This window comes from Agrobacterium sp. MA01, from assembly GCF_009650195.1.
GTDB lineage: Bacteria > Pseudomonadota > Alphaproteobacteria > Rhizobiales > Rhizobiaceae > Allorhizobium.
Genome location: NZ_CP045854.1, coordinates 3,162,989 through 3,219,630, shown reverse-complemented (window position 1 = coordinate 3,219,630; position 56,642 = coordinate 3,162,989). Strand labels below are relative to the sequence as shown.

Here is a 56,642-nt window from a genome sequence, read left to right as displayed (position 1 = left end):
TGCGATGGCGCCGCCATTGCGGTTGACGCGCGGGTCGTCGTCGGCGATGCCGAGATCGCGGAGCGTGGCGATGCCTTGGCTTGCAAAGGCTTCGTTCAGCTCGATGACATCAATCTGCTGCTGCGTCAGACCGAGGCGGGCGAGCAGCTTCTTCGAGGCTGGGGCCGGGCCGAAGCCCATGATGCGCGGCGGGACGCCTGCCGTCGCTCCACCCAGGATGCGGGCGATGGGGTTGAGGCCGTATTTCTTCACGGCGGCTTCCGAGGCGATGATCAGGGCGGCGGCCCCGTCATTGACGCCCGACGCATTGCCGGCGGTGACGGTGGCACCTTCCATCTTGTTGACCGGCTTCAGCTTGGCGAGCGCCTCGACCGAGGTCGCGCGCGGATGTTCGTCACGGTCGACGATCACGGGATCGCCCTTGCGCTGCGGCACGGTGACGGCCACGATTTCCTTCGCCAGTCGGCCATTGGCTTGCGCTTCCGCCGCCTTGGCCTGGCTGCGAACGGCGAAGGCATCCTGGTCTTCGCGCGAGACCTTGAAGTCGATCGCCACGTTGTCGCCGGTCTCAGGCATGGAATCGACGCCGTATTGCTTCTTCATCAGTGGATTCACGAAGCGCCAGCCGATGGTGGTGTCGTAAATCTCGGCATTGCGGGAGAAGGCGGTTTCCGCCTTGGGCATGACGAAGGGCGCGCGGCTCATGCTTTCGACGCCGCCTGCAATCATCAGCTCGGCTTCCCCAGCCTTGATTGCACGCGCGGCGGTGATCACGGCATCCATGCCAGAGCCGCAGAGGCGGTTGATCGTGGTGCCGGTGACGGAGACGGGGAGACCCGCCAGCAGGGCCGACATGCGGGCAACATTGCGGTTGTCTTCGCCGGCCTGGTTGGCGCAGCCGTAGATCACGTCCTCGACGGCTTGCCAGTCGATGCCTGAATGGCGCTCCATCATCGCCTTCAGTGGTACGGCGCCGAGATCATCAGCGCGGACGGAGGAGAGCGAACCGCCGAAACGGCCGATGGGCGTGCGGATATAGTCGCAGATAAAGGCTTCGGTCATGGCTTGTACTCCTTACAGCGCGGGCACGACGAGGTCGGCAACCGGACCGTCGGTATGCAGCTTGGCGCCGGTCATGGCCTGAAGCTCGTCCATGGTCATGGGGCCAAGCTTTTCGCGCACCACGAACTTGCCGTCGACGATGTCGATCACGGCATGGCTCGTATAGACGCGGGTGATGCAGCCAACGCCGGTCAGCGGGAAGGTGCAGCGCTCGACGAGCTTCGGCTTGCCATCTTTGGTCACGTGTTCGGTGATGACGACGACTTGTTTTGCGCCATGCACCAGATCCATGGCGCCTCCAACGGCGGGAACGCCCTTGGAGCCGACGCGCCAGTTGGCGAGGTCGCCATTTTCGGCAACCTGATAGGCCCCGAGAATTGCGACGTCGAGATGGCCGCCGCGGACCATGGCGAAGCTGTCTGCATGGTGGAAGAACGCAGCGCCCGGCTTCAGCGTGACCGCCTTCTTGCCGGCATTGATCAGGTCCCAGTCTTCTTCGCCAGCGGGCGGGGCCTCGCCGAAGTTCAAGACGCCGTTCTCGGTGTGGAAGATCGCTTCGCGGCCTTCCGGCTGGAACTTGGCGACCATTTCCGGAAAGCCGATGCCGAGGTTCACATAGGCGCCGTCAGCGATGTCCTGGGCCGCGCGCCAGGCAATCTGGGCGTTGGAGAGCTTGATGTCTTCGCGGGTGTCGATTGCAGCTGCGTCGCTCATGCGTAAACCACTCCGGCGCGGATCAGCGCTTCTTCCTGTTGCGGGTTGGCGACTTCAACGACGCCATCGACAAAGATGCCGGGGGTGATCACCTGCTCGGGTTCGATCTCGCCGGGGGCGACGATCTTCGAGACCTGGGCGATGGTCTTGGCGGCGGCCATGCACATCAGGGGATTGAAGTTGCGGCCGGCCATCCGGTAGGTCAGGTTGCCATGCGTGTCGCCGAGATGCGCCTTGACGATGGCGAAGTCGGCCTTCAGCCAGCGCTCCTGCACGTATTTGCGGCCATCGAACTCAGCGATCACCTTGCCGTTTGCCAGTTCCGTGCCGAAGCCGGTCGGGGTGTAGAAGGCTGGGATGCCCGCGCCGCCGGCGCGGATGCGCTCGGCAAGCGTGCCCTGCGGAACGAGTTCCAGCTCGATCTCACCGGCGAGGTAGCGGTCTGTGAAGGCGCGCGGGTCGGAGGAGCGCGGGAAGGAGCAGATCATTTTCTTGACCATGCCGGCATCGATCATCGCGGCAATGCCGATGCGACCGTTGCCGGCATTGTTGTTGATGACCGTCAGGTTCTTCGGCCCCTTGTCGATCAGCGCGTGAATGAGCTCGATCGGTGCGCCGGAGCCGCCGAAGCCTCCGATCATGACGGTTGCGCCATCGCCGATCTCGGCCACGGCATCCGCCAGGCTAGCAATTCTCTTGTCCATGGGAACTCCCGTTTCCTCGAGCGCGGTCTGGCCGCTTTCTCCTGTCACCAAATATGATCGTGAAAACCTCGACAGCAAGCATTTTGTGCGATATTTGATATTTGTTCGATAATCGCACGAATATGGGTGGTGGGCTATGGCGATCGTTGAGCGCGATCTGATGGGTGGTTTTGCCAAAGGCTTGAAGGTGCTGGAAGCTTTCGGGCCGGAGCGCCAGCGGCTCAGCATCACCGAGGCAGCCGAAACCAGCGGCCTCGACAGGGCGACGGCACGGCGTTGCCTGCTGACGCTCTCGGAGCTCGGCTATGCTGACTATGACGGCAAGTTCTTCTCGCTGACGCCGAAGATCCTCCGGATCGGTCATGCCTGGCTTTCGGCGACGCCGCTGCCAGTTTTGCTGCAGCCGCATCTCGACCAGTTGTCGGAGTGGGTCGGGCATAGCGCCTCGGCCTCGATCCTCGACAATACCGAGATCGTCTATATCGCCCGTGCTGCACAAAAGCGGGTCATGTCGATCAACCTGATGCCGGGATCGCGGCTGCCGGCCTACAGCGCCTCGATGGGGCGGGTGCTGCTGGCCGCGCTTTCGGATGCCGAGGTCGATGCCATCCTCGCCGCTTCGCAGATGAAGGCGCATACGCCCCGGACGTTGACCGATCCTCGTTTGCTGAAAGAGGAAATCGCCAAGGTGCGGCAGCAGGGATATGCAGTGATCGACCAGGAATTGGAGATCGGTCTCTGTTCGATTGCCGTTCCTGTCAGCAACGACCGGGGCCGTGTGGTGGCTGCCATCAATGTCGGCGCGCCGGCTGCAATTCTGCCCGCCGCCGATCTGGCCGCCCATTGCCTGGAGGCGATGCTGGAGATGCAGGCAAGGCTCAAGCCGCTGCTGCCCTGAGCGTCAGGCTTTTGCCGCTTCCGTTGCTGCCTCGCGGATCGTGCGCATCAGAAGCGCCAGCGGCATGGAGGGCACGGCATCTGCCCGAACCGTCAGACCGACCGGTCCCTTCGTTTCGCTGGTGTCGATCGGCAGGGCCGCCAGTGTGCCGTCGGCGAGGTCCGTTGCCACGACGCCAGCGGAGATGATCCAAACGGCATCCGTCTGGCGCACGAAGGCGCGGCCGAAGCTGTCGGACACCGTTTCGATCTGCGTGGGTATGCCGGAGATGCCGTTTGCGATCAGGAAGCGCTCGACGAAGGGGCGGATGATCGACGCCCGGGTCGGCATCAGCACGGGATAACGCTCAAGCTCGCCGAACAGGTCGGAGCCGGCCAAGAGGAGCGGATGACCAGCGCGGACGCAGAAGATCACCTGCTCGGAATAAAGATGCTCGAAGGAGAAGCCGGTCATCTGCTCCGGTGCCGCGAGACGGCCGACGACGAGGTCGAGATCGCCGACCCGCAACTGTTCGAGCAAAACGGCGTTTTCGCCGGTGACGATCTTGATGCGGGCGGGCACGTCCTCCTTGAGGAACAAGGTCATGGCCTGCGGCATGATGCGGGTGGAGACCGTCGGCAGGGCTCCGATCCGGATCGGCGGGGCGTCGGCATGCAGGGCATGGGAGACGGAATCGAAACCCTGGCGGAGCGCGGTGAGTGCTGCACCTGCGTGCTTGAGGAAGGCTTCGCCATAGCGGGTGATGCGGATGCCGCGTCCGTCCTTTTCGAACACCGCGACGCCCAGCACTTCCTCAAGTTCCCGGATGGTCTTGGTCACCGCAGGCTGGCTGACATGCAGGAGTTCCGCCGCCTTCATCACGCTCTTCTGGCGCGAAACCTCCACGAAGGTCTGCAGATGGCGAAACTTGATCCGGTTATCGATCATGGCAAAACATAACCCTATGGTTAGGTGTTTCGTGGAAAACATCATTTTACCTAACCAAATCGCGTGAGCAATATGGTGTCAACGGAGGAGGAACCCGTGCAGTTCGTTCAGGTCAACGGCGTCAGCCTGCATCACCAGATCATTGGTGGGCCGGGCAACAAGCCGGTCATCGTCTTCATCAATTCGCTCGGAACCGATTTCCGCATCTGGCGCGACGTAATCGTCCGGCTTGCCGGTAGCTATCCGCTGCTGACCTATGACAAGCGCGGGCATGGGCTTTCGGATGTCGGGCAGGCCCCGTACTCGATCGAAGACCATGTCGATGACCTGATCGGTTTGCTGGAGCATTTGAAGGTCAGCAATGCCGTCATCTGCGGGCTTTCCGTGGGCGGTCTGATTGCGCAAGGCCTCTATGCCCGCCGGCCTGATCTGGTGAGGGCACTTATCCTCTGCGACACAGCCCACAAGATAGGGACGGCGGAGATGTGGGCTGCCCGCATCGCAGCCATCGAGGAGGATGGTCTTGAGGGCATCGTGGATGGTGTGATGGAGCGCTGGTTTACGCCGGCCTTCCGCAGCAGTGACCCGGCCTTCCCTGGCTATCGCAACATGATGCTCCGCCAGCCGGTCGACGGCTACATGGGCACATGTGCTGCGATCCGCGATGCCGATTATACCGAAGTTGTCGGTCAGATCGCTGTCCCGACGCTCTGTGTCGTCGGCGACCAGGATGGGGCGACACCACCCGATCTCGTGCTGTCGCTTGCCAAGCTCGTCCCCGGCGCGCGCTATGAAATCATCAAGGACGCCGGACACATCCCCTGTATCGAGCAACCGGAAATGCTCACCACCATCATCGAGGCCTTTCTCGCGCCCGTTATTTCAGGAGAGGCAGCCCATGGCTGATGCCCGCAGTCCTTCAGATCGCTATCGGCAGGGTATGGCGACCCGCCGCCGTGTGCTGGGTGATGCCCATGTCGATCGCGCCTCGGCGTCGGCCACGCCGTTTGATCAGCCGTTCCAGGAGATGATCACGGAGGGGGCCTGGGGCACCGTCTGGTCGCGGCCCGGCATCAGCCCGCGCGAACGCTCGATGATCACCATCGCACTGCTAGCAGCCCTTGGCCACGACGAGGAAGTCGCCATGCATGTGCGCGCCACCGCCAATACCGGGGCGAGCCGTGAGGATATCACGGAAGCGCTGATGCATGTCGCGGTCTATGCCGGCGTTCCCGCCGCCAACAGGGCTTTCAAGATCGCCAAGCACGTGTTTGATAAGCTGGATGCCGGCGAGACCGGGGGAGGGAGCCATGACTGATCTTTCGAACAAGAAGCCGGAAACGGGCGCCTTCTTTGCGCGCGACCGCAACCTGCATCCGCCGGCCTATACCCCGACCTACAAGACCTCCGTCCTGCGCTCGCCGCAAAAGGCGCTGCTGTCGCTTGATGGCACCAAGTCCGAAATCACCGGTCCGGTCTTCGGCCACTCCATTCTGGGCGAACTCGACAACGACCTGATCCACAACTTCGCCAAATCAGGCGAGAGCGCGATCGGCGAGCGCATCATCGTGCATGGGCGCGTGCTCGACGAGCGCGGACGCCCCGTACCCGGCGCCCTTGTCGAATTCTGGCAGGCCAATGCCGGCGGTCGCTATCGCCACAAGAAGGAAAGCTATCTTGCGGCGCTCGATCCGAATTTCGGCGGCTGCGGGCGCACCATCACCGACGAGAACGGCTACTATGCCTTCCGCACCATCAAGCCCGGTCCTTACCCCTGGCCGAACGGGGTCAACGACTGGCGGCCGGCGCATATCCATTTCTCGATCTTCGGCCATGGCTTCTCGCAGCGCCTGATTACCCAGATGTATTTCGAGGGTGATCCGATGATCTGGAAGTGTCCGATCGTGCTGACGATCCCGGATCGCGAGGCGATCGAGCAGCTCGTCGCTGCCCTCGACTGGTCGGCGACCATCCCGATGGATGCGCGGGCTTACAAGTTCGACATCGTCTTGCGTGGACGGCGTTCCACCCTGTTCGAAAACCGGATGGAGGGGAACTGATGGTCCAGGATCTCGGCTACCTCAAGGAAAGCGCTTCGCAGACGGCGGGCCCTTACGTCCACATCGGCCTCACGCCGAACTTTGCGGACATCAAGGGCGTCTATGTTGTCGACCTCGGCACAAGCATGGTCAATGACAAGACGCGCGGCGAGCGCATCACCTTGACCGGTCGTGTCATCGATGGCTCCGGTACGCCGCTCAGGGATGCGCTCATCGAAATCTGGCAGGCGGATGCCGACGGTCTTTACAACAGCCCGTCCGAGACGCGTGGCAGCGCCGATCCGAACTTCACCGGTTGGGGACGCTGCCCTTGCGATCTCACGACGGGTGAATACCGGTTCGAGACGATCAAGCCGGGCCGCGTGCCATTCCGGGATGGTCGCCTGATGGCGCCGCATATCTCCTTCTGGATCGTCGCGCGCGGCATCAATCTCGGCCTCAACACGCGCCTTTATTTCGGCGACGAAGAGGCGGCCAATGCTGAGGATCCGATCCTCGCGCGCATCGAGCACCGCGTGCGCGTGCCGACGCTGATTGCGCAGCGTGACGGTTCGACCTATCACTTCGACATCCACCTGCAGGGTGAGAAGGAGACGGTCTTCTTCGACATCTGAGAAGGGCCTTGAGATCAGCATGACCGTATCCGTCTTCGACCATCCGATACTATCAGGCCTGTTGGGCGATGAGGAGATCGGCGCCCAGTTTACGGCTTCAGCCGAGCTTTCAGCCATGCTCGGTTTCGAGGTGGCACTTGCCGAGGCGGAGGCTGCAGAGGGTCTTATCCCTGCCGAGGCTTCACACGCAATTGCGGCTCTGCCGGAGGCGTTCCTCGCTGATCTTGATGCCCTGAAACAGTCGATCGGTCGCGATGGGGTGATCATTCCCGATCTCGTGCGGCAATGGCGTGCCGCTCTCGGCGAACACGGCAAATATCTGCATTTCGGTGCCACCAGCCAGGATGCAATCGATACAGCGCTGATGCTGCGGCTGACAAAGGTGCTGTCGATCCTCGATCAGCGTCTTGTGGCTATAATCTCGGCGCTCGATGCTCTGGATACGCGTTTGGGTGCCAAGCCGTTGATGGGGCGCACGCGCATGCAGGCGGCGATCCCGATCACGGTTTCGGATCGTCTGTCGAGCTGGAAGTTGCCGGTCGTCGCCCAGAAGGCCGCTGTTCAGGATATGCTGAAATCGGGTTTGCCTCTGCAACTCGGCGGGGCTGCCGGCACGCTCGAAAAGCTCGGCGACAAGACGCTTGCCGTGCGCGCCCGGCTTGCCGATCGGCTCTCGCTCGCTGACCGCCCGCAATGGCACAGCCAGCGCGGCATCATCGCCGAAATCGGCGGTCTTTTGTCTCAGATCAGCGGCAGCTTCGGCAAGATCGGCCAGGATCTGGCGCTGATGGCGGATAACGGCACGGCTGTGATCGGCGGCGGCGGAGCTTCTTCCGCCATGCCGCACAAGCGCAATCCGGTCAAAGCCGAAGTCCTCGTCACGCTTGCCCGGTTCAACGCCGTGCAGATCTCCGGACTGCATCAGGCGATGGTGCATGAGCAGGAGCGGTCGGGAGCTGCCTGGACACTTGAATGGATGATACTGCCACAGATGGCGATCACGACGGGCGCTGCGACACGACTCGCAACGGATGTCCTTCAGTCGATCGAAGACCTTGGCGATCGCTGATCAGCGTTCATCCGGATCAGAGGCGTCGGTCGCGACATAGCGGCGGGTCGCCTTGCGCATCATCCCGATCTGCCGGACAAAGCCCGAGCAGGCGTCACAGCCGAAGAGATGCAGCCGCAGCCGCAAGGTCTCGCCAATCGACAGGCGTCGATCGAGTTCATCCGAGGCGAGTTTCGTGGCATTTTCGCACATCATGACAGGCTCTCCTCCGGTGCAAACCAGTGCCCTTCGAGGCAATTGCGCAGACGCAGCCTGGCGCGATGCATCAGGACATGCATGTTGGTGGTGGTGATGCCGATCTCGGCACAGATTTCTGGTGTCTCCATCTCGACGAACTCGCGCATCATGAAGACGCGGCCCTGGTCGGGGGGCAAGTGATCGAGGCAGGCCTCGAAGACTCGCCAGAAATCCTTGCCCAGCAATTCTACCTCCGGATTGCCCCAATCGCTCGGCCTGTTTTCCGGCACCCAGTGGCCCTTGACGTCGAAATAGCGTGGTTCGTCTTCATCGGGGAAATGCCCGAGCGGCATCGCGATCATCTGCGATTGCTTGCGCTTGAAGCGGATCTGGTCGGCGATCTTGTTGCGCAGGATGGCAAAGACCCAGGTGCGGAAGGCGGAGCGTCCGGCAAAGGCCTTGGCGTTGCGCAGCGCACCCGCCAGCGCCTCCTGTACCGCATCTTCGGCGAGGCCGGGATCGGCAAGCTGAAGGCTCGCAAATTTCAGCATGCGCTGGCGCAGTTCCGCCATGTAAACAGCATCGGCGAGAAAGGGGGCCGCAGCACCGTATCCGCCGATCACTTCCTCATTACCCATATTCCCCATCATGATCCCCCGGACTTCGTCCGCGCTGCCAAGATCTCGAGCGCCAAACCGCACGCTCCCGTTTGTCGCGGCTTCTCGAGAGATCTTACAGCATGATACAAAAAAATCTCATGTCAGGATCATCACCACAGCATATGCGGCAATCACCAGAAGCGTGACATTGCGCCGAAGCGCCAGATACCAATCGGGTTGGTCGCCTTTGCGGTGTATGGAAAGATCGCAGGCAAGGAGCGCGAGAAACACGGCCATATGCAGCGCCATCGTCAGAGCCGGGACATAGGCGTGGAGCAGTAGCGCGCCGATGGCTGCAAGGGCCGCGACATTGCTGACGACGAGCATCAACTGTGGTTTCTCTGCCTTTATCTGTGCCTGGCTCCAGAGCGTTCCGGCCATAAAGCAGGCGATACCCGTGCCGTAGGCGACAAAGGCCTGAGCCGCGAGGGCCGGTTGGAAGCCCAGCACCTGGGCCAGCCCGAGCGCCCAGAAGGGGAGGGCGCCGGCATAAGTCAGAAGTTTGGTGAGCGCGGTGTCGCGGTACATCGGTCAGGCTCCTTGCAGACGGGCGATCAGCATTTCTGACAGGGCTCTTGCACTTTCGGCCGCCGCCTCGACGCGGTTGCCGAGGCACCAGTCGCCACAGGCGCCAAGGCCGAGGGTTGGATCAAAGAGGAAAGGCTGGCCAGCCGGTTTCTCGACATTCGCGTAGCGCCAGCGGTGCAGGTCGATCCACGTGGCTGTCGACAGGTCTCGGCCGAGAAGCCGCTTGAGGGACTGGAGCATCTCGGCCTGTACCTCGCCGCGGTCGCGCTCGAGGTTGGCCTCGGCCCAATCGTTTCGGCTGTGGATGGTGAGCGCGGTCTTCTCGGATCGGCCCGGCTTGCTTGCCTCGACGGCAATCCAGCTGAGTACGGGATCTTCGATGCGCGCGGCGTCGAAGCCGAGGTCCAGCGGCACGTCGAGGCCGATCATCAGGGTGAAGCAGCCGCTCATCTCCACGGTCTTCAGGGCGGCATGGGCGGAAAAAGCCTCCGGCATCAGCCGGATGGTCTGGGGAGCGGGGGCGGTTGAGATGACAAGATCGAAACGGCCAAGATCTTTGTCCTCGTTGTCGCTCAGGACCCAGCCATCCCCGGAGGCAGCAAGGCGCGCAACGGTCGCTTCCTTGCGGATCTCAAGCTCCGCGGCCAATCCGTTGGCAAAACCGCTCATGGCGGGGAGGCCAATATAGCGCGGCTCGGGAGGGCGGCTGTCTGTCACAAGGCCTTCTGCTTTCAGCGTATGAACTGCCTGTGGCCAGATGCCGGCATGACCCGCCTCCACGGCTTGTTCCGCAGCCGCCTTGAAAGACGGCGAGCGGGCGGTAAAATACTGGGCGCCATGGTCGAAGGAAAACCCTTCGCGGCGGCGGTTTGCCATCCGGCCGCCAAGGCCCCGGCTCTTTTCAAACACGGTGATGTCGGCGTGAGCGGAGAGATTGCGGCCGAGCGTGATGCCGGCAATGCCGGCTCCGATGATGGCGATGGATGTCTTCACGCGGTCCCCTTCTCAAATGCTTGATGCGCTTGAGCTTTACGTTGTTCAGGCGCCAGCGGTTTTGCCGTCCTCGCTCGCTTCGAGCAGCGGCCGGATGAGCGGGTTCGGAAAACGCCGCTTCACGGTGACGGCAAAGAAGGATTCGATCATGCCGGGCAGGGCGTCGAACTCCACCAGCGTTCCGGCTTCGAGCTCGCCCTTGACGACAATCGGCGGGAGAACGGCAAGGCCCGCCCCTTCTCGCGCCAGAAGACGCATCATCGCCATGTCATCCACCTCAGCCGCAATCTGCGGCGTGATGCCGAGGCGTGCGACGAGGGCTTCGAATTGCGAGCGCACGCCGCTTTCGAGCGTCGGCAGGATGACGGGGTGCTCGGCCAGCAGGTCGGCGAGCTTCGCGCCCGGTTTGCCATAGGACGGTTTGCCGATCAGGCTGACCCGCTGCTGATAGACATGTTGGGCGATGAAGGGAGTTACGGAATCGGCCATCGGCGCCTGGTTGAGCAGGACGATGTCAAGGTTCAACGTTTCGAGCGCGCCGAGAAGCTCGCTGGTGCTGCCCGAGCGCAAGATCATGTCGACGTCGGAGCGTCCGAGGATCGGGCGCAGGAACTCCATCTGGAAGTTGCGCGACAGGGTGGCGAGCGCGCCGATGCGGATGGCGCGGCGTGTCCTTCCTGTCTCCTTCAAGGTTTCCACAAGTTCTTCGCCGGCTGAAAAGATCGTGTCGGCATGATCGAGCGCGATGCGTCCCGCTTCCGTGAGATAGAGCTGTCGACCACGACGCTCGAAGAGAGAATGGCCCAACCGCTCCTCCAGCTGCTTGATCTGGGTCGAGAGCGCTGATTGCGACAGGTTCAGCCGCTCGGCCGTGCGGGTCAGGTTGCCGTCATGGGCGACGGCGCGGAAATAGCGGAGGTGATGATAGTTCAGTTCGGACATTATTCTATTTTATAGAACGAATTTACAGAAACAATGAATTTTTCTTGCGATCACGCCGCTGATAACAGGTCCGTGAGATCGCCGCTGCCTCCTCCCAAGCAGCGGCCCAGACCGGAGACATCACGTGATCCACATGTTGCCGCTTCTTGCACCGCTGCTACTTGCCGGTGCCTCGCTCTATGCCTTTCAGGCGCCCGGCCTTCGCCCGCGTCAGGCGATCCGCGTTGCCGAACTCGCGGCTCTCGGTTCGATCCTCGTCGCCGTGCTTTCCGCTGTCGTGCTGGTGCTGCAGGGGCCGGGCACGAGCCCGGCGATTGGATTTAGCTACTTTGCGCTTGCGTCACGGCTTGACCTTGTCAGCTTGGTGATGCTGCTGCTTGTATCCTTCATCGGCTGGGTGGTGCTGCGTTATGCCGGCACCTTCCTCGACGGGGAAGAGCGGCAGGGCCCGTTCACCGGCTGGATGACGGCAACACTTGGCGCCGTCCTTCTGCTCGTCCAGTCGGGCACGCTGCTGCAGCTCGTCGTCGGCTGGGTCGCGACCAGCCTGCTCCTGCATCAGCTGTTGCTCTTCTATCCTGAGCGGATCGTCGCCCAGCGCGCGGCGCGTAAGAAGTTCATCGTCTCGCGCGTCGGTGATGCCGCCCTGATCGGTGCCGTCATTCTTCTCGCCATCTCCTTCGGGACCGGTGACATCGCGACCATTCTCGCCGCGGCCCGCGAGGGCGAGGGGGTGCCGCTGACAATCGCATCCGCCGCCCTGTTCGCCCTTGCTGCGCTTCTGAAGTCTGCCCAGTTCCCGACCCATGGCTGGCTAACCGAAGTGATGGAAACGCCGACCCCGGTTTCGGCTCTGCTGCATGCCGGCGTCGTCAATGCCGGCGGCTTCCTCTTGATCCGCTTTGCCGATGTCATGCTGCAGGCGCCGGTGGTGCTGGCGGTGCTGGTCATGGTTGGTGGCTTCACCGCGCTGTTCGGCAGTCTCGTGATGCTCACCCAGTCGGCGGTTAAGACCTCGCTCGCCTGGTCCACTGTCGCGCAGATGGGCTTCATGATCCTGCAATGTGGCCTGGCACTGTTCCCGATCGCGCTTCTGCACATCGTCGCTCATTCGCTCTACAAGGCACATGCCTTCCTCGCCTCCGGCTCGGCCATCGAAACGGTTGCCTCGATCAAGCGCCCCGGTCCGGTCGCGATCCCCAATGCCAAGGCCGTTGGCCGCGCCTTCCTGCTGGCATTGACGATCTATGCGGTGATCGGTTTGCTCTTCGGCTTTGCCGACAAGCCGCCGCAGGCGCTCGCGCTTGGGGCGATCCTGATCTTCGGCGTCGCTTACTTGATCGCTCAAGGGTTGGCGGATGCGGCTCCCCGGGCGCTGACCTGGCGAACCTCGCTCTACTCGATCTCGGCGGCGACGGCCTACTTCGCCCTGCAGCGCATTTCCGACAGTCTGATGCTTGGTACCTTGCCGGCGACCCCACAGCCCGGGCCGCTTGAGTGGACGCTGATGCTGCTCGCCGTCGTCACCTTCGGCGTGGTGGCGGTCGCCCAGTCGCTCTTCCCGCTCTGGGCCTATCATCCGGCGGCGGCAGGCCTCAGGGTCCATCTGGCCAACGGCCTCTATGTCAATGCCCTCTTCGATCGCCTGCTCGGTGGCTGGACGCTTCCGCGCAACACCTCCGCAACGCCTGCTTCAGTGAAGGAGTGAACCCGATGACCGAGATGACCACAGTGGACACCCTGCATGGTGAAGCACTCGTGCTGGCGGCGGATCAGGCCGTGCGGGCCATCCCGCCGGCCTGGCCGCTGACAGCGACCGTTGCCGTCAACCCCTTCCTAGGCCAGATCACCGAGACGCTCGACCAGACGGCGGCCCGGCTCGCCCGGATCAGCGGCGTCAGGCTGGCATTGCCGCGCAAGCATTATGCCGACCAGATCGCCCAGGGCGAGATCACGGATGAGGATCTGGTTGCAGCGCTCCAGTCGAGCGCGCTTTTCAACCGCATCGACCTGCCGGCGCTCAAGGCTGCCGTTGGTGAGGAGCTGCAGCCGGTTGTGCCACTCCCGACGATCGCGGAGCTTGCCGCGCGGGCCACGGGCAAGGATTGGCCGGGCCTCGTCTCCGAGCGCATCGGCACCTTTGCGGCCGGTTTCTTCGATCAGGGGCAGGCCCTTTGGGCCGCTTCCCGGCGTAACGGGCTCTATGCCGCCTGGCGCGCCTTTGCGACCCACGACCTGACGCCGGAAATCTTGGGCCTGAAAGGCTTCAGCATCCATGTCGACGAAACGCCGGAGACACCATATGCGGCGATCGAACGGGCGGCTGTCTCCCTCGGCCTTGGTGCCGAGCCCGGCACCTATTTCCATCAGCTCCTGTTGACCGTCGGGGGCTGGGCGCAATTCACGCGCCACATCCAGTTCAAGGCCGAGGTCGAGGGCCGCACGGATACAACGGCGCTGGAACTGCTGGCGATCCGGCTCGTGTTCGAAGAGGCGCTCTATGCGCGTCACAAGACGGATATCGAGAGCGAGTGGCAGCAGGTGCGGCGCGCCCATGTCGAGCCGGTCAGCCCGGATTTCGATACCGTCATCGACGGGCTGCTGCAGGTCGCTGCCGAGCGCTCAGCGCAGCGGAAGCTCGCGGCCACGCTTGCTGCACCCTCGCCGATCAAGGTTGCCGAGTTGCGGCCAGTCCTGCAGGCGGCCTTCTGCATCGACGTGCGCTCGGAAGTCTTCCGCCGCGCGCTCGAAAGCGTTGATCCTGCTGTTCGCACACTCGGCTTTGCCGGCTTCTTTGGTCTGGGTGCAAGCCACAAGGGCTTTGCCTCCGACGTATCAGAGCATCGCTTGCCGGTTCTCCTGAAGCCTTCCGTCTTCAGCTGCAGCGCCGTCGATCACGATGAGGATGCCGATCAGCAGGCGCGGTTCAGCGCCCGTGCCACTCGCGCCTGGGGCCGTTTCAAGCTGGCCGCCGTTTCCTCTTTCGCCTTCGTCGAGGCGATGGGCCCCGTCTATGCCGGCAAGCTGATGCGCGACGGTCTCGGTTTCGGCAAGGGCAAGGGTCCGGATGCGGCCAAGCCGCGCTTTGCCCCGAGCCTTGATCTCGACACGCGGGCGGTGGTTGCTGAAACCGTGCTCAAGGCCATGTCGCTCACCGAAGGTTTCGGCCGCTTCGTGCTGGTCTCCGGTCATGGCGCGAATGTGGTCAACAACCCCTATGCCAGCGCCCTTCACTGCGGCGCCTGTGGCGGCTATGCGGGCGACGTCAACGCGCGTCTGCTGGCCGATCTGCTGAACGACCGGGCCGTGCGGGAAAAGCTGGCGTTGAACGGGATCATCATCCCGACCGATACCGTCTTCCTCGGCGGCCTGCATGATACGACGACTGATACGGTGACGCTGTTCGAAGGCGACCTGGAGAACGACCTCGCAGCGGAGGATATCGTTCGCATCCGGCAGTGGCTTGCCCAGGCCGGCCGCCTGACGCGCGCCGAGCGGGCGCGGCGTCTGCCTCGGGCTTCGGCGGAGAGCGTCATCGAGCGCAGTCGGGATTGGTCTGAAGTCCGGCCCGAGCTCGGGCTCGCGGGCTGCCGCGCCTTCATCGCGGCACCGCGCACAAGGACGGCAGGCCGGTCGCTGGAAGGTCAGGCCTTCCTGCATGACTATGTCTGGAAGAAGGACGAGGGCTTCAAGATCCTCGAACTGATCCTGACGGCTCCCGTCGTCGTTGCGAGCTGGATCAGCCTGCAGTATTTCGGCTCGTCGGTTGCGCCGTCGCTCTTTGGTGCTGGCAACAAGCTGTTGCACAATGTCGTCGGTGGCATCGGCGTCGTCGAGGGCAATGGTGGCAATATGCGGGCCGGGCTCCCCTGGCAGTCGGTCCACGACGGGGAGAATTTCGTCCACGAGCCACTGCGTCTGACGGTTGCCGTCGAGGCGCCCAAGGAGGCGATCGCCGACATCCTCAAGCGGCATGCCCAGGTGCGCGCCCTGTTCGACAATGGCTGGCTGCATCTCTTCACGCTCGACGAGCAGGGTCAGATGGCCTGGCGCTATGCCGGCAATCTCGGTTGGACGGATGTCCGTCCGGGTGCGGCATCGGATGTCGAGCAGAAGGCTGCGAGTTGAGCTTCAAGACAGGACCGTCGGCTCCCCCGCCGGCGGTCCATATGCTCCGCGTCAGACGGCGTTCACCGCCGGCGGTCGCCATCCCTCGCCTTTTTGGGCAAGGGCGGTGCCTTTTGCGAGTAGACGCTCGGCCTCAGCCATCATCAGCGGAGCAACACCCTTGATGTCGTCGGGGCGGATGGCTTCGGTGAGGTAATAGGCAACGCTGCCATCGCGATAGATACCGTGGAAGGGGCCGAGGCCCGCGACACAGCAGACATTCTGCAACTGCCGCCGCCCGCCCTCGACAGGTCTGACTTCGAGATCTGCAAGTGCTTGAAGCGCTGACCGCCCAAGGGCCGCATGTCGGTCGATGCCGAGGCGCTCGGACTTCTGCAGGGCGTAGGCGAACATGGCCGTTGCCGAACTTTCTGGGTAGTTGTCCCTCGTATCTGGCGCATCGATCACCTGCAGCCAGCGATGATCCTTTGTCATCAGGGCGGCGAGCCGATCGTTAAGCGCTGCCAACCGCGCCGACAGGTGGCGGCGTATATCGCCCTCCGGCAGATGCTCGATCACGTCGACAAAGGCCATGGCCAGCCAGCCGATGGAACGGGCCCAATGCGCCGGCGACAGGCCGGTATTGGGATCGGCCCAGTCCTGCAGTCGCGACTCGTCGTAGCCGTGGCGATAGAGGCCGGAGGCTGTGTCGAAAGTCAGGTCCAGCGCCGTGTTGAACTGGGCGATAGCGTCGTCCATGAGGCTTTGATCACCCAATGCCAGGCCAAGCTCGACCTTGAACGGCATGGCCATATAGAGGCCATCCAGCCAGACCTGATGCGGGTAGCGCAGCTTGTGCCAATAGGGGCCGCTTGCGATGCGGGGATGATGGGTCAACTGTCGACCGAGCTGTCGTGCTGCATCCAGATAGCTGGCCTGGCCGGTCAGCCGGTGGAGGTAAAGCAGTGCATGTCCAGGTTGAATGTTGTCGATGTTGAATTCGGTGATCCTGTAGTCAGCAAGACCGCCGTCGGCATCCACCTGGGCGTCCACCAGACGGGTCAGGTGGTCGAGCCAGCGCCGGTCCCCCGTCGCTTCGTGCAGCGTGATGAGGCCACGATAGAGGCAGCCGTCCTCATAACACCAGGCACCTGCCTTGTAGGGTTCGTAGTCGCGGGCGTAGTCGTCGAAATAGGAAATTAGCATCGGTCTTCATGGGTCCGGGTGAATGGAAGCGGGTGAGAGGCGCGTCAGACGACTGAACCTCGTGTTTTCGGCAATGATGCCGGCATGGCGCAGCTCCGGCAGATGACAGGCCATCTCCGGCACGGCGGGTTTTGCATCGGCGCTATAGGCGATGCGCATACCGTCGATCGACACTGCGTCGATCGTCGATTCCGGAAGCCCGTAGAAGACGGCTGCCGCTGTTTCGGCGCCTGAAACCTCGAGATTGCGGATGTCGATCCCCTCGATCTTCGGCGTGGTGGCCGAGACGGGCAGGGCGGCGCGGGATTGGACGTAGTCGGAGCGGCCATCGGCATCGCAGAAGTAGAAGGCGTTGACGGCGATCGGGGTCGCGACATCCTGCATGCGGCAGTCATGGACACGGATGTTGGAGACGCTACCGCCACGGCCACGCCGGGTCTTGATGCGCAGGCCCCGGTCCGTGCCGATGAAATGGCAGCGACTGATCGTGACGTCGCTGATCCCCTGGCTCATCTCGCTGCCCATGACCACGGCACCATGGCCACGCTGCATCAGGCAGTTGCGGATCTCGACATTGCGGGTCGGCCGATCCGGGCCGCCGCGCGGATCGCGCTTGCCGGCCTTGATCGCCACGCAATCGTCGCCGACGGATATATCGAGGCCAACAAGGCGAATGTTCTGGCTGGATTCAGGGTTCAGCCCGTCGGTATTGGGCGAGTCCGGGTGGTTGCGGATCGTCAGTCCCGCCGCGAGAACATCCTCGCAAAGCACCGGATGCACGGTCCAGGAGGGGGAATTCTGAACGGTGATGCCAGTCATGGTCAGATCGCGACAGCCCGACAGGAAGATCGTGCGCGGGCGCCGGGCTCCGTCGCGGGTTTCCTTCGGCCAGGTCCACCAGTCGCCGCGGTCGCCGCCGCCGTCTACGATACCTTTGCCGCAGATGGTGAGATTATCGCAATCGATCGCGTTGAGGAGGCTGGCGAAGCAAGCTTCCGCGACCCCTTCCCAGGTGCCGAGCACGCGTCCGTCCGGATGCCGGGCGGATAGGATCGTGCGCCCCTCGCGTGTGCCGATGTCCTGCAGAACCGCGCCGTCCTCGATCAGCAGCGTCATGTCACTCTTCAGGAAAAGCGGGCCTGAAGTCCAGGAGCCGGCGGGCAGCCGGAGTGTTCCACCCGCCGGCACCGCAGCGATCGCGGACTGGATCGCCGAGGTATTGTCGAGGCTGTCAGGGCTTGCGCCGTGGTCGCGGATATCGACCAAGGCCGGCTCGTCGGCTGTTCGGAAGGTCGTCCCACCGATCGCCGTCGAGAAGCGGTACTCGCTCTCCGATTCGAGACCGTCGAGGGACAGCACGACCGAGGTCGCGCTGCCGGTCTTGACCGTCGTGCCGTCTCCCAGCTGCAGCACCCAGGGCAACACCCGGTCGAGAGCGAACAGATGTGCGTCTGCCTCGATCGTGAGGGTTGCTGTCCTAGAAGTCCGGTGCAGCAGCTGGATAGGGCCGTCGGTCAAGATCGTCCTCCTCAGATGCCGGTCAGCGCGCTGTTGATGCCGTCGATGATCTCGGCGGCGGCGTCTTCGGCCGAAGCCTGGCCATAGGCGAAGGCTTCGAAGGTGCTGTCGAAGACATCTGTCACGCGCGGATGCTCGTTGAGCGGCGAGACGCCGACGCCAGCGCCATCCAGCACGATCTTGTTGGCTTCGACCTGAACCGGCTTGATCGAGCCTGCCTTGGTCAGTTCGTCGAGCGCGATCTTGCTCGAGGGTACGCCACGGGTCGCTCCGAGGATCTTGATGGCTTCCGGATCGTTCAGCAGGCAGTTGACGATTTCGGCTGCCGCCTTCGGCTCCTTGCTGTTCTTCGAGATGGCGAAGAGCATGGAGGGCTTGCGGTAAACACCTTCGGTTGTTGCGCCTTCAACCTGAAGGAGCTTGACCGGCACGAGTTGCTGGCCGTCTTCCATCGGACCGGCGATCTTGCCGTAGGTGCTGTCCCACTGATAGGTGCCGGCGATCTTGCCGCTGGCCCAGGCCGGGTTTTCATGCAGTGGCGCATTGCCTCCGGCGGCGACGTCCTTCCAGGACTTGATGACACCCTGGTCGACCATGGTCTGGTAGAATTTCAGGCCATCGGCCAGCTCTTCTACCGTCCAGGCGACCTGGTTGGTGGCGGGATCGATCAGGTCCTTGCCGGTCTTCTGGGTGGTGCGCAGGATCACGATCAGACGGGCATCGAGGGCTGTGCCTTCGAAGGGATAGTAATCCTGGCCGAGCTTTTCCTTCATGACCGGGGCTGCGGCGAGCAGTTCGTCCCAGGTGGTGGGGATGGCAAGGCCCGCCTTGTCATAGGTGGTCTTGTTGAACATGAAGACGCGACCGGTGGTCGAGACCGGCAGGCCGTTCAGCTTGCCGTCAACGCTGCCGCTCTTCAGATCCGCCTCTGCCCATTGGCTGAGGTCTATGACGTCCTTGAACTGGTTGAGATCGACGAAACCGTCGCCGTTCTTCGAGAAGATCGGCAGCCAGGGCCAGTTGATCTGCATGATGTCGGCTTCGGTGCGACCGGCGAGCTGGGTGGTGATCTTCTCCTGGTGGCCGGTCCAGCCGGTGAATTCCGGCGAGATGGTATGGCCGAACTTGCCGCCGCAGAGCTTCAAGGCTTCCTGCGTTGCGATATGACGATCGTCGCTGCCCCACCAGGACATGCGAAGATCGGCAGCATAGGCAGTGCTCAGGCTGGTTGCCGCAAGAAGTGCGGCGGTCATGATCAAGGTTCTCATTCTGGCTCCTCCCAAGTTAGAACGATGACGGCTTCAGTCGGCGAGCGAGATGTTCTCGCCCGTCATTCGGTTGAAGATGTGCGTGGACCGGATATCCGGGCTCAGCCAGACGCGGTCGTCGCGGATGGCGGACCGGTCATATTGGCTGGAGGGCACGACGGCGATGAGACGTTCGCCGCCGATATCCACGTAGAGATAGACTTCGTGGCCCATGAACTCGACATGACTGATGCGCCCCGACAGCGTGCCCGGGGTCTCGGGTGGCGTGATGCGCAAGTGCTGCGGGCGAATGCCGATCGTCACTTCGCGTGGGGCGTCGGTGTGCAACCGCTCGCTGAGACCGTTGACGATGGAGAGTGTCTGCCCGGCCGTGACGAGTTCGCCGTTTCCAGAGAGCTCAGCCGAGATCAGGTTCATTTCCGGGCTGCCTATGAAGCCTGCGACAAAGGCGTTGGCCGGGCGATTGTAAAGGGTGACAGGATCGGCCACCTGCATGATGTGGCCGTCCTTCATGACACAGATCCGGTCGCCCATGGTCATGGCCTCGGTCTGGTCGTGAGTGACATAAATGACGGTCGCCGCCATGCCGTCGGCCTTCAACTGCTTGTGCAGATCGGTGATGCGCACGCGCATGGAGGCGCGCAGCTTGGCGTCAAGGTTGGAGAGTGGCTCGTCGAAGAGGAAGACCTGCGGCTTCTTGATTAGCGCACGCCCGACGGCGACGCGCTGGGCCTGACCGCCGGAGAGCTGCTTCGGCAGGCGGTCGAGCAGGGCGCCGATCTCCAGCGTGCCCGCCACCTTGTCAGTCGCCTCGTCGATTTCCGCCTGCGGGCGGCGCTTGAGGCGCATGGAGAAGGAGAGGTTTTTCTTCACCTTCATATGCGGATAGAGCGCGTAGTTCTGGAAGACCATGGAGATACCCCGATCGCCGGGGGCTCTGTCGTTGACAAGCTCTCCGCCGATGCGGATTTCGCCGCCTGTGATCCGTTCGAGGCCGGCGATCATGCGCAGCGTTGTCGACTTGGCGCAGCCGGAGGGGCCGACCAGGACCATGAACTCGCCGTCTTCGACTTCGAGGTTGATGCCATGCACGGCACGGAAGGCGCCATAGTCTTTTTCGAGGTTTTTCAGTTGCAACCGGGCCATGAGCTTATCCCTTGATGCCGCCGGCGGAGATGCCGTCGATGAAGTATTTCTGGGCGAGGAAGAAGACGGTGAGAGCGGGCAGAAGTGTCAGCACCGACATCGCCAGCACCCGGTTCCATTCGAAGGCCTCTGTCGTGTCGATCGAGAGCTTCAGCGCCAGGGAAACGGGGAACTTGTCGACCGAGGATATGTAGATCAGCGGTCCCAGAAAATCGTTCATCGTCCACATGAACTGGAAGAGGCAGACCGAAATCAGGGCCGGCATCAGCAGCGGAATGACGATGAAGACCAGCACCTGCCAGGTATTGGCGCCGTCGACGCGCGCTGCTTCCTCCATGTCACGAGGAATGGCGCGCAGGAACTGCACCAGCATGAAGACGAAGAAGGCGTCGCCGGCGAAGGCGGAGGGGACCCAGAGCGGCAGATAGGTATCCAGCCAGCCGAGATCGCGGAACAGCAGGTACTGCGGAATGCGGGTGACGACATTCGGCAGGAGCAGCGTCGCGATCAGGGTTGCGAAGAGCAGCTTCTTGAACGGAAAATCGAAGCGGGCGAAGCCATACGCGACAGCGGTGCAGGATATCGCCGTGCCGATGATCTTCGGCAGCACGATCCAGAGCGTGTTCAGGAAGAAGGTACCGAAGGTGTAGGGCGTCGAGGTCTGCCAGCCCCTGATATAGCCATCCGCCGTCGGGTTGTCCGGCCAGAAACCCGGGTTGGCGAAAATCTCCGAATTGGTCTTGAACGAAGCGCCGATCAGCCAGACCAGCGGATAGAGCATGATGAGGCCGACCAGTGTCAAAAGGGCATAACGGAACACGGTAGTCAGCTTCTGTCGGCGCAGATCGCGACGATTGATTTTGTCGACTTCGTCGATGTCTGCGGTCACGTGGGGGAGGGCGTGGTCTGTCATGATCAGCTCCGCTTGTCGCCGGCGTAGTAGACCCAGTGGCGCGAGGACCAGAAGGCAATAAGGGTGAGCGCCATGATGATGAGGAAGAGCACCCAGGCGATGGCCGAGGCATAGCCCATGTCGAAGCGCAGGAAGGCCTCGTCATAAATGTAGATCGGCAGGAAATAGGTGGCTTTCAGCGGGCCGCCCTGTGTGATGATGTAGGGGCCGTTGAACTCCTGGAAGGCCTGGACCATCTGCATGATCAGGTTGAAGAATATGACAGGCGTGATCAGCGGCAGGGTGATGTAGACGAAGCTCTTCCACTTGCCGGCACCGTCGATCGCGGCGGCCTCGTAAAGGCTCTTGTCGATGCTTTGGAGTGCGGCGAGGAAGATCACCATGGCCGAGCCGAACTGCCATACGCGCAGCAGGGTGATCGTGAACATGGCATTGGTCGGGTCGCCGAACCAGTTGATCGGTTCGATGCCGATTGTTGCGAGACCCATGTTGATCAGGCCGACATCGGCGAACATGTAGCGCCATAGAACGGCAATGGCGATCGAGCCACCAAGGATCGAGGGCACGTAGAAGGCCGTGCGGTAGAGATTGATGAACTTCAGCTTGTAATTCAGGATCACCGCAATGAAGAGTGCAAAACACAGCTCCAGCGGCACCGTGACAAAGACATAGAACAGGGTGACGCTGAGCGACTTGATGAAGGTACGATCGCTCGTGAAGAGCCTGATGTAGTTGTCCAGGCCGGTAAAGATCGGCGCGCTCATCAGATTGTAGTCGGTGAAGCTCAGATAGAGCGAGATGACGAAGGGCAGCGCCGTGAAGATCAGCAACCCGATGATGTAGGGCGCCAGATAGAAGAGCCCGAGATAACGGCTGTCTCCGCTCATGCTGCACCTCCGGCTCTCGCCAATGTTTGAGGCAGACGATGCTGGGTGGCCGTCACCATCTCGCGGAAGAGGCGGGTAGCCTTGTCCTGGGGCAGGGCGGCGACGAGCGGATCCGAGACAAAGAGCGGCAAGAGCGCGTCGACATCGTCAGCCAGTACCGCCTCGACAAGCGCGGTTTGCCGGTCGGCATGGGGGCGGGCGAGCAGCTCGAGTGCCTGCGGCAATCGTCCGGCAACGATGGGCTGGATGCCGAGTGCACTGAAGCGGGCGTTTGTTTCGACGATCGTGCCCTCTGCAAAGCCGGCGAGTTGCCCCCGGTTCGGCAGGTTGACGTTGCTCACATGCTCGGGGCCGCCCATCAGAGCCTTGATCTGCTCGACGATGGCTTCATCCGAGGCGCGGACTGGCGGCAGGTCGGCGCCCTTGTCCAGAGCATCGGCATAATCGACCTTTTCCTTTCGCTCGCGCATGCGGAACTCCACCGGGGTCAGGCCGAATTTCCATGCGGCGTGATCATCGAGATACCACGACTGGGGCAGGAACTCGACGAGATGGCGGTCGCCGGCAGCTGCCGCTATGCCGAAGCGAAGCGAGAGATCGAACTTCACGAGGAAGCTGTCGGTGAAGTAGCGATCGTGTTCGTTTGCAGGATCGAGCGGCGACTCCCGCCAGCCGGTCGCATGATGCTCTCTCGCGAAATCGAGATAGGCCGGCATCATGTCGATACCGCCAACAGCGGCCCGATCAACGAAGGTGAAGTGGTTGATGCCGAGCACGTTCACCTTGGCATCGCGGTAGCCGTAGAGCACTTCGCCTGCCTGGCGGTTGGCGAGGTAAGCCATGATCTTGCGGGTCTTGATGACCTCGTGGCAGGACCCCCAGGCACGGATCTCCGGAAAGACCGCGTAGAGCGTACCCGTTAACACGGACATCGGGTTGGTCAGGTTGCAGACATAGGCTTCAGGGCAATGGCGGGCGATGGCGCGGCCGATTTCGGCGATCATCGGGATCGCCCGCATGGCGCGGATGAAGCCGCCGGGGCCGACGGTGTCCCCGACCGACTGGTGGATGCCATAGCGCTCGGGGATCGCAATGTCGTTCGCCATGTCCTCGAAGGAGCCCGGCAGGATCGAGATGATGACGATGTCTGCACCGGTGAGGGCGGCTTCAAGCGTGCGTTCTGCCGTATAGGTGACGGGCGCCCCGGCCTCGCTGCGGGCGGCATAGCGGGTGCCGATACGGGCGTTGCGCTCGGCGGCCGCATGGTCGAGGTCATAGAGCCGGACTGTCGCCGGCACCGTTCCATCCTGGGCGAGGTCGCCCATCAGTTTCGTCGCCCAGTTGAGCGAGCCGCCGCCGATATAGGCGATGGTGACGGGGCGCGTGTATTCCGTTTTCTGCATCGCAATATGCAGGGTGGACGATGCGTCGACCGGCTACCTCCGTGGCCCGTCTCGCCGTCTACCCTCCTCCTCCTGATATCCTCCCCGGTCTTCCCAAGTCGACCGGTCCTGTGTCTAATATCTCTTTAGACGTCTCGTGCGGAAATCGACAAATAGGGGAAAAATGATGGACGAAACTGAAGGTAGTGTTCTCAGCGGCATTCCGATGCAGGCGCTGGCGCTCAACCTGACACGTTCGACCATACGCATGCAGCATTCGCAGACCTGGTCGATCGACAAATCGAACCGGGTGCATGATCTCGTGATCTGTCTGAGCGGTCGCGGGATCTATGAAGTCGAGGGGAAGACGGTGGAGATGGAGCCGGGTTCGGCGATGCTTTTGCCGGCCGATACGCGGTTCGTCGGGCGGTCGGCTTCGGTTGAGCCCTATACCGGGGTTGCGCAGCATTTCACGGTGGATCTCTTCGGTCGCCTCGACCTCATCGCCCAGATGGATCTCGCCTTGTCGGTGAAGCTCGCGCGTTGGGACATGCTGGAAAAAGTGGTCCGGCACTTTCGCGAGACGGCGCCGCCCTATTCGACGAGCCTGCAGCAGCAGCATGTCTTCATGTTCCTGCTGATCGAATATATCGAACAGGCCTTCATCGGTTGGCGTGAGCAGTCGGTCGGGACGGTCGCCAATCCCGACCAGCTGTCGCTGGCGATCATGGTTGCCGCCAGCCAGATTGCCGCCGATCCGCTGAACGAGGCGATCACCGTCCAGGTTCTTGCGGCAGCACCCTACAATCCGGATTACTTCAAGCGCGAATTCCGTAAGCGCGTCGGCTGGACCATGGACAAGTTCCAGGAGTTCAAGCGCATGGAGCGCGCCATGGGGTTGCTAGCCGGTGGATGCACGGTGAAGCGGGCGGCCGCTCTCTCCGGCTATGCGGACGCCTATTACTTCTCCCGCATGTTCAAGCGCTATATCGGGATCAGTCCGCAGGGATACCGGGACGCCGAACGGCGCAACCGGGAGGGCGCCTTTCCCAGGGGCGAAGAGGATGGCCAGGTGGCCTATCCGTTGCCGCGTGGCTGACAACCTGTCTTATGACTTTCTCATGGCGCACACACAGTCCGCTGTCGCGTGTCGCCAGATGAACGATTTTCTCCCTTGCCGCGCGATGCACAACATGTATGATAACTTCACATAACATGTATGGGAGGAATGATGTCGCACACCGATTTTACCAATCGCTTCGCCATCGATCCGTTGACCGCTGCCGGTTTCGGCACGGATGAATTGCGTTCGAATTTTTTGCTGCCGCCGCTCTTCGTGCCGGGCCGCATCCAGCTTCACTATACGAACTACGATCGCATGATCGTCGGTGGGGCCGTGCCGCTCGCCTTGGAACTGCCGCTCGAAACGATCAAGCCGGCTGGTACGCCGGAGCTTCTCGCGCGTCGTGAGATGATTGCGGTCAATATCGGCGGGGCAGGCGTCGTGACGGTTGACGGAGAACGGTTCGAAGCCGGCACCCGGGACATGGTGTATGCCGGTATGGGGTCGTCGGTCAGTTTCGCCTCCATCTCGGCTGATGAGCCAGCAAAGTTCTACCTGCTCAGTGCTCCGGCACATACCCGCCATCCGGCCCGCCACATCGGTATCGGTGACGCCAAGCGGCTCGATCTCGGCGCTCAGGAAACCAGCAACGAGCGCTCGATCTTCCAGTTCGTTCATCCCGACGGCGTGAAGACCTGCCAGTTGGTGGTCGGGATGACGAGTCTGGCCAAGGGATCGGTCTGGAACACCATGCCCTGCCACATCCATGACCGGCGTATGGAGGTCTATCTCTATTTCGACATGGCGGAGAAGACCCGTGTCTTCCATCTGTTCGGCGAACCGGACGAGACGCGGCATATCATCATGAAGAACGAAGAGGCTGTCCTTTCCCCCGGCTGGTCGATCCATTCCGGGGCCGGCACGGCGAATTATTCGTTCATCTGGGCCATGGCCGGCGACAATGTCGACTATACCGATGTCGATGCGGTCGCCATCGAGGATATGCGCTGACATCCTCCTCTTATGGTCGGGAGACAGGCTTAAGTTGGGGCATGCGGGATCGTCCATCTCGTGTGCCCCTCATTGTGTGCGCAATCTCTATTTTTGGTTGTGGTCTGGCGGGTCGTTCGGATCGGTCTCCAGCACTGCCCATGCGCCAATTTGAGCGGTCTTATTAAACTCATATTAGTCTTCCTTGCCCATGCTCCGTGCGATTCAGACATGGACTTCGACGACAGCACACTTTGCTCGTCGCCGATGTCGGAGGAGACCAAGACCGTGTTCATTGACCGTATATTGTCGCGCTTTAACATCCAGACGAAGGTGCTGATTTTCATTCTGCCTTTCGTCATCAGCATTTCCGCCGTCGGCTTTACCGGGCTCTATGCATCGGGACTGCTGCAGGGCCGCATCGAAATCTCGAACAGCGTACTCCAGTCCTTAAGCGGTTTCCGCGACGTCTCCGCCTCCATGAGCAGCTTTCTCGCCAATACGACCGAAGAGGCCAAGGCTGATCTGACTGGTCGCCTCGAGCAGCAGCGACGTGATCTGGACAGCACGCTTGCGCAGCTTGCTCCCGACGCCGATGGTCGTGGTGAACTCGAAGAGGCCGGCAAGCTGATCGATCAGGTCTTTGTCCATATCGACGATCTCTGGAGGCTCCATGCGTCCGAGACCGCCCTTGTCGAGACCCTGCAGAAGGGTGGCAAACAGGTCGTCGTCGCTCAGGGACGCGTCACGGCCGCCATGGCCACCATGGAGCGCGCTGTGCAGGCGGATGATGCATCGGCCAAGACCATGCTGCGAGACGCCGAAAGCATCCGCAGCACCGGTACCTTTCTGACGGAAACCAATTCCGCATTCACCAAGGCCAAGACGCCGGATGAGAAATTCGCCGTTATTGGGGAGCGTATCGACGAAATTATTGCCCGCCAGCAGGTGCTGGTGGAGGTGCTGCCGAAGGCGAACCTGTCGGCCGCCAAGACGCTGGAAAAGATCGGCGGTGACCTGAAGGCAGCGCTTGCCACCAATGACAAGTCCGAGGATGCTCTCAAGAGAATGGCCGGTCAGCTGCGCAATTTCACGCAGCTCAACGCCTATCTCGGCCTCGCAGCACAGCAGAAGATGAAGGAAGCGACGATCAAGTTTGGCGAACTCGATGCGCCGCTTGCCAAGGCCCAGGCCGTCATCGAAGACGGGCGACAGGTCATGGCCGCCGGCTACGCCGTGCAGATCATGATGGCCCGTTTCCTGCTGGAGCCGACCGAGCAGAACCGCATGCTGCTGGAGCAGCAGTTCAACGCGGTGAAGAAGTTCCTTGGCGCACTGGACAAGACCGCTGCGGATCAGCCGATCCTGATGCAGGTGAAGAAGGATCTCGGCCCTGCTGTCGATACGATGATTGGCGCGAGTGCTGAACTCGTAAAGGTAAGCCAGGAACGGAAGGCAAGCTTCGAAGAGGCGGCCGCTGACCTCAACATCATCTGGCAGCAACTCACGACCTTCGCCGAAATGCAGAAGGTTTCGGCTGGGCAGGAACGTCAGGAAGCCAACTCGATTTCCATCAGCGCAACGGCACTCGGCATCCTGATCTCCATCTTCGCCGGCATCGGCCTTGTGATGACCTTCAAGGGGCCGATCGGCCAGATCACTGGCGCCATGCGTCGCCTGGCCGAAGGTGTTCTCGATACGAAGATCAACGGCGAAGCCCGTGTTGACGAGATCGGCGAGATGGCCCGTGCGCTCGGCGTCTTCAAGCAGAACGCACTCTCGAAGATCGAAATCGAGAGCCGCAGCGAAGCCGAGCGCGCTCAGGCGGAGGACGAGCGTCGTCGCAACGATCTCGAAAAGCAGGAGATCGATCGCCAGATCGACTTCGCCGTCAATGCGCTGGCCACCGGTCTCGGCCGTCTCGCCAAGGGCGACATCTCCGAAACCATCGACACGCCGTTCCACGGCCGTCTCGAGCAGTTGCGCAACGATTTCAACCAGTCGCTCGAGCACCTGCAGGATACGATGACGCAGATCCGCTCGAATACCTACATGATCCAGCGCAACGCCGCCGAGATGAGCAGTGCAGCCGACCAACTCGCCAAGCGCACCGAGCAGCAGGCGGCCTCGCTCGAGGAAACGGCCGCTGCCGTCGACGAGATCACGGTGACCGTCAAGTCGTCTGCGGAGCGGGCCGAGGAAGTGAACAACATCGTCGCTGATACCAAGGGCCGCGCGGACACTTCGTCGACGGTTGTCGGAAACGCCATCGACGCCATGGGCCGCATCGAGGATGCCTCGGGCCAGATCGTCCAGATCATCGACGTGATCGACGAGATCGCCTTCCAGACCAACCTGCTGGCGCTCAATGCCGGCATTGAAGCAGCGCGTGCGGGCGAAGCCGGCAAGGGCTTTGCGGTCGTCGCCCAGGAAGTGCGCGAGCTCGCACAGCGATCGGCGGGGGCTGCCCAGCAGATCAAGGACCTGATCCACAAGTCGAGCACGGAAGTCTCTTCCGGCGCCAAGCTGGTCCAGCAGACGGGTTCTGTGCTCGCCGAGATCTCGGCCAACATCATCACCGTCGCCGACCGCGTCTCGGTTATCGCCATGGCCAGCCGCGACCAGTCGAATGCGCTGGCCGAGGTCAACTCTTCCGTCAACGAGATGGACCAGATGACCCAGCGCAATGCCGCGATGGTGGAGGAAACCAATGCCGCGACCCGTCAACTAGCCGACGAGGCGGATGCGCTGATGCAGCTTGTCAACCAGTTCAAGCTGGCTCCCGAAGGCCGCCGTCAGCAGGCCACGCACACGCAGCATCGCGCCGCCTGATTGCCGTCGATCGCTGCAAGATCATGAGCCGCCGTTCCCTGTGGGTCGGCGGCTTTTTTGCGAGCAGACAGTCGCGCGTGCAAGCCGGCTTGGAAAGCTGCAGCCGGGCAGTTATCCTCGGGACGATGAGGAGCGCGCATTTGACGATCGGAATGGTACCACCCGCACGGCGATTGGCTGTGGCCCGGCGCATGATCATTGCGCTTGTCCTCGTACTGCTTGCCGCGAGCCTGGCGCTGATGACTGTCGGCAATCGGTTGATGACGCGCAAGGTCATGGACGAAGCGTCGCTGCAGGCCAACAGTGCGCTGCGCCTGGCGACTTCGGCGCTATCGGGCCATCTCAGCCGCTATGAGACCCTGCCAGCGTTGATCGCCGACCATGACGACATGAAGGAGCTTGTGCTGGACCCGGGCAATCCGGCCCTTCGCGATGCGACCAATCGCTATCTCAAGGAGATCAACACGCTGCTCGAATCCTCCGATATCTATGTGATGACGATGGATGGAAACACGATCGCGGCCAGCAATTTTGACGGTGAGGCGAGCTTCGTCGGCGAGAATTTCAGTTATCGCCCCTATTTTTTCGAAGCGGCTGCGGGCAAGCAGGCGCGCTTCTACGCTCTTGGCACGACATCGGCCAAACGCGGCTACTATTTCTCCTCGCCGATCGAAGTGAATGGCGCAGTTCGCGGCGTCATCGCCTTCAAGGTCGACATCGAAGATATCGAAACGTCCTGGCGCGGCGGTGAATACAAGATCCTGGTGCATGATCCCGAGGGGATCATCTTCATGACCGGCAATCCGGAATGGCTTTATGCCTCGGTGCTGCCGCTGACACCTGAACGGCTCGAACGCACCTCGGCCTCGCGACGGTATTCGGACGCCGTCCTGCGGGACCTGCCGATCAAGCGTGGCGCACTCGACGATCATGTGTTGATGACCATCAACCAGAGCGATGGAAATCGCGAATATCTCGTCCTGCAACACTATATGCCGGATGCCGACTGGACCGTGAAAGTGCTTTTCGACACCGGCACGATCCACGCTCAGGCGCGAACCATGCTGGTCGCAATCCTGCTGTTTCTCTGCCTCTTCGTTCTTGGGCTCGCCGTTGTCATCCAGCGTCGCGCCCGGCTGCAGGAGCGGATGCACATGCAGATCGAGGCGCAGGCCGAACTGGAGCGGCGGGTCGAGGAGCGGACGGCCGATCTCGCGCGTGTCAACCTGCAATTGCGCCAGACCCAGGCGGATCTCATCCAGGCTGGCAAGCTCGCCGGTCTCGGCCAGATGTCGGCGGCTCTGTCGCATGAGTTCAACCAGCCGCTCGCCGCCGCCAAGACCTATGCCGACAGCGCAACGATGCTGATCGATCGCAACAGGATATCAGAAGCACGCGACAATCTCGGGCGCATCTCCAGCCTGATCGACCGCATGGCCTCGATCTCGCGCCACCTCCGCAACTTCGCCCGCAAGCCGAACGAAAAGCTTGGCCCGATCTCTATCGAAGAGGTGGTCCGCGAGACGCTTGAAATCGTCTCGGCCCGCCTCGGAACCGCCGATGCCAGCCTGTCTCTCAGTTTCGAGCCCGGTCTGCCGGCCGTTCAGGGTGGCCCCGTGCGTCTGCAGCAGGTTCTGGTCAACATCCTCACCAATGCCTGCGATGCCGTGGAGGGGTTGGAGGACCGCAAGATCGAGCTTTCGGCGCGGAGCACACAGGGACGCGTGGTGATCGAGATCGCAGACCGCGGCCCGGGCGTCCCGCCGGCGATCGTCGAGCGCATCTTTGATCCCTTCTTCACCACCAAGGGCGTGGGTAAGGGGCTTGGTCTCGGTCTTTCCATTTCGTACAATATCATCAAGGATTTCGGCGGTAGCCTGACAGTCGGCAAACGGGAAGGCGGCGGCGCGTTGTTTCGGATCGAACTCCTCCAAGCGGAAGCATTGAACGAGGCAGCGGAATGAATTCAGGACAGGTCTTGCTCGTCGATGACGAGGAGGAGCTGCGCTTCTCCACCAGTCAGGCGCTCGAACTGCACGGCCTGCAGGTCAAGGCCTTCGCCTCCGGAGAGGAAATCCTCTCGCGGGTCGGCTTCGGTTTCGATGGCGTGGTCGTGAGTGACATCCGCATGCCGGGCATGGACGGGATGACGCTTCTCCACCGCATCCGCGAACTCGATCACGAGATCCCCGTCATTCTCGTGACCGGACATGGCGAGGTGCAGCTTGCCGTCAAGGCGATGCGTGAAGGCGCTTATGACTTCATCGAGAAGCCGTTTGCCAGCCAGGCGCTCGCCGGTGTCGTGCGACATGCACTCGACCGCCGGTCGCTGGTGCTTGAGAACCGGCGCCTGAGGGCGGTCGCGGGCAAGCGCGACGATATCGAGACGCGGCTTCCGGGGCGCACGCCCGTCATGGTCGACCTGCGCTACCGTGTCCGCGCCATCGGCGCCACCGAGGCGGATGCACTGATCATTGGCGAGACGGGTGCTGGCAAGGAGGTTGTGGCACGCAGCCTGCACGATGTCAGTGCGCGGTCAAAAGGACCCTTCATTGCGATCAACTGCGCCTCGCTGCCGGAGACGCTTATCGAGAGCGAGCTCTTCGGCCATGAGGCGGGAGCCTTTCCAGGCGCGATCCGTGCGCGCTACGGCAAGTTCGAGCATGGTCGCGGCGGGACGATCCTGCTCGACGAAATCGGCTCCATGCCCTTCGACCTGCAGGCGAAGTTCCTGCGTGTCCTGCAGGAGCGGACCATCACGCGGCTCGGGTCCAACGAGACCGTGCCGCTCGACGTCCGCTTCCTGGCCACCAGCAAGGTCGATCTCGAAAGCGAGGTGGCTGCCGGGCGATTTCGCGCCGATCTCTTCTACCGGCTGAACGTCGCGACGCTCAGGGTGCCGTCGCTTTCGCAGCGACGGGCAGATATTCCGCTCCTTTTCCTGCATCTGGTGCGCGAAGCATCCGCGCGGTACGGTCGCGATGACATGGAGGTCGAGCCGGAGATCCTGTCCGAAATCGCCGAGCGCGACTGGCCGGGCAATGTGCGCGAGCTGAGGAATGCTGCCGATCGTCTCGTGCTCGGCATTGAAACTGGGCTCGACGTCGCGACCGATCCTGATGCCGCGGCCACACGTCTTGCCGAGAAGGTGGCAGCCTATGAAAAGCAATTGATCGCCAGCGCGATTGCAGCCCATGGGGGTGCGTTGAAGCCTGTCTATGAACAGCTCGGCATCTCGCGAAAGACGCTCTACGAGAAGATGCAGAAACACGGGTTGGACAAGAATCTGGCTATCGACGGCTGAGGCTGAGGCCAAGATCGGTTCGGTTCCCGTCTGTGGGGACAATCAATGGGTGGCTTTCCACCCATGGACTCTTCGAAATGTTACGATTTCCCCCCATGGGCGGCGTGAAAAGCGTCGGGCGCGGGTGAGGGGCGACCACGCCACGTTGCCTCCGGCTTAAGCCGGCGCTTAGCTCGCGGAAGGTCCGGCCCAGAGGAGGCGTCGGACTCTGTCACGTCATAACATGTAGGGAGGACTTCATGAAAAAGTTCATGATCGCTATGGCTGGGGCCATGGCACTGACGTTTGCTGCATCCGCGTCGGCTCAGGACAAGGCCGATTGGCCAGGTAGCATGACTATTGGCACCGCCAGCCAGGGCGGCACCTACTTCATTTACGGCACGGGTCTTGCCGGCCTGATCACGGAAAAGCTGGGTGTGAACGCATCCGCTGAAGTCACCGGCGGTCCTGTGCAGAATGCAACGCTTATCGAGACCGGCGACCACCTGATGGGTCTCGTGACCATGGGCCCGGCTTATGAAGCCTGGACCGGCAACAGCGAGCTCGCACCGGGCGTCGAACACAAGAACCTGCGCGCCCTGTTCCCGATGTACCAGACCCCGTTCCAGGTCGTTGCACTGAAGTCGTCGGGCATCACCTCCGTGGCTGACCTCGATGGCAAGCGCGTGTCGGTCGGCCCTGCCGGCGGCACTGCCGCGACCTACTGGCCGCGTTACTTCGAAAGCGTTGGCGTGAAGCCGGTCATCTCGTTCTCGGGTGCAAACGATGCGACGAGCCAGGTCAAGGATGGTTTGATCGACGCCTTCGCCTTTGCCGCTGGCGTTCCGATTTCGGCCTTCGCGCAGATCGCGGCTGAAAACGATGTCAACATCTTCGGCTTCAATGCAGACGAGCAGAAGAAGATCCTCGACGCCATGCCGGAACTGGCAGCCTTCGAGGTGCCCGGCGGTCTCTACCAGGGCTTCCCCGATCCGCAGAGCACCGTCAGCCTCTGGAACTTCGCGGTCGCCAATGCCGAAATGCCTGAGACGCTCGCTTACGAGATCACCAAGCTGGTGATGGAAAACAACGAACGCATGGTGCAGATCCATGCCACGGCCTCCGAGACCATTTCCGCGAACATCGAGAAGAACACCTTCTTGCCGTTCCACCCGGGTTCGGTGCGCTACTTCGAAGAAAAAGGCATCACCATTCCCGATGCTCTGAAGGGCCAGTAAAGCCCGGAACCTGCGCCTCGCAGTGCAGGCAATTGGCGGCAGCTCTGGCTGCCGCCGTCCTTCGTGCAAGATCCGGCTTCCTTATCGGGACACATAACCATGACACAAGCTGACAACATCTCAGCGCAGCAAGCCGCTGGGCCCATCGTGGCTCAAAACGTCGATGACGAGCCGGTTGCGAGCAACCAGCGGCTTCATGCAAACTGGACTAACAAGGCGATCATCGTCCTCTGCATCGCTTATACCGCCTTCCATATCGGGGTGATGAACCTCTATCCGCTCGAAACCTGGACCTATCGCCTGATCCATGTCTGCGGCGGACTGCTTCTGGGCTTCCTGATCTACTCGGCCGTGCAATTGCCGGTCACTGTGCCGGACCGGGTGCGGCGCAATCCAATCGAATGGCTGCTTCTTCTGGTGGGTGTCGGTGGCATCGGCTACGGCTTTGCCATGATCGCCTATGCCTGGGGCGCCTACTGGGTTGCCGGCACTGCACGCCCTCCTGCCTTCGTCTTCTCAACCTATGGTCTGCCGCTCATCGCCGGCACTGCGGCCGCCCTCCTGGCTGCCTGGTTCTTCCCCAGCCGTGACCGTACCCGCGTCGACTGGGCTGACTACGCGCTCGGCATCGCCTCGATCGCGGTGCTTGGTTATATCCTGTTCAACGTCGGGCCGCTTCGTCTGAGGGCCGGGACTGCGATGGCCCAGCCGGCGGACTTCTATGCTGCCCTCGTTGGCGTCATTCTTATCCTTGAGGTGACGCGGCGTGTCGCGGGCCTCGCCCTGGTGGTGATCGCCTCGATCTTCATCCTGTATTCGTTTGCCGGTCCTTACCTGCCTGGCTTCCTGAACCATCGCGGTTACGATGCCAGCCGCTTCTTCACCTATATTTTCACCGACCAGGGCATCTTGAGCGATCCTGTCGCGGTGTCTTCGACCTACATCATCCTGTTCATCACCTTCGCGGCCTTCCTGCAGGCCTCGAAGGTCGGCGACTATTTCGTCAACTTTGCATTTGCGGCAGCGGGTCGTGCGCGCGGCGGTCCCGCCAAGGTCGCCGTCCTCGCCTCGGGTCTGATGGGGATGATCAACGGCACCTCGGCCGGCAACGTTGTCTCGACGGGCTCGCTGACCATTCCGTTGATGAAGAAGGTCGGCTATCCGCCCAAGACTGCTGCGGCAGTCGAGGCGGCTGCGTCGTCCGGCGGCCAGATCATGCCGCCGATCATGGGGGCCGGTGCCTTCATCATGGCGGAAGTCACGGGCATTCCCTATACGGACATCGTGATTGCCGCGATCATTCCGTCGGTGCTCTACTTCGCATCCGTCTACTTCATGGTCGATCTGCAGGCGACGAAACTCGGCATGAAGGGTCTTCCGAAGGAAGAACTGCCGGTCTTCAAAGAGCTGCTGAAGCAGGCTTACCTGTTCATCCCGATCATCATGCTGATCTACACCCTGTTTGCCGGTTATTCGGTCATCCGCGCCGGCACGGTGTCGATGATGGCCGCGGCCGTGGTCAGCTGGTTGACGCCGCACCGGATGGGACCGAGGTTGCTGGCGAAGGCATTCGACATCGCAGCACGCATGTCGGTCCAGCTTGTCGCCGTCTGCGCGTGTGCGGGCATCATCGTCGGCGTCATCGCACTGACGGGCGTGGGAGCTCGCTTCTCCAGCCTGCTCTTGGGTATTGCCGAGCAGAACCAGCTGCTGGCGCTGTTCTTCGCAATGTGCATTTCCATCGTGCTGGGCATGGGCATGCCGACGACTGCTGCCTATGCCGTTGCTGCAGCCGTGGTGGCACCCGGCCTCGTCAATCTCGGCATTCCGGTCCTCACCGCGCACTTCTTCGTCTTCTACTTTGCGGTGATGTCGGCGATCACGCCACCGGTGGCGCTCGCTGCCTATGCAGGGGCGGCGCTCGCGGGATCCGATCCAATGAAGACCTCCGTCGAGAGCTTCAAGATCGGCCTGGCGGCCTTCGTGGTGCCGTTCATGTTCTTCTATTCCCAGGCCATGCTGATGCAAGGTACCTGGCTGGAAGTCCTGCATGTGTTCGTGTCGGCAAGCCTTGGTATCTACATGCTGGCGGCTGCGGTCCAGGGATGGTTCTTCGGTGCACTCGGGGTGCCGCTGCGACTGCTCCTGCTCGTCGGGGCCCTCAGCATGATCAGTGGAGGACTGATCTCCGATGTCATCGGACTGGTGGTCGGGGGCTCGCTCTTTGCTTACCAGCGTCGCTTCGTCACCACGGGCGCCATCGCTCGCGGGGCGGACTGAGCGTTCAGCCAGAAACACCGATTAGAGTTAATGAGGGCGGCGCCGACAAGGCGCCGCCCTTTTCATTGGGATGCTGCTGCTTTCAGGATCAAGGTACACCGGGCGCGAAGAGCGAGCTCCAGTTGCGAATGAACTCTTCCCGGGTCGCCCGATCCTGGGCGGCAAGCAGGGCCGGGCCAACGCGGATCGGTCTGCCAATGCCGGATTCAATCAGCGAGATCGGACCGTCGACGCCCGGGGGCAGGGGGGCATTTTCCGCAAAGTAGAAGGCTTTCTCCCGCGCCACCTTCTGGCCGCGCTCGGAAACCAGATAGTCGACGAAGCGGGCGGCGAGATCCGGCTGGGGCGACTGGGTCGGTATCATTGCGCCGCGGGTCAGGATCAGCGTGTAGTCGCGAGGGACGACCACGCGCATGTCATTGTTGCGCAGATAGCGTGCATAGGCATAGGAGCCGAGGATATTGTAGGCGATCTTCAGCCTGCCTTCCTCGATCAGATCGAGCACTTCCTTGTTGCAGCAGCTGGTCACCACCTGGGCGCGGCTAAAGCTTTCGAGAAGGCGGCCATAGCTCGTCGGTGCCTGCTGGGCATCGTGGAAGGCGAGGAGATAGCCGACGCCTGACAGCTGAACATTGTAGGTGCCGATCCGGGTCCAGTATTCGTCCGGTTTGCGGCGCAAGAGTTCGGCGATCTCGACATGTGAGCGCGGCACGTCCTCCGGCGGCACCTGGGAGGCGTCATAGACGATGACGGCGGGCTCGAAGGCGAAGCCGAAGATTTCGTCGCGCCAGTTGGCCCAGGCCGAAACACGCTCTGTTTCCTCCGACTGGTGTGACCTGGCGCAGCCGTCATTGGCGAGCTTGACGAGATGGTCGACCGACGAGGAAATCCAGAGGTCGCCGTGACTCGTTTGCTGCCGACAGGCCAGTTCTGCCTCGCGGAAGAGATCGTTGCTGACATAGTCGTTGAATTCGACGGTCACATCGCGCGCCGTTTCCTGGAAGTCCCGGATCAGCGGCGCAATGACGTCGGCGTCTGTCACCCCGTTGATCACAAGTCTTGTCCGCTCCTGTCCGGGTGCGGGGAAGACAGAGCGCTCCCCCTCAAGAGCGAGAGCCGAGGTCGAGGCCAGGGCCGCCGTGACAAAGCCCGACACCACGGCGTGGAACATCGTCGACAGGTTCATGCGCTTGGCCTCGCATCGATCAGGGGGAGTTCAAGGAAGGTGGTGAAGCCTGTCCCGGGCGTCCGTTCGCGGAAGGCCAGCGCACCGTTCAGCGTTGTGGCCACCTCAGAGGCGATGGCGAAGCCGAGGCCGGAACTGCCTTCGCCTGACTTTGACGAGACGAAGCGTCGGGTAACTTGCGTCCAGTCCTGGGCCGGGATGCCGGGGCCATCGTCTTCCACCTCGACCAGAACGAAATCGCCGCGCCGGATCACCCGCACCGCAAGGCTCGATACCACACCATGGCGCAGCGAATTGTCGATGACGTTGACGATCGCTTCGCGCAGGCTCAAGCCATCGCCGAGTACCATCAGCGGCTCCGGCGGCGCCTCGAAGGAGACGACGATGTCAGGGTCGATGGTGATCGGGACGGCCGCGCGGAAGGCTTTGCGCGCGACATCGACGACGTCTATCGGCGAGAGTTGCACGGAATCGAACCGGTGGATGACCATGGCATGGTTGAGCAATTGCGTGGTGAACCGCGCAAGCTCCGATGCCCGGTTCTTCACCCGGTCGAGGTGACGGCGGTCATTCTCCGAAAGCGCTTCTTCGTTGATCAGGCTGACCTGGGCCGATAATGCCGTCAGTGGCGTGCGGATCTGATGGGCGCTGTCGGCGATGAAGCGCTGCAACAGCTGCAACCGGTCATCCAGTCGGCCCATGAAGTGGTTGATGGACTCCACGAAGGGGGCGAGTTCGCGAGGCACGTCGACGGCGAGCGGTGTCAGGTCCTGGCTGTCGCGGCGGCGAAGCGTGTCGCCGAGTACATCGAGCGGTCGCAGCGAGTAACGCACAGCAAGGATGGTTCCCCCGAGCGCAAGTAGGCTCATGACCCCGACCAGCGCCAGGGCACGCGTGGTCAATTCCGTTGTCAATTGCTGTCTCGCCTCTGTGGTCTGGGCGATGAGAACATTTGCCCAACCACCGATCGAGGGATCTGCAATCGCGCGGCTTGCGGCCACCATGCGCACCGGCTGATCGCGGAAGCGTGACGTCTGGAACAAGGCCTCGGTACGGGCATTGGCGATGTCGACCGGAAACTCCAGGTCTTCGTAGCCGGTGAGTGTCGAGGCGTCGGGTGCCATGACGCGGTAGAAGATCTTGTCCCTCGGTGCGAGGCCGAGCAGTTCGAAAGCGCTCGGCGGCAGGTTGACCGTGATGCGGCCTTCTTCGACCACCAGACCGTCAAGGATTTGGATCGCGGCACCCTGCAGGAGCCGATCATAGGCTTCGTCGGCGGCTGCACGGGCATAAAGCCACGCTGCTGTCATCAGCATCGCTGCGCCCCCCGCGAGCACCACGGCGACGCGGATGACGAGGCGCGCAAACAGGGAGCGCCTAGTCCTCTGCATCGGACACCAATTGATAACCCACGCCACGCACGGTCACGATGCGTGCCCTGGCCCCTTCGAGCTTCTTTCTCAGACGTCCGACATAGAGCTCGATGGCATTCGGACCTGCTGGTTCGTCGAAGCCGAAGAGCTGATCGAGCAATTGATCCTTGCTGAAGACGCGTCCCGGACGACTTGCCAGGATTTCGAGCAGGGTCATTTCGCGGCGCTTCAGCTGAACCTCGCGGTTGCCGACCTTGACCGTCCGCTGGGTGCGGTCGAGAAGCACATCTCCGCAGGCAATCACGTTGGTCGCCTCGCCACCGGCGTGTCGCCGCAGCAGCACACGGGCGCGGGCTTCCAGTTCGCGGAAGTCGAAGGGCTTTACCAGGTAATCGTCCGCGCCAAGATCGAGTGCGCCGACGCGATCGTCGATTTCCGAGCGGGCCGTCAACACGAGGACAGGCACGGTCGAGCCCTGGTCACGCATTCGCTTCAGAATTGAGAACCCATCCATGCCCGGCAACATGACATCCAGGATCACCAGATCATATTCGGTAAAATCGAGGATCTCGGAGGCCGCACGGCCGTTCGTCTCCCAATCGACCGTGTGGCCGATGGTTTCAAAGCGGCGAGAGATGGCCTCTCCGACGTCGAGCGTGTCTTCCACGAGCAGAATGCGCATGGCAGGACGCTCGCATGTCTGACTGCTGCGATCAAGGTGAGCCAGCACTTCCGTCGACCTTCGGGAAGCGAACTGAGTACGTTCCCATTCGGCTGCTCGGCCCTCGTCTCAGGCCTGTGCGTCCATGGATGCCATCGCGTCTGCAGACGGCGATTTCCTGGCTTCGATCAGCGATGCCATGATCGCAGTCCGAAGCGCGTAGGTATTTGCGGTAGTCTTCTTGTGGTCCAGTCTCTGCGCCGCGACGACCAGATTTGCGCCGTGCTGCATGACGATCTGTTGAGCCCGGACCATCGCCCAGGTCTCGATATCGGTCTGTTCCCTCATGTCCGCATCCCCAGCTAAGTCATTTAGCTCGTGAGGCTTTTTCGAATCAGCCTCATGTTCGAGGATATTCGATTATCTCGATTGGTTAAATCAGCAATCCAAAAAAGGTCATGAATAACGGAGCAAGACGGTTGCTTCCTCGGAAACTGGTTGCGTAGCAGCTTTCAAGCTTCCTTAAGACGGTTGTGTTTTGGTTGAGAAGCATAATTCAGGAGCCGCGATGACCTGCCAGGGTTGCAAAAATGGGACCGCCTTCGAGTCGCGATTTTCGATGGCATTTCAGCCGATCATCGACACCCGGCGTCGTGAAGTTTTCGCGCATGAGGCACTCGTTCGTGGCCTTGATGGCAGCGGTGCCGTATCGGTGCTCTCGCTGGTCGATCCCGACAATCGTTACGCTTTCGACCAGCAATGTCGGGTACGCGCCATCGAATTGGCCGCGAGCCTTTTTCCTCGGGACCGGATGCCGCATCTGTCGATCAATTTCATGCCGAATGCCGTGTACGAGCCGCGTGCCTGCATTCGCCAGACGCTCGAGACCGCGCGGCGGACGGATTTTCCGCTCGACCGCATCATTTTCGAGTTCACCGAGGTTGAGAAACTCGACACGGCGCATCTGCTCAATATCCTGAGAAGCTATCGCGAGATCGGCTTCAAGACGGCGATCGATGATTTTGGTGCCGGTTATTCCGGCCTCAACCTTCTGACCCGATTCCAGCCCGATCTGGTGAAGCTCGACATGGATCTTATCCGCGGCATCGACACCGATAGCGTGAAGCAGATTGTTGTCAGCCGTACGCTCGACATGCTGCGCGAACTTGGCGTTACCGCCGTCTGTGAGGGGGTGGAGACTGCGGGCGAACTTCAGATGTTGACGGATCTCGGCGTGGATCTGATCCAGGGCTATTATATCGCTCGGCCGACCTTCGAGGGCCTCAGCCCCGTTCCGGCTGCGCTCGCGGCCTGAGCGTTCTCGCCCCAAATACCAAAAGGGCCGCCCTCTGGAGCGGCCCTTCCTCGTTCATAGATCTTCGAAAGCTCAGAAGTCCATGCCGCCTGCCGGCATCGCCGGGGCTGCCTCCTTCTTCGGCTTTTCGGCGATCATCGCCTCCGTGGTGATCAGGAGGCCGGCAACGGAGGCTGCATCCCGCAGCGCGGTACGGACCACCTTGGCCGGGTCGATGACGCCTTGGGCGAAGAGGTCGCCATAGTCGCCGGTCTGGGCATTTCAGTCGTAGGCGAAGTCGGGCTTCTCACGCAGCTTGCCGACGATGATTTCTGGCGGACCAATTTGGATGGCGACCTGCATTCCGTGCGCTTCAGCCACAAGCGGCTGATCGGGCCGAACGAATGGCGCAAGGTGGACGGAGAATTCGACCTCCACTGAGGATCCCGGATCCACTGGGACGGCGGGAACAAGGCAGGCCGGTTGGCGTTGGTCCGGGTCGGACACCCCACCCTCAAGGATGCCAGCATGCCTCTTCCCGTTTCGACCTACCGCTTGCAGTTTCGCGGCGGCATGGATTTCGACCGCGCCATCGGGCTCGTGCCCTATCTGAAGCGTCTCGGCATCACCCATCTCTACGCGTCGCCCGTGTTTGCCGCGACCGATGGATCGACACACGGCTATGACGTCACGAATGCCAATGTCATCGATCCCGTGCTTGGCGGTCGTGAGGGGTTCGAACGTCTGGCTGCCGCGTTGAAGGCCGAAGGTCTCGGCCTGATCCTCGACATCGTGCCAAACCATATGGCGGCCAGTCTCGAAAACGCCTGGTGGCGCAGCGTCATCGAATGGGGCGAGGCAAGTAATTATGGGCACTATTTCGACATCGACTGGAGCCAGCGGCTGACGCTTCCGTTTCTCGGCAAGCCTTTCCAGCAGGCGGTGGTGGATGAAGAGGTCTCGCTCGCGCTCGATGCTGACCAAGGGGTGCTTGCACTCGCCTATTTTGACAGTCTCTACCCGCTGAACCCATCGACCTATCCGGCCGCTCTCGCCAATTGTGAGCATCCGATGGCCGCGCCGCTCTCGGATCTCGGGCGCAAGGCAAAAGCCGGTGAGGAGGCCGAATTCCATCAAGCCGTCGTTTCGCTTTGCCGCGAGCATGGCTGCGATGGGCTGCTTGAGGAGCTCCAGGTGAAGGCTGAGGAGCGAGAGTTTCTGCTCTTTCTCCACGACCTTCAGCCCTTTCGCCTGATGCATTGGACGGAAGCCGCCAAGGGCCTCAGCTATCGGCGTTTCTTCGAAATCGCCGGTCTTGTCGGACTGCGTGTTGAGGCCCTGGATGTCTTTGAGGCTGCCCATCGGACGGTGCTGGATCTGGTGCAATCCGGTCAGGTCGACGGCTTGCGCATCGACCATGTCGATGGTCTCGCAGACCCCGGCCGCTATTTGCAGGAACTGCGCGACGCCGTGGGACACGGTATTCCGATCTATGTCGAGAAGATCCTGGCCCGGGGAGAGGATCTGCCAAAGAGTTGGCCCGTGCAAGGTTCGACCGGCTACGAGTTCATCGCGGCCCAGGTGCCGGTTCTGCTCGATTCTGCGGGCTTCCTAGCCATGCGTCAGGCCTATGCCGCGATCGCGGGGCCACAGACGCCTGTTGCGGACAAGATGCGCGAGGCGAAGCTTCGGATGATCCGGGTGAACTTCGCCGGCGAGGTAAAGGCCCTGGTCGGGCAGGGCGCCGATCTGCTCGGGCTCGACGAGGAGACGATGAGCCGCGCCCTGGAAGAGCTTCTTCTCGCCTTCCCACGCTATCGGACTTATGCGGCCCAGGGAGACATGAGCGCCGAAGATCGGCAACTCGTTGATCAGGTGCTGAGCAAAGCAAAAGCGCGGCTGGACGAGACGGCGGCTGATGCGGCCTGGTCCATCGCCGATCTCCTGAAGGGCGAAGGGCGGTTTGAAGGTGGGGGCGTCGGATCCGATCTCTTCCGTCGCCGCTTCCAGCAGTTAACCGGGCCGCTGATGGCAAAGTCGCTCGAGGACACGCTGTTCTTCCGCCATGTCGAGTTCCTGGCCTTGAACGAGGTCGGCGGAGAACTGGAGCCGGAAGAGGGCGGACTCGAACACTTTCATGCCGAGATGCAGCGGCGTGCGCAGACGCAGCCATCGGGGCTTTCCGCCTCATCGACCCATGACACCAAGCGCGGCGAGGATGCCCGCGCGCGTCTCTTTGCGCTTGCCGAGGATGCGCCCCGCTTTGCAGGCCTGATCGACGGCTGGCGCAAGGCGCATCGGGGTGCCGTCGCAGAGGTCGATGGCAAGCCTGCGCCCGAAGCCGAGGTCGAGTGGATGATCTTCCAGGCATTGATCGGCCACTGGCCGGTCGATCTCACGGCGGACGACCGGGAAGGGATCGCCGATTTCGCCGAGCGTGTCTCGGCCTTCGTGGAGAAATCCCTGCGCGAGGCAAAGCTCAGGACTAATTGGAACGCGGTGAACGAAGCCTATGAGACTGCCGTGAAGGACTATGTCCGGACGCTGCTTCTCGACAGTCCTCAATTCATCAACGAGTTCGTGCGCGACATCCAGCCGCTGATCTGGGCGGGTCTGATCAATGGCCTCACCCAGACCGTGATCAAACTGACCGCGCCGGGCGTTCCCGACATCTATCAGGGAAGCGAAGCGCTCGATTTCAGTTTCGTCGATCCCGACAATCGGCGTCCGCCACATTTCGAAACCCTGTCCGCTTTCGATCCCACGGCGCCGATTTCCTTTGGCGACCCACGCGCACTGGCCGAGGGGTGGCTGAAACAAGCGGTCGTCGGACGCGGTCTGTCGCTTCGCAACCGGTATCCCCAGTTGTTCCTGCAGGGGCGGTATCTGCCGTTGACGATCGCGGGCCCCCGCCAGTCGCAGGCCGTGGCGTTTGCGCGAGTGCATGACGGCGTCGCGGTGATCACCGTCGCCTGTCGTCTACCGGTCGCCATGCTTCAGCAGGGCGAGGGACTGTTATCGGAACAGTTCTGGGGGGATACCGTCGTGCAATTGCCTGAGGCGCTCGCAGGGCATGGCTGGACGGACGTCTTGTCTGATCGGCAGATTGTTGCCGCCGAAGGCATCCTGCTGCGGGAGCTGATGGAAGGGCAGACGATCGCGGTGCTGACCTCGGGAGCCGCCTGAGCGGCTCTCCCCTTCGAAACTTATCCCGAGCGGGGCGGATGCAACTATCCGTCTCGCCCGGGCGCGTCATTCATTTGCTCCGGAATGTCAGGCGACGGCGGGTCTCGCTCTCGGCAGGAAGCTCACCATTTGCTTTTGCGGGTTTGAACACTGCCGCATGCCCGCTTCATCTGCCGCCGCGATGAAGGCGCTGCGTGCCAGCTCGGTTGCACGAGTGCCCCGCAGTGCCTTGCGGCAAAGCCGCAAGGCGCGTTCATAAGCAGGGCCGCGTCTCGTCGGCCACTCCGCATCGAGAAAATCCAGCGCGTCATATGCATTGAGAAAACGGCGCGTCAGCCCACAGGGCAGTTCCAGTTCGACGGGCACGTTCCAGGTGAAATCGGCTTCAGTCATGCCTTCCTCCGTTTGGCGCCCCAGCAACTCGGAGGATGGTCAGGAAGTTCCCGCAGGACGGTCAAATAAAGATGTTATGATATTGATTTTTCTGTTGCAGATCGCGTCTGGGCTTCACGCTTCTCAAGCCATGCGGTTGTCTCGTCGCCGGCAAGCTGGCTCGCCTCAACGGCGTTTTTCCCGCCCAGCAGGGCGTGCATAAGACTGCCGCTGAAGGTGTCGCCGGCACCGATGGTGTCGCGAACGGTGACCCGGCGGCTCAGGAGCACCTGGGTCTCAATTTTTCCGTCAAAGACCGAGATTGCGGCCGGGCCGTCCGTCATCACGAGATGGGTGAGCCGCTCTGTCGCGAGCCTGCGTGCCATGACCCAGACTTCAGCAATTGGGGTGCCGGGCAGGTCTGCTTTCGAACCGACCATGATATCGGCGGGACGGACCTCGCCCTCGCGGAGCGGAAACTGCGAGATGACGAGGGGCGCGCGGTTCAGGGAGGTGAGGATGGCGTCTGGCAGTTTCGGCGCGTTGACGTAGAAGGCATCGGCCTTAATTGCGCGATCGAGCACAAAGGTGCGGGAGAGGCGTCGCTCGCTGGAAAGGATGGTCCGCTCGCCTGTGGGGTCGAGCATGATATCTGCGAAATCGGTTTGGCCGTCACGCCGCGCGATCAGCGTCGTGTCGAAGCCGGCTTCCTTCAATTCGGCAAGCGCTTCCTCCCCATGCGCATCGTCCATCAGGTTCGACAGCAGCGCCACGTCGTGTCCGAGATCGAGCAGCCTGCGAGCGGTGAAATATCCGCCGCCACCGAGGCGTGTCTCCCGCGATGACCAGGCAATCCGTCCACCGGCACGCAGTGGCTCAGTCAGTCGCCAGATGCGGTCATGGTTGATGTGGCCGATGACGACGATCCGTTTGCGGTGAGGACCGGTCATTCGGCTGCATCCTTCGGAACGGGCCGGCTGGTTTCGCGCAGGATCAGTTCCACCGGCCAGAGCTCCTTCACATCCGTTGCCTGGCATCCCGAAAGCATTTGCAGGAGGAGGTCCGTAATTCGACTTCCGGCGGCGCGGATCGATGAGCGGGTTGTCGAGAGAGAAGGGGCCATGTTCTCGGCGGTCAGATACGGAAAGACGTCGTCATGGGCGATGACAGAAATGTCCTGTCCAATGACAAGGTTTCTCGACCGGGCCGCGCGATAAACGCCGAGCGCCGTCATCATCGAACCGGCGACGAAGGCTGTAGGGCGCGGTCGCTGTTCGAGCGCGGAGCGGGCGAAGCGAAAACCGATCTCGTCCGTGAAGCTGCCATGTGTGACGAGCTGCGGATCATAGTCGATGCCGCGTTCGGCGAGGGCGGCTTTGTAGCCAGCCAGTCTATCCAGCGTGAACGTCAGGCCCTCTCGACCATTCAGGAGCGCGATGCGCCTGTGGCCGAGGTCAAGCAGGTGTTCCGTGCTCCGCCTGACTGCGCCTTCGTTGTCGATGTCGAGCCAGGCATGCGGGACCTCGGTGGCGGAGCGGCCATGCACGATAAAGGGGAGCTTCAACTGGTGCAGAAGCGCGATGCGGGGATCCTTGGGGCGTGGCGAGTGGATCACGACGGCATCGACCCGACGGCTTTCGGCAAGTCGCCGGTAAAGCTGCAGCTCGTCGCCGGGCGCATGCTCCGCCATGGGCGTAATGAGGATGTCGATGTCCTCGCCACTCAGGCGATCAGCCATGCCGCTGAGGAATTCGGAGAACTGATAGTCACCAGCCTTGGTCATCACCACGCCGATGGCACCGGCGCGGCCGGTCGCAAGGCGCACGGCATTGATGTTCGGCCGATAGCCGAGGCGGGCTGCCTCTTCCATCACCCGTGCGCGTGTCGCCTCGTTGACTTCCGGATAACCGCTCAAGGCGCGACTCACGGTCGTCGGTGACAGGCCGATCTCTTTGGCAAATTCCTTGAGCTTCATCCGTGTCGTTCACACCGTTACGGCAAGATCGCCGTTTGTACGCTTATGTCATGCGATCCTGCATACTGACAATTCTTGCAAGGCAATGTAAAAGCGCTTCCAAAATTCAGCAATCGGAGTGCTGAGCTTCCCCCACGCGTTCTGGCACAAATTGCTCGAAGATACTCATAAATCTCTTTTGACACCGGGCCAAGCGCCTGCAAAAATCGTCGACCAAACCGCTTTCAAATATTCCTGATGCTGCCCTAGTTTTGTTCCGATTCCTTCTTACGTCTGACGGAACGATGGGCCTCGTTGAGGCTTTTCTGAAGGCCGGTTGGCTGGCTCTAACCAAGGAGAATGCAGATGACGATCAGAACGGTTGTCTGGGGCGAAAACATTCATGAGCGGGAAAACGCCATCGTCCGGGAGATCTATCCCGATGGCATGCATGCGACGATTGCCGCCGCGCTGAATACGGATCCGGATATCGAGGCGACGACGGCGACGCTGCAGGAGCCTGAGCACGGGCTTTCCGTCGAGCGGCTGGCCGAGACCGACGTGCTCGTCTGGTGGGGCCACAAGGCGCATGGCGATGTCTCCGACGAGATCGTCGAGCGGGTCGCAAGCCGTGTCTGGGAAGGCATGGGCCTTCTCGTCCTGCATTCCGGTCATTTCGCCAAGCCCTTCAAGCGGCTGATGGGCACGCCCTGCGCGCTCAAATGGCGTGAGGCGGGCGAGCGCGAGCGGATCTGGACCGTCAATCCCGGTCATCCGATCGCAGCCGGCATCCCGGAAAACTTCGTGCTTGAAAACGAAGAGATGTATGGCGAGTTCTTCTCGGTGCCGGAGCCGCTGGAAACGGTCTTCATCTCCTGGTTCGCCGGCGGCGAGATCTTTCGCTCGGGTCTCACCTGGCGACGCGGTGCGGGCAATATCTTCTATTTCCGTCCGGGTCATGAGACCTATCCGACCTATCACGACGCGACCGTTCAGCAGGTGCTTCGCAACGGGGTGAAGTGGGCGTTTAATCCGATGCCGCGCTATGTGGCCGTGCATGATGCACCGAATGTCCCGGTCGAGCAGGCGCTGGAGCCGATTACCGAGCGCGGTCCGCGCCTGCATCAGGCCGGTGAGGAAGGCTACAAATGAGCACTGCCCCCATACGCCTGCTGATCCTCGGCACGGGTGGCATGGCCAATACCCATGCCATGAACTTCTCGATCATCACCGATGTGCAGCTTGTCGCGGCTGTTGATCTCGACATGGCGACGGTGCGCGCCTTTGCCGCCCGGCACAATATCCCCAACACGTTCACCTCGCTCGAAGAGGCGATTGCCTGGGGTGAGTTCGATGCCGTCACGAATGTCACGCCGGACAAGGTCCATTACCCGACGACGTTGAAGCTTCTCGCTGCCGGCAAGCATGTCATGTGCGAGAAGCCTCTCGCCGAGAATTATGCCAAGGCCGACGAGATGGCGACGGCGGCGGAAATGGCCGGCCTCGTCAACATGGTCAACCTCACCTATCGCAATGTCGCGCAGGTGCAGAAGGCGCGGCAGATGGTGCTGGGCGGCGAGATCGGCAAGGTGCGCCACATCGAGGCCTCCTACCTGCAGAGCTGGCTCGTTTCCAAGGCCTGGGGTGACTGGTCGACCGAGAGCCAGTGGCTCTGGCGGCTGTCGACCAAACACGGCTCGAACGGCGTGCTGGGCGATGTCGGCATCCATATTCTCGACTTTGTCGGTTATGGCGCGGCGACTGACATCGATCATGTCTTCGCGCGGCTGAAGACCTTTGAAAAGGCACCGGGCAACAAGATCGGCGAATATGATCTCGATGCCAATGACAGCTTCACCATGACCGCCGAGTTCACCAACGGCGCGATGGGCGTGATCCATGCGAGCCGCTGGGCGACGGGGCATCTGAACGAATTGCGCCTGCGGGTCCATGGCGACAAGGGCGCGCTGGAGGTCATCCACCGCCTGGATGGCTCCAGCCTCAGGGCCTGCCTGCAGGAAGATGTCGAAAAGGCCGTCTGGCGGGAGATCGAGGTCGATCCGGTGGAGACGAACTATCAGAAGTTCATCACCGCGATCCGCTCAGGTTATGGGCAGGAGCCGAGCTTCCGGCATGCCGCCAATCTGCAGAAGATCCTCGATCTGGCGATGCTGACGGAGGTGGAGCGGCGCGAGCTGGCGGTCTGAGCCGGTTTTGCTGAACCCATGTCGAAACGGAAAACGCCGCCCGAGGAGGTTCGGGCGGCGTTTCCATTCTGCGCGACCCTTCGGTCCCGCGGGAGCTCTTGCGTCTCAGTAGGTAACGGTAACCGCCGACTTGTCCTTGGCGGACTTGACGGCAGCGTCGGCCAGCGCCAGAGCGATCAGGCCGTCTTCGGCCGAGGGCGCCATCGGCGTGCCGTTGTCGAGCGCGTCGATGAAGGCGGAGATTTCGGCTGCATAGGCCGCCGTGTAGCGGGTCATGAAGAAGTCGTGCAGCGGCGGGCGGGTATAACCGTCCTTGTTGGCGACTTCGATCGAGACCGGGCGCTGGTTTTCAGCCGAAACCGAGCCGAGCGAGCCGTGCACTTCGATGCGCTGGTCGTAGCCGTAGGATGCGCGGCGCGAGTTGGAGATGATCGCCTGGCGACCGCTCTTGGTCGTCAGGATCAGTGAGGCGCTGTCATAGTCGCCGAGTTCGCCGATGACAGGATCGACCAGAACCGAGGCCGAGGCCTGGACCGTTTCGATCTCTTCGCCGAGCAGGAAGCGGGCGATGTCGAAGTCATGGATAGTCATGTCGCGGAAGATGCCGCCGGAGACCTTGATGTATTCGGCAGGCGGTGCGCCCGGGTCGCGGCTGGTGATGGTGACCATCTCGACTTTGCCGATCGAGCCCTTGTCGATCTCCTTGCGGACGGCCTGGAAATGCGGGTCGAAGCGGCGGTTGAAGCCGAGCATGACCTTGCCGCCGACGGCGCGGACCGTCTCAAGGCAGGCCTTGGCGCGTGCGACATCCAGATCGATCGGCTTTTCGCAGAAGATCGCCTTGCCGGCCTTGGCGAAACGCTCGATCAGGTCGGCATGGGTGTTGGTCGGCGTGCAGATGATGACGGCGTCGATGTCCTTGTCGGCCTCGATCTCCTCGATCGTCTTTACCGCGCAGCCGGTCTGGGCCGCGATGGCGTTTGCGGCGTCGGCGAAGGCGTCGGCAACGGCGACCAGTTTCGCGCGCTTGTCTTCGGCAATGGCTTTTGCGTGTACCTTGCCGATGCGGCCGGCGCCCAGAAGTGCCAGTCTCGTGACCATGTTCGTTTCCTCCCTATGCGCCTTGGTCCCTCGTCAAAGGGCGGCGATTGTGGTGTGCTCCTGACGGAGGCGCCTGATTGATGTTCCATTTCACGCTGGCCAAGGCCATGTTTTGGAATATATGTTCTATTTTGCTAGATCTTGATACGGTTTCTGTCAAGCGGGACAGTGTCACGGGGTAAGGGTAGGAAAACGAATGAACGAAATCGGCGGACCGCAGACGATCAAGGACTTTGAAGATCGGCTGCTGGAAGTTTCCGGCAGCCTGCCCAAGCGGCTCAAGCAATGCGCCGACTATGTCGCCGCCAACAAGGATCGCATTGCGGTCTCTACCGTCGCCGAGATGGCGGAAGGGGCGGGCGTCCAGCCTTCGGCCTTCATGCGCTTCTGCCAGATCATGGGCTTCACAGGCTTTTCAGAGATGCAGAAGCTGTTTCGCGAAAGCTTCGTCGGCGGCTGGCCGGATTATTCGACGCGCCTGCAGCACTTAAGGGAAAAAGCCGAGGGATCGCCCTCCGCCCTTCTCGCCGAATTTGTCGAGGCTGGGCGGCTTTCTCTCGAAAATCTCGTCAAAACCGTTGATCCGCAGGCAATGGAGGTCGCGGTCAGGCAGCTTTCCGAAGCGCGCATGATCCACATCATCGGTCTGCGCCGCTCCTTTCCGGTTGCAAGTTACATGGCCTATGCCTTCGAGAAGATGGGTGTACCGGCGATGCTGCACAGTGTGGTCGGTCGGCTCGACAACCATCATGCGATCCAGGCGGGTGATGCGCTGCTCGCCGTCACCTTTTCTCCCTATTCCGCCGAAACGCTTGAGCTGGTCGAGCAGGTGCGCCCGCGCGGCGTTCCGGTCATTGCGGTCACCGATACGGTGGTCAGTCCACTGCGCCGCATGGGGGCTACTCTGCTCTCCGTTTCGGAAGTCGATTTTGGCGCCTTCCGTTCGCTGTCGGCCACGCTCTGTCTGGCGATCACGCTTTCCGTCGCCGTCGGGACTGCGCGACAGGAAGCCTGAACGTCCGTATTGAAATTCTGAAAAATAGAATTTATAGTCCATTTTTAGACATGGCCGTTCCAAATCGTGGAGTGGTTTCGAGGCGGGGCGCTAGATCCCGCATCACAGGGAGGACATCGCTTGGCTTCGCTCGATCTGATCACGATCGGCCGCTCTTCCGTGGACCTTTATGGGGCCCAGGTCGGCGGTCGGCTGGAGGACATGGCCTCCTTCAACAAGTATATTGGCGGATCGCCGACCAATATTGCAGCCGGTACGGCCCGTCTTGGCCTCAAGTCGGCGCTGATCACCCGCGTCGGCGACGAGCATATGGGCCGCTTCATCCGCGAGCAGCTGGTGCGCGAGGGCGTCGATGTCCGGGGCGTCAAGACGGACAAGGAGCGGCTGACCGCGCTTGTCTTGCTCGGTATTCGCGACGAACACCAGTTCCCGCTGATCTTCTACCGCGAGAACTGTGCCGACATGGCGCTGTCGGAAGAGGATATCGATCCGGATTTCATCGCCGAGGCGCGCTGCGTCTGTGCGACCGGCACGCATCTGTCGCATCCGCGCACGGAAGCTGCCGTGCTCAAGGCGCTGAAGATCGCCCGCGAAAAGGGCGGTCTGACGGCGCTTGACATCGACTACCGCCCGAACCTCTGGGGTCTTGCCGGCCATGGCGATGGCGAAAGCCGCTTTGTCGAGTCCGCTCAGGTCACCGCGAAGCTGCAGTCGACGCTGCATCTCTTCAATCTGATCGTCGGTACGGAAGAGGAGTTTCACATAGCCGGCGGCTCGACCGATACGATCGAGGCGCTCAAGGCGGTTCGCAAGGTCTCCTCCGCGACGCTGGTCTGCAAGCGCGGGCCCATGGGCGCCGTGGTCTTTGACGGTGCGATCCCGGATAGTCTCGATGCCGGCCAGACCGGCCAGGGTTTCCCGATCGAAGTGTTCAACGTCCTTGGTGCCGGCGACGGCTTCATGTCGGGGCTGCTCAAAGGCTGGCTCACCGGCCAGGATTGGCCGACCAGCCTGAAGTTCGCCAATGCCTGCGGCGCGTTTGCCGTCTCGCGTCACGGCTGCACGCCGGCCTATCCGAGCTGGGATGAGCTGCAATATTTCTTCAAGACCGGAATCCAGAACAAGGCGCTGCGCAAGGATGAAGCGCTGGAGCAGGTGCACTGGTCGACCAACCGCAAGAATGACTGGTCGACGATGCGGGTCTTCGCCTTCGATCATCGCATGCAGCTCGAAGCCATGGCCAAGGATGCCGGCGTTGCCGACGAGAAGATCGGCGCCTTCAAGAACCTCTGCCTCGATGCGGCGCTGAAGGTCTCCGGCGGCAATGCCGGTTACGGCCTGCTCTGCGACAGCCGTCTCGGCCGCGAGGCGCTTTACCGCGCGGCTGGCACGGGTCTGTGGATCGGTCGTCCGGTCGAATGGCCGGGCTCGCGTCCGTTGACGCTGGAACCTGAGATCGGCCCCGATTTCGGCGGCCTTGTCGAATGGCCGGTTGAGCACGTGGTCAAGGTGCTCTGTTTCTATCATCCTGATGATACCGCAGAGATGAAGGCCGAGCAGGAAAAGACCGTGCAGCGGCTCTTCCATGCGGCGCGCCGCAATCGGCTCGAATTCCTGCTGGAGGTCATCCCCTCCAAGGTCGGCGCCTGCGATGACGAGACGGTGGCCAAGATCATCGAGCGCTTCTACGAGATCGGCGTCTATCCCGACTGGTGGAAACTGGAGCCGATGAAGACGACAGCGTCCTGGGCGAATGCCTGCAACGCCATCGAACGCAACGACCCGAACACGCGCGGCATCGTCGTGCTCGGCCTCGATGCGCCACAGGCGGAGCTTGAGGAGAGCTTCCAGCTTGCCGCCGGCTTCGATCTGGTCAAGGGTTTCGCCGTCGGCCGCACGATCTTTGGCGACGCCGCCCGCAAGTGGCTCGCTGGTTCGCTGAGCGATGCCGCTGCCGTTGAGGATATGGCCGCGCGTTACCAAAGCCTCTGTGTCATCTGGGATGCGGCGCGGGAGAAGGCGGTTTCCGCCAAGGGAGGAAAAGCATGAAGACGATCCGGCTGACCGCCGCCCAGGCGATGGTGCGTTACCTCGCCAACCAGCTGAACGAGGACGGCGTTCCCTATATCGCCGGCATGTGGGCGATCTTCGGCCATGGCAATGTCGCCGGCATCGGCGAAGCGCTCTATGGCATCCGCGAGGAACTGCCGACCTATCGCGGCCAGAACGAGCAGTCGATGGCGCATGCGGCAATCGCCTATGCCAAGCAGCTCGGCCGTCGCCGCGCCATGGCGGTGACCTCCTCCATCGGCCCGGGCGCGCTCAACATGGTGACGGCGGCAGCACTCGCCCATGTCAACCGCCTGCCGGTGCTCTTCATCCCCGGCGATGTCTTTGCCAATCGCGGCCCCGATCCGGTTCTGCAGCAGATCGAGGACTTCGGCGACGGCACGATGTCGGCGAATGACTGCTTCCGCCCTGTCTCGCGCTATTTCGACCGGATCATGCGGCCGGAACAACTCCTGACCGCGCTGCCCCGCGCCATGCGTACGCTGACCGATCCCGCCGATTGCGGCCCTGTCACGCTTGCCTTCTGCCAGGATGTGCAGGCCGAGGCCTATGACTATCCCGAGAGCTTCTTTGCAAGCAAGACCTGGCGCTTCCGTCGTCCGGAGCCGGATGTGGTGGAATTCGAAGCGGCTGTTGCGGCGCTGAAGGCGGCGAAGAACCCTGTGATCGTCGCTGGTGGCGGCGTGCATTTTGCGGGGGCCACCGACACGCTGAAGGCCTTTGTCGAGAAGCACCAGATCCCCGTCGTCGAGACGCAGGCCGGCAAGTCGGCACTCGCCTGGGACCATGGTCTGAACTTCGGCCCTGTCGGTGTGACCGGTGCCGAAAGCGCCAATGTGGTCTCGGAAAAGGCGGATCTCGTCATCGGCGTCGGTACGCGCTTCCAGGATTTCACCACGGGGTCCTGGGCGCTGTTCAAGAACCCTGACCGTAAGATCCTGGCGCTCAACGTGCAGCCTTACGATAGCGCCAAGCATGATGCGATCCCGCTGGTGGCTGATGCGAAAATCGGCCTCGAAAAGCTCTCGGCAGCGCTCGGCGATCACACGTATGCCGCACCGGATGCCGGTCTCAAGGCCTCCTGGTTTGCCAAGGCGGATGCCGTGACGGCTGCGCCCAAGGACAGTAATTCGCTGCCGACCGACATGCAGGTGATCGGCGCCGTGCAGCGCGCCTCGCGAGACAATACGGTTGTCATGTGCGCCGCCGGCACCATGCCGGGGGAATTGCATCAGCTGTGGAAGTCGAAGCTGCCGCTCTCCTATCACATGGAATACGGCTTCTCCTGCATGGGCTACGAGATCGCCGGCGGCCTCGGCATCAAGATGGCGGAACCGGACCGCGACGTCATCGTCATGGTCGGCGACGGCTCCTACATGATGATGAATTCGGAGCTGGCAACCGCCGTTGGCATGGGCGTCAAGATCACGCTCGTGATCACCGATAACAGGGGTTACGGCTGCATCAACCGGCTGCAGATGGGCACCGGGGGCGCGCAGTTCAACAACCTCTATGCCCATTCGAATGTCAGCCCCATCGCCATCGATTTCGCCGCGCATGCGGCGTCGATGGGCGCGCGCGCTCTCAAGGTGTCGTCGATTGCAGAGCTGGAAACAGCGCTTGATGCCGCCCGCGAGGCGACCGAGACGACGGTCATCGTCATCGATACCGATCCTTATCCGACCACCGGGGCCGGCGGCTACTGGTGGGATGTCGCGGTGCCGGAAGTCTCGGCCCGCGCCGAAGTCAATCAAGCCCGCGTTGCCTATGAAGCGGCTCTGAAGGAAAGAACCTGATCATGATCCTTTTCGGAACCAACCCGATCGCCTGGTCGAACGACGACGACCGCCGCCTCGGCGCCCATATCAGCCTCGAACAGTGCCTGGACGAAACCGCCAAGATCGGCTTCGACGGCATCGAGAAGGGCCACAAGCTGCCGACCGATCCTGCGGGTCTCAAGTCGGTGCTGGAGCCGCGCGGCCTGAAATTCGTCTCCGGTTGGCATTCGCTGAACCTGCTGACCAACTCCATCGAGGAAGAAAAGGCCGCCATGCAGCCCTTCCTCGATGTGCTGAAGGCCATGGGCTGCAAGGTCATCATCGTCTGCGAAACCTCGAACGCCATCCATGGCGCCGATGATGCGGCACTTGCCGATCGTCCTGTCCTCTCCGATGCCGAATGGGCAAAGTTCGGTGCCGGCGTCGAGGCGCTGGCCGAATTTTCGGCGAGCCAGGGCATTTCGCTCGTCTACCACCACCACATGGGAACGGTCGTCGAGACCGAGGCCGAGATCGACAAGCTCATGGAGTTTACCGGCCCGCATGCCAAGCTGCTACTCGATACCGGCCATTGCACTTTCGGTGGCGGCAATCCGGAAGCGGTCGCGAAAAAATACATGCATCGCGTCGGCCATATCCACGCGAAGAATGTTCGTCCCGTCATCGCCGACCAGGTGCGTAACGAAAAACTCTCCTTCCTCGAAGGCGTGCGTCGCGGCGTGTTCACCGTGCCTGGCGACACCGAGGGCGGCGTGAATTTTACCCCGGTTCTGAAGATCGCCGCCGAGCATGGTTATGAAGGCTGGATCGTCATCGAGGCCGAGCAGGATCCGGATGTGCGCAATCCCTTCGAGTATCAGAGCCTCGGCCTGAAATCGCTCAAGGGCTTCGCCAAGGATGCCGGCCTGATCTGAATTGAACACGGGGCGGGGGTTTAATCTTCGCCCCTTGTTTTGACAGCAGGCGGATTTGGGCTCTATTGCATGCGACCCACTCACAAGACTGCCGGGAGCAAAGCCTTGAAGTTCCAGATCCTCGATCCGACTCATCCCTTCTTCAAGCCGCTTTATCGCCGCATCCTCTGCGTCGTGCTGCCGCTGGCCTGGTCCGGGGTGGAGTATTCGAACGGTGCGACCGGCTGGGCGATGGTCTTTATCGTGGCCGGGCTTTATGCCGGTTACGAACTGCTGTTCATGTATGATCACACGATGAAAAAGGCCGAAGCCAAGGCAGAGGCCGAGCGTGCCAGGATTGCAGCCGAAGCCGAACAGGCTGACGCCGACTGAGCGCCAAAATCAGGAGACGAGGAATGGCCGATCTGTTGCGCAAGCCTTCGGGCACATCCGGCAAAGTGCATGACATTACCCCCGCCAGTGCCGGCTGGGGCTATGTCGGCTTCGGGCTCTACCATCTGAAGGCGGGCGAAAGCGCTGCCGAGCAGACGGGTGAGACGGAGGTCATTCTCGTGCTCGTCGAAGGCAAGGCTGAGATCTCTGGTGGAGGCAAGGAGTTCGGTGAACTCGGCCAGCGCATGTCGGTGTTCGAGAAGACCCCGCCGCATTGTGTCTACGTGCCTGCCGGCAGCGATTGGTCGGCCAAGGCCACCACTGACTGCGTGCTCGCCATCTGCACGGCACCTGCCATGCCCGGCCGCGACGCACAGCAGATCGGGCCTGAGGGCATTTCGCTGGTCGATCGCGGCAAGGGCGCCAACACGCGACATATCTACCCGATCGCCATGGAAGATCGCGATGTGGCCGACAGCTTGCTGGTGACCGAAGTCTTCACGCCGTCCGGCAACTGGTCGTCCTATCCGCCGCATCGGCATGACGAGGACAACTTCCCGGAGATGACCTATCTCGAGGAGACCTATTACCACCGCCTCAACCCGGCTCAAGGCTTCGGTTTCCAGCGTGTCTTCACAGAGGACGGCTCGCTGGACGAAACCATGGCGGTGTCTGATGGTGATGTGGTGCTGGTGCCTAGGGGGCATCACCCCTGCGGCGTGCCGCATGGCTACGAGATGTATTATCTCAACGTCATGGCCGGCCCCTTGCGCAAATGGCGTTTCCAGAATCATCCTGACCACGACTGGATCTATCAGCGCGATAACGGCTGAATTCGTTTGAGGCGGTGCCTGGGCTGCCTTCACGAATATGTTTGCCGTGCCGGGAAAAATCCGGCCGTCCATCCGGTGCGTAGTGGTTTGCACAACGCCAATGATGGAGACGCCAATCATGCCGAAGCTCACTTTCGCCCTTGTCGGGCTCGCCATGAGCCTGCTGCCCACCGCTGGTCAGGCGGCGGACAAGTTCACGTTCGAGGACTACTTCGTCGGTCGCACGGAAGCGGTCGGTTCCTTCCGCGCCATCAATGGCGTCAAGCGGACTTTTACGGTGGATCTGACCGGAAACTGGGACGGCAAGACGCTGACGTTGCGCGAAGACTTCGTCTTCGACGACGGCACCAAGGACCGCAAGACCTGGCGCTTCACCAAGACCAGCCCCAACACCTATAGCGGCACCCGCGAGGACGTGATCGGCGAGACCAAGGTGAAGCTCAACGGGGCAGTCGCTCGGTTCAACTATCTCGTCTATCTGAGCCCGGAAACACAGGGCAATAAGGTGCGTTTCTGGGACAAGATGGTGCTGCGTGAGGACGGGACGGTGCTCAATACGGCGCTCGTCACCAAGTTCGGCATCCCGGTTGCCAAGACCACTGTCGAGTTCCGCAAGCCGGGCTCGTCGCACAAGACGGCGAGCCGCTAAGGGTCAGTCGTTTGGTGTCTCCAGCCAGCGGTTGATGCCTTCTGCCGCAGCAATCCCTGTCGCGAAACAGGCGGTCAGCAGATAGCCGCCCGTCGGCGCCTCCCAGTCGAGCATTTCGCCGGCAACGAAAGTGCCGGGGCGCGATGTCAGCATGAAGTGCGCGTCGATTGCGTTCAATGAGACGCCGCCTGCCGTCGAGATTGCCTCGGCAATCGGA

General features: G+C 62.0%; 51 protein-coding genes and 2 pseudogenes (2 of these 53 running past the window's edge). 27 read left to right on the top strand and 26 right to left on the bottom strand.

All coding sequences use genetic code 11. The annotated features are described in order from the left end of the window. The 3 genes in view from pcaF to GH983_RS15555 are tightly spaced (at most 12 nt apart) and all read right to left on the bottom strand, a layout consistent with a single transcriptional unit that may run on beyond the window. Positions 1–1,062: the 5' portion of a 3-oxoadipyl-CoA thiolase gene (gene pcaF, locus GH983_RS15565; protein WP_153762866.1), read on the bottom strand. Its footprint begins 144 nt before the window's first position; 1,062 of the gene's 1,206 nt are visible here — the first part of the coding sequence; its start codon is at positions 1,060–1,062; its stop codon lies off the left edge, out of view. A 12-nt stretch (positions 1,063–1,074) separates the two neighbouring features. Continuing rightward, positions 1,075–1,776, bottom strand: coding sequence for a 3-oxoacid CoA-transferase subunit B (locus GH983_RS15560; RefSeq protein ID WP_153762865.1), 702 nt, complete (start codon positions 1,774–1,776; stop codon positions 1,075–1,077). After that, a complete protein-coding gene (locus GH983_RS15555; protein ID WP_153762864.1) occupies positions 1,773–2,480 on the bottom strand; it encodes a 3-oxoacid CoA-transferase subunit A in 708 nt (235 codons plus the stop codon). The genes GH983_RS15560 and GH983_RS15555 overlap by 4 nt, the downstream gene beginning before the upstream one ends. 142 nt (positions 2,481–2,622) lie before the next feature. Here GH983_RS15555 and GH983_RS15550 point away from each other — a divergent pair, with 142 nt between their 5' ends. Next, the gene (locus GH983_RS15550) at positions 2,623–3,378 is read left to right on the top strand and encodes an IclR family transcriptional regulator (protein ID WP_153763624.1); all 756 of its coding nucleotides are present in this window, start codon (positions 2,623–2,625) and stop codon (positions 3,376–3,378) included. A 3-nt stretch (positions 3,379–3,381) separates the two neighbouring features. Here the strand turns inward: GH983_RS15550 and pcaQ are convergent, their stop codons facing one another. Beyond that, positions 3,382–4,305 (bottom strand): pca operon transcription factor PcaQ, encoded by a 924-nt coding sequence (gene pcaQ / locus GH983_RS15545; RefSeq protein WP_054147872.1) that lies wholly within the window; start codon positions 4,303–4,305, stop codon positions 3,382–3,384. Between the two features lie 96 nt (positions 4,306–4,401). Here pcaQ and pcaD point away from each other — a divergent pair, with 96 nt between their 5' ends. Genes pcaD through GH983_RS15520 form a run of 5 tightly spaced genes read left to right on the top strand, consistent with a single transcriptional unit; the run spans position 4,402 to position 8,048 of the window. Next, the gene (gene pcaD / locus GH983_RS15540; protein WP_153762863.1) at positions 4,402–5,211 is read left to right on the top strand and encodes a 3-oxoadipate enol-lactonase; all 810 of its coding nucleotides are present in this window, start codon (positions 4,402–4,404) and stop codon (positions 5,209–5,211) included. Then, positions 5,204–5,623, top strand: a complete 420-nt coding sequence (gene pcaC, locus GH983_RS15535) for a 4-carboxymuconolactone decarboxylase (protein ID WP_054147873.1) — start codon at positions 5,204–5,206, stop codon at positions 5,621–5,623. The genes pcaD and pcaC overlap by 8 nt, the downstream gene beginning before the upstream one ends. Continuing rightward, positions 5,616–6,365, top strand: coding sequence for a protocatechuate 3,4-dioxygenase subunit beta (gene pcaH, locus GH983_RS15530; RefSeq protein ID WP_153762862.1), 750 nt, complete (start codon positions 5,616–5,618; stop codon positions 6,363–6,365). Before pcaC ends, pcaH begins: the two co-directional genes overlap by 8 nt. After that, positions 6,365–6,979 (top strand): protocatechuate 3,4-dioxygenase subunit alpha, encoded by a 615-nt coding sequence (gene pcaG, locus GH983_RS15525; RefSeq protein ID WP_153762861.1) that lies wholly within the window; start codon positions 6,365–6,367, stop codon positions 6,977–6,979. Before pcaH ends, pcaG begins: the two co-directional genes overlap by 1 nt. Before the next feature lie 19 nt (positions 6,980–6,998). Then, positions 6,999–8,048 carry a 3-carboxy-cis,cis-muconate cycloisomerase gene (locus GH983_RS15520; RefSeq protein ID WP_153762860.1) on the top strand — a complete coding sequence of 350 codons (1,050 nt, stop codon included), beginning with the start codon at positions 6,999–7,001 and terminating at the stop codon, positions 8,046–8,048. Here GH983_RS15520 and GH983_RS15515 read toward each other — a convergent pair whose 3' ends face one another. From GH983_RS15515 to GH983_RS15495, 5 genes are all read right to left on the bottom strand, one after another. After that, positions 8,049–8,243, bottom strand: a complete 195-nt coding sequence (locus GH983_RS15515; protein WP_069043282.1) for a zf-HC2 domain-containing protein — start codon at positions 8,241–8,243, stop codon at positions 8,049–8,051. Beyond that, positions 8,240–8,863, bottom strand: a complete 624-nt coding sequence (locus tag GH983_RS15510) for a sigma-70 family RNA polymerase sigma factor (RefSeq protein WP_171901594.1) — start codon at positions 8,861–8,863, stop codon at positions 8,240–8,242. The genes GH983_RS15515 and GH983_RS15510 overlap by 4 nt, the downstream gene beginning before the upstream one ends. A 117-nt stretch (positions 8,864–8,980) precedes the next feature. Further along, positions 8,981–9,412 carry a DUF3429 domain-containing protein gene (locus GH983_RS15505; RefSeq protein ID WP_153762859.1) on the bottom strand — a complete coding sequence of 144 codons (432 nt, stop codon included), beginning with the start codon at positions 9,410–9,412 and terminating at the stop codon, positions 8,981–8,983. 3 nt (positions 9,413–9,415) lie between these two features. Further along, complete coding sequence (locus GH983_RS15500) at positions 9,416–10,405, bottom strand: NAD(P)/FAD-dependent oxidoreductase (RefSeq protein WP_153762858.1); 990 nt, start codon at positions 10,403–10,405, stop codon at positions 9,416–9,418. Positions 10,406–10,450: 45 nt separating this feature from the next. Then, complete coding sequence (locus GH983_RS15495; protein ID WP_054147880.1) at positions 10,451–11,347, bottom strand: LysR family transcriptional regulator; 897 nt, start codon at positions 11,345–11,347, stop codon at positions 10,451–10,453. Positions 11,348–11,480: 133 nt separating this feature from the next. Here GH983_RS15495 and GH983_RS15490 point away from each other — a divergent pair, with 133 nt between their 5' ends. Both GH983_RS15490 and GH983_RS15485 read left to right on the top strand, forming a co-directional pair. Continuing rightward, complete coding sequence (locus GH983_RS15490; RefSeq protein ID WP_210251777.1) at positions 11,481–13,055, top strand: proton-conducting transporter membrane subunit; 1,575 nt, start codon at positions 11,481–11,483, stop codon at positions 13,053–13,055. 5 nt (positions 13,056–13,060) lie between these two features. After that, complete coding sequence (locus GH983_RS15485; RefSeq protein ID WP_153762856.1) at positions 13,061–15,475, top strand: YbcC family protein; 2,415 nt, start codon at positions 13,061–13,063, stop codon at positions 15,473–15,475. A 51-nt stretch (positions 15,476–15,526) separates the two neighbouring features. On the opposite strand, the gene GH983_RS15480 is transcribed toward GH983_RS15485, so the two are convergent. The 7 genes from GH983_RS15480 to GH983_RS15450 form a co-directional block, all read right to left on the bottom strand. After that, positions 15,527–16,660: a glycoside hydrolase family 105 protein gene (locus GH983_RS15480; protein ID WP_153762855.1), complete on the bottom strand. Its 1,134-nt coding sequence runs from the start codon at positions 16,658–16,660 to the stop codon at positions 15,527–15,529. 6 nt (positions 16,661–16,666) lie between these two features. Further along, positions 16,667–18,178 (bottom strand): glycoside hydrolase family 28 protein, encoded by a 1,512-nt coding sequence (locus tag GH983_RS15475; RefSeq protein WP_153762854.1) that lies wholly within the window; start codon positions 18,176–18,178, stop codon positions 16,667–16,669. Between the two features lie 11 nt (positions 18,179–18,189). Further along, positions 18,190–19,446: an ABC transporter substrate-binding protein gene (locus GH983_RS15470; protein WP_153762853.1), complete on the bottom strand. Its 1,257-nt coding sequence runs from the start codon at positions 19,444–19,446 to the stop codon at positions 18,190–18,192. Between the two features lie 33 nt (positions 19,447–19,479). Then, the gene (locus tag GH983_RS15465; protein ID WP_054147885.1) at positions 19,480–20,592 is read right to left on the bottom strand and encodes an ABC transporter ATP-binding protein; all 1,113 of its coding nucleotides are present in this window, start codon (positions 20,590–20,592) and stop codon (positions 19,480–19,482) included. Between the two features lie 4 nt (positions 20,593–20,596). Next, entirely contained in the window at positions 20,597–21,373 is a 777-nt protein-coding gene (locus tag GH983_RS15460; RefSeq protein ID WP_348625547.1) for a carbohydrate ABC transporter permease, read from the bottom strand. 134 nt (positions 21,374–21,507) lie between these two features. After that, a complete protein-coding gene (locus tag GH983_RS15455; RefSeq protein ID WP_054147887.1) occupies positions 21,508–22,392 on the bottom strand; it encodes a carbohydrate ABC transporter permease in 885 nt (294 codons plus the stop codon). Then, positions 22,389–23,795 (bottom strand): alpha-galactosidase, encoded by a 1,407-nt coding sequence (locus tag GH983_RS15450; RefSeq protein ID WP_153762852.1) that lies wholly within the window; start codon positions 23,793–23,795, stop codon positions 22,389–22,391. Before GH983_RS15450 ends, GH983_RS15455 begins: the two co-directional genes overlap by 4 nt. A 166-nt stretch (positions 23,796–23,961) precedes the next feature. Between GH983_RS15450 and GH983_RS15445 the strand changes: the two genes are divergently transcribed. The 7 genes from GH983_RS15445 (at position 23,962) to GH983_RS15415 (ending at position 35,460) form a co-directional block, all read left to right on the top strand. Then, on the top strand, positions 23,962–24,873 hold the full coding sequence (locus GH983_RS15445) for an AraC family transcriptional regulator (protein WP_153762851.1): 912 nt from the start codon (positions 23,962–23,964) through the stop codon (positions 24,871–24,873). Positions 24,874–25,005: 132 nt separating this feature from the next. Then, complete coding sequence (gene kduI, locus GH983_RS15440; protein ID WP_153762850.1) at positions 25,006–25,848, top strand: 5-dehydro-4-deoxy-D-glucuronate isomerase; 843 nt, start codon at positions 25,006–25,008, stop codon at positions 25,846–25,848. A gap of 267 nt (positions 25,849–26,115) precedes the next feature. After that, positions 26,116–28,659: a methyl-accepting chemotaxis protein gene (locus GH983_RS15435; protein WP_054148010.1), complete on the top strand. Its 2,544-nt coding sequence runs from the start codon at positions 26,116–26,118 to the stop codon at positions 28,657–28,659. Positions 28,660–28,850: 191 nt separating this feature from the next. Further along, the gene (locus tag GH983_RS15430; protein WP_153763623.1) at positions 28,851–30,623 is read left to right on the top strand and encodes a sensor histidine kinase; all 1,773 of its coding nucleotides are present in this window, start codon (positions 28,851–28,853) and stop codon (positions 30,621–30,623) included. After that, positions 30,620–31,963 carry a sigma-54 dependent transcriptional regulator gene (locus tag GH983_RS15425; RefSeq protein WP_153762849.1) on the top strand — a complete coding sequence of 448 codons (1,344 nt, stop codon included), beginning with the start codon at positions 30,620–30,622 and terminating at the stop codon, positions 31,961–31,963. Before GH983_RS15430 ends, GH983_RS15425 begins: the two co-directional genes overlap by 4 nt. Positions 31,964–32,202: 239 nt before the next feature. After that, positions 32,203–33,180, top strand: a complete 978-nt coding sequence (locus GH983_RS15420) for a TAXI family TRAP transporter solute-binding subunit (protein ID WP_054147892.1) — start codon at positions 32,203–32,205, stop codon at positions 33,178–33,180. A 99-nt stretch (positions 33,181–33,279) separates the two neighbouring features. After that, positions 33,280–35,460 (top strand): TRAP transporter fused permease subunit, encoded by a 2,181-nt coding sequence (locus tag GH983_RS15415; protein WP_153762848.1) that lies wholly within the window; start codon positions 33,280–33,282, stop codon positions 35,458–35,460. 88 nt (positions 35,461–35,548) lie between these two features. Here the strand turns inward: GH983_RS15415 and GH983_RS15410 are convergent, their stop codons facing one another. The 4 genes from GH983_RS15410 to GH983_RS15395 all read right to left on the bottom strand — a co-directional run bounded on the left by GH983_RS15410 (position 35,549) and on the right by GH983_RS15395 (position 39,028). Then, on the bottom strand, positions 35,549–36,646 hold the full coding sequence (locus tag GH983_RS15410; RefSeq protein WP_054147894.1) for an ABC transporter substrate-binding protein: 1,098 nt from the start codon (positions 36,644–36,646) through the stop codon (positions 35,549–35,551). Beyond that, on the bottom strand, positions 36,643–38,037 hold the full coding sequence (locus tag GH983_RS15405) for a sensor histidine kinase (protein WP_054147895.1): 1,395 nt from the start codon (positions 38,035–38,037) through the stop codon (positions 36,643–36,645). Before GH983_RS15405 ends, GH983_RS15410 begins: the two co-directional genes overlap by 4 nt. Further along, on the bottom strand, positions 38,024–38,701 hold the full coding sequence (locus GH983_RS15400; RefSeq protein WP_054147896.1) for a response regulator transcription factor: 678 nt from the start codon (positions 38,699–38,701) through the stop codon (positions 38,024–38,026). The genes GH983_RS15405 and GH983_RS15400 overlap by 14 nt, the downstream gene beginning before the upstream one ends. 108 nt (positions 38,702–38,809) lie before the next feature. Beyond that, a complete protein-coding gene (locus GH983_RS15395; RefSeq protein ID WP_069043295.1) occupies positions 38,810–39,028 on the bottom strand; it encodes a hypothetical protein in 219 nt (72 codons plus the stop codon). 271 nt (positions 39,029–39,299) lie between these two features. Between GH983_RS15395 and GH983_RS15390 the strand changes: the two genes are divergently transcribed. Beyond that, positions 39,300–39,995, top strand: a complete 696-nt coding sequence (locus tag GH983_RS15390; protein WP_335622522.1) for an EAL domain-containing protein — start codon at positions 39,300–39,302, stop codon at positions 39,993–39,995. 72 nt (positions 39,996–40,067) lie between these two features. Here GH983_RS15390 and groEL read toward each other — a convergent pair. After that, a pseudogene (gene groEL, locus GH983_RS15385) lies at positions 40,068–40,304 on the bottom strand (chaperonin GroEL); the annotation flags it as partial. Here groEL and GH983_RS15380 point away from each other — a divergent pair. Beyond that, positions 40,302–40,415 (top strand): annotated as a pseudogene (locus GH983_RS15380) (aspartate-semialdehyde dehydrogenase); the annotation flags it as partial. The pseudogenes groEL and GH983_RS15380 overlap by 3 nt on opposite strands. Positions 40,416–40,502: 87 nt before the next feature. Further along, a complete protein-coding gene (treY, locus tag GH983_RS15375; protein WP_069043296.1) occupies positions 40,503–43,160 on the top strand; it encodes a malto-oligosyltrehalose synthase in 2,658 nt (885 codons plus the stop codon). Between the two features lie 87 nt (positions 43,161–43,247). On the opposite strand, the gene GH983_RS15370 is transcribed toward treY, so the two are convergent. The 3 genes from GH983_RS15370 to GH983_RS15360 form a co-directional block, all read right to left on the bottom strand. Beyond that, positions 43,248–43,553, bottom strand: a complete 306-nt coding sequence (locus GH983_RS15370; RefSeq protein ID WP_054147901.1) for a DUF982 domain-containing protein — start codon at positions 43,551–43,553, stop codon at positions 43,248–43,250. Positions 43,554–43,627: 74 nt separating this feature from the next. After that, a complete protein-coding gene (locus tag GH983_RS15365; RefSeq protein ID WP_069043297.1) occupies positions 43,628–44,482 on the bottom strand; it encodes a PfkB family carbohydrate kinase in 855 nt (284 codons plus the stop codon). Further along, entirely contained in the window at positions 44,479–45,507 is a 1,029-nt protein-coding gene (locus tag GH983_RS15360; protein WP_069043298.1) for a substrate-binding domain-containing protein, read from the bottom strand. The genes GH983_RS15365 and GH983_RS15360 overlap by 4 nt, the downstream gene beginning before the upstream one ends. Before the next feature lie 345 nt (positions 45,508–45,852). On the opposite strand from GH983_RS15360, the gene GH983_RS15355 reads away from it, so the two are divergent. Continuing rightward, positions 45,853–46,638, top strand: coding sequence for a ThuA domain-containing protein (locus tag GH983_RS15355; RefSeq protein ID WP_069043299.1), 786 nt, complete (start codon positions 45,853–45,855; stop codon positions 46,636–46,638). Continuing rightward, complete coding sequence (locus GH983_RS15350; RefSeq protein WP_194842729.1) at positions 46,635–47,693, top strand: Gfo/Idh/MocA family protein; 1,059 nt, start codon at positions 46,635–46,637, stop codon at positions 47,691–47,693. The genes GH983_RS15355 and GH983_RS15350 overlap by 4 nt, the downstream gene beginning before the upstream one ends. 105 nt (positions 47,694–47,798) lie before the next feature. Here GH983_RS15350 and iolG read toward each other — a convergent pair whose 3' ends face one another. Beyond that, the gene (iolG, locus tag GH983_RS15345; RefSeq protein ID WP_153762847.1) at positions 47,799–48,794 is read right to left on the bottom strand and encodes an inositol 2-dehydrogenase; all 996 of its coding nucleotides are present in this window, start codon (positions 48,792–48,794) and stop codon (positions 47,799–47,801) included. Between the two features lie 196 nt (positions 48,795–48,990). Between iolG and GH983_RS15340 the strand changes: the two genes are divergently transcribed. The 7 genes from GH983_RS15340 to GH983_RS15310 all read left to right on the top strand — a co-directional run bounded on the left by GH983_RS15340 (position 48,991) and on the right by GH983_RS15310 (position 56,425). Continuing rightward, a complete protein-coding gene (locus tag GH983_RS15340) occupies positions 48,991–49,809 on the top strand; it encodes a MurR/RpiR family transcriptional regulator (RefSeq protein WP_153762846.1) in 819 nt (272 codons plus the stop codon). Between the two features lie 120 nt (positions 49,810–49,929). Further along, complete coding sequence (gene iolC / locus GH983_RS15335; RefSeq protein WP_153762845.1) at positions 49,930–51,858, top strand: 5-dehydro-2-deoxygluconokinase; 1,929 nt, start codon at positions 49,930–49,932, stop codon at positions 51,856–51,858. Further along, positions 51,855–53,675, top strand: a complete 1,821-nt coding sequence (gene iolD / locus GH983_RS15330) for a 3D-(3,5/4)-trihydroxycyclohexane-1,2-dione acylhydrolase (decyclizing) (RefSeq protein ID WP_153762844.1) — start codon at positions 51,855–51,857, stop codon at positions 53,673–53,675. The genes iolC and iolD overlap by 4 nt, the downstream gene beginning before the upstream one ends. A 2-nt stretch (positions 53,676–53,677) precedes the next feature. Further along, entirely contained in the window at positions 53,678–54,571 is an 894-nt protein-coding gene (gene iolE, locus GH983_RS15325) for a myo-inosose-2 dehydratase (RefSeq protein WP_069043303.1), read from the top strand. 105 nt (positions 54,572–54,676) lie between these two features. Beyond that, positions 54,677–54,943: a hypothetical protein gene (locus tag GH983_RS15320; RefSeq protein WP_083229676.1), complete on the top strand. Its 267-nt coding sequence runs from the start codon at positions 54,677–54,679 to the stop codon at positions 54,941–54,943. Positions 54,944–54,966: 23 nt separating this feature from the next. Beyond that, complete coding sequence (gene iolB / locus GH983_RS15315) at positions 54,967–55,776, top strand: 5-deoxy-glucuronate isomerase (RefSeq protein WP_069043305.1); 810 nt, start codon at positions 54,967–54,969, stop codon at positions 55,774–55,776. Positions 55,777–55,894: 118 nt separating this feature from the next. Beyond that, the gene (locus GH983_RS15310) at positions 55,895–56,425 is read left to right on the top strand and encodes a DUF3833 family protein (protein WP_171901596.1); all 531 of its coding nucleotides are present in this window, start codon (positions 55,895–55,897) and stop codon (positions 56,423–56,425) included. A gap of 3 nt (positions 56,426–56,428) precedes the next feature. Here GH983_RS15310 and GH983_RS15305 read toward each other — a convergent pair whose 3' ends face one another. Then, positions 56,429–56,642, bottom strand: the final stretch of a protein-coding gene (locus GH983_RS15305) for a TIGR03862 family flavoprotein (protein ID WP_069043307.1). It continues 1,001 nt past the right edge of the window; only the last 214 of its 1,215 coding nucleotides appear in the window; its start codon lies off the right edge, out of view; the stop codon is at positions 56,429–56,431.

Excerpts from the sequence above, each read along its gene's own strand:
- GH983_RS15560 (WP_153762865.1), bottom strand. The coding sequence starts at position 1,776 with ATGAGCGACGCAGCTGCAATCGACACCCGCGAAGACATCAAGCTCTCC.
- GH983_RS15555 (WP_153762864.1), bottom strand. The coding sequence starts at position 2,480 with ATGGACAAGAGAATTGCTAGCCTGGCGGATGCCGTGGCCGAGATCGGC.
- pcaQ (WP_054147872.1), bottom strand. The coding sequence starts at position 4,305 with ATGATCGATAACCGGATCAAGTTTCGCCATCTGCAGACCTTCGTGGAG.
- pcaC (WP_054147873.1), top strand. The coding sequence starts at position 5,204 with ATGGCTGATGCCCGCAGTCCTTCAGATCGCTATCGGCAGGGTATGGCG.
- pcaH (WP_153762862.1), top strand. The coding sequence starts at position 5,616 with ATGACTGATCTTTCGAACAAGAAGCCGGAAACGGGCGCCTTCTTTGCG.
- pcaG (WP_153762861.1), top strand. The coding sequence starts at position 6,365 with ATGGTCCAGGATCTCGGCTACCTCAAGGAAAGCGCTTCGCAGACGGCG.
- GH983_RS15520 (WP_153762860.1), top strand. The coding sequence starts at position 6,999 with ATGACCGTATCCGTCTTCGACCATCCGATACTATCAGGCCTGTTGGGC.
- GH983_RS15515 (WP_069043282.1), bottom strand. The coding sequence starts at position 8,243 with ATGATGTGCGAAAATGCCACGAAACTCGCCTCGGATGAACTCGATCGA.
- GH983_RS15510 (WP_171901594.1), bottom strand. The coding sequence starts at position 8,863 with ATGGGTAATGAGGAAGTGATCGGCGGATACGGTGCTGCGGCCCCCTTT.
- GH983_RS15505 (WP_153762859.1), bottom strand. The coding sequence starts at position 9,412 with ATGTACCGCGACACCGCGCTCACCAAACTTCTGACTTATGCCGGCGCC.
- GH983_RS15495 (WP_054147880.1), bottom strand. The coding sequence starts at position 11,347 with ATGTCCGAACTGAACTATCATCACCTCCGCTATTTCCGCGCCGTCGCC.
- GH983_RS15490 (WP_210251777.1), top strand. The coding sequence starts at position 11,481 with ATGTTGCCGCTTCTTGCACCGCTGCTACTTGCCGGTGCCTCGCTCTAT.
- GH983_RS15485 (WP_153762856.1), top strand. The coding sequence starts at position 13,061 with ATGACCGAGATGACCACAGTGGACACCCTGCATGGTGAAGCACTCGTG.
- GH983_RS15480 (WP_153762855.1), bottom strand. The coding sequence starts at position 16,660 with ATGCTAATTTCCTATTTCGACGACTACGCCCGCGACTACGAACCCTAC.
- GH983_RS15470 (WP_153762853.1), bottom strand. The coding sequence starts at position 19,446 with ATGAGAACCTTGATCATGACCGCCGCACTTCTTGCGGCAACCAGCCTG.
- GH983_RS15465 (WP_054147885.1), bottom strand. The coding sequence starts at position 20,592 with ATGGCCCGGTTGCAACTGAAAAACCTCGAAAAAGACTATGGCGCCTTC.
- GH983_RS15460 (WP_348625547.1), bottom strand. The coding sequence starts at position 21,373 with ATGCTCTATCCGCTGGTCTGGCTGATCGGCGCTTCGTTCAAGACCAAT.
- GH983_RS15455 (WP_054147887.1), bottom strand. The coding sequence starts at position 22,392 with ATGAGCGGAGACAGCCGTTATCTCGGGCTCTTCTATCTGGCGCCCTAC.
- GH983_RS15450 (WP_153762852.1), bottom strand. The coding sequence starts at position 23,795 with ATGCAGAAAACGGAATACACGCGCCCCGTCACCATCGCCTATATCGGC.
- GH983_RS15445 (WP_153762851.1), top strand. The coding sequence starts at position 23,962 with ATGGACGAAACTGAAGGTAGTGTTCTCAGCGGCATTCCGATGCAGGCG.
- kduI (WP_153762850.1), top strand. The coding sequence starts at position 25,006 with ATGTCGCACACCGATTTTACCAATCGCTTCGCCATCGATCCGTTGACC.
- GH983_RS15430 (WP_153763623.1), top strand. The coding sequence starts at position 28,851 with ATGATCATTGCGCTTGTCCTCGTACTGCTTGCCGCGAGCCTGGCGCTG.
- GH983_RS15425 (WP_153762849.1), top strand. The coding sequence starts at position 30,620 with ATGAATTCAGGACAGGTCTTGCTCGTCGATGACGAGGAGGAGCTGCGC.
- GH983_RS15420 (WP_054147892.1), top strand. The coding sequence starts at position 32,203 with ATGAAAAAGTTCATGATCGCTATGGCTGGGGCCATGGCACTGACGTTT.
- GH983_RS15415 (WP_153762848.1), top strand. The coding sequence starts at position 33,280 with ATGACACAAGCTGACAACATCTCAGCGCAGCAAGCCGCTGGGCCCATC.
- GH983_RS15410 (WP_054147894.1), bottom strand. The coding sequence starts at position 36,646 with ATGAACCTGTCGACGATGTTCCACGCCGTGGTGTCGGGCTTTGTCACG.
- GH983_RS15405 (WP_054147895.1), bottom strand. The coding sequence starts at position 38,037 with ATGCAGAGGACTAGGCGCTCCCTGTTTGCGCGCCTCGTCATCCGCGTC.
- GH983_RS15400 (WP_054147896.1), bottom strand. The coding sequence starts at position 38,701 with ATGCGCATTCTGCTCGTGGAAGACACGCTCGACGTCGGAGAGGCCATC.
- GH983_RS15395 (WP_069043295.1), bottom strand. The coding sequence starts at position 39,028 with ATGAGGGAACAGACCGATATCGAGACCTGGGCGATGGTCCGGGCTCAA.
- GH983_RS15390 (WP_335622522.1), top strand. The coding sequence starts at position 39,300 with ATGGCATTTCAGCCGATCATCGACACCCGGCGTCGTGAAGTTTTCGCG.
- treY (WP_069043296.1), top strand. The coding sequence starts at position 40,503 with ATGCCTCTTCCCGTTTCGACCTACCGCTTGCAGTTTCGCGGCGGCATG.
- GH983_RS15370 (WP_054147901.1), bottom strand. The coding sequence starts at position 43,553 with ATGACTGAAGCCGATTTCACCTGGAACGTGCCCGTCGAACTGGAACTG.
- GH983_RS15365 (WP_069043297.1), bottom strand. The coding sequence starts at position 44,482 with ATGACCGGTCCTCACCGCAAACGGATCGTCGTCATCGGCCACATCAAC.
- GH983_RS15360 (WP_069043298.1), bottom strand. The coding sequence starts at position 45,507 with ATGAAGCTCAAGGAATTTGCCAAAGAGATCGGCCTGTCACCGACGACC.
- GH983_RS15355 (WP_069043299.1), top strand. The coding sequence starts at position 45,853 with ATGACGATCAGAACGGTTGTCTGGGGCGAAAACATTCATGAGCGGGAA.
- GH983_RS15350 (WP_194842729.1), top strand. The coding sequence starts at position 46,635 with ATGAGCACTGCCCCCATACGCCTGCTGATCCTCGGCACGGGTGGCATG.
- iolG (WP_153762847.1), bottom strand. The coding sequence starts at position 48,794 with ATGGTCACGAGACTGGCACTTCTGGGCGCCGGCCGCATCGGCAAGGTA.
- GH983_RS15340 (WP_153762846.1), top strand. The coding sequence starts at position 48,991 with ATGAACGAAATCGGCGGACCGCAGACGATCAAGGACTTTGAAGATCGG.
- iolD (WP_153762844.1), top strand. The coding sequence starts at position 51,855 with ATGAAGACGATCCGGCTGACCGCCGCCCAGGCGATGGTGCGTTACCTC.
- iolE (WP_069043303.1), top strand. The coding sequence starts at position 53,678 with ATGATCCTTTTCGGAACCAACCCGATCGCCTGGTCGAACGACGACGAC.
- iolB (WP_069043305.1), top strand. The coding sequence starts at position 54,967 with ATGGCCGATCTGTTGCGCAAGCCTTCGGGCACATCCGGCAAAGTGCAT.
- GH983_RS15310 (WP_171901596.1), top strand. The coding sequence starts at position 55,895 with ATGCCGAAGCTCACTTTCGCCCTTGTCGGGCTCGCCATGAGCCTGCTG.